The organism is Aeromonas sp. R5-3, assembly GCF_040908225.1.
In the GTDB taxonomy this organism is placed as follows: Bacteria; Pseudomonadota; Gammaproteobacteria; order Enterobacterales; family Aeromonadaceae; genus Aeromonas; species Aeromonas dhakensis.
In genome coordinates, this window is record NZ_JBFODH010000014.1 from 1 (window position 1) to 57,152 (window position 57,152).

The following is a 57,152-nucleotide window of genomic DNA, read 5'->3' on the forward strand; positions in this document are numbered from 1 at the left end:
GCGGGGTGGAGCAGCTCGGTAGCTCGTCGGGCTCATAACCCGAAGGTCGTCGGTTCAAATCCGGCCCCCGCAACCAACTATTTGTGTCCATGGCAAGGCAGCGCCCTGCGGTGGAGACGAAGACAGCAAGGGGCATCTGCTCTGCCTCTTGTGGTGGCAGTACAATTCGGACGCGGGGTGGAGCAGCTCGGTAGCTCGTCGGGCTCATAACCCGAAGGTCGTCGGTTCAAATCCGGCCCCCGCAACCAACTTCCCTTCTTTATTACCTTGTTCCTCTAGCTTGTTATCCAGCCGCCTTCGCGGTCTTTCTGCTTTGTCTCCTTTTCACGCTTGATATTGATTTTCAAGTGCAATCTGGCTGTGACCCCGCTTTGTTGGGTATCATCTCTGGTATCTCTTCATGGATGAGGGCCTTGCCCGATGATGCAACCATTTACCTATCTGCCGCCGCAGATCGACATTCACGACGCCAGCCTTGCTGCCGTCCTCACCAATGGCCTGGCCGCCAACTTGCTGATCTGCGCCGAAGAGCGGCGCGAGAGCCTGCTGGCCCTGCCCGAGCTTGCCGCCGTCAGCGCCCAGATCGCGCTGGGGCAGAAAGCCCCCTACAGCCTGGTGCTGCACAATACCCTGCAACTGCTGGTCTTCCTGCCGGCCCGTCCCGCGCGCGATCATGCCCTCTACAAGCAGGTGCGCAGCTGGGTTGCGCCGCTGGCCGGGCTCAAGATTGAGCGACTGGGGCTGCATCTGGAGGGGTTTGACGAGGCCGATACCACTCTCCTGGCCGAACTGGCGCTGGCCACCCTGCTGGCGGCCAACGTGCCGCTGCCAAGCCACAAGCATCGCAGCGAAGATCCCTGGCGCTACCAGCAGATCGCGGTCTCTCCCAATTGCGTGCTGGATCTGGCGCGGATCTATGCCGAGGCCGAGGGCAACGGTATCGCCCGCCATCTGGCGGTGTCGCCCGCTTCCGATCTGACCGCCCGCAGCTACCGCGAATGGGTACGTCAGCTGGCCCAGAGCGAGGGGTGGCAGTGGCATGAGTACGATCAGGCCCAGCTGGCCGAGCAGGGGGCCGGTGCCTTCATCGCGGTGGCACGCGGCTCGGAAGACAACCAGGCCGCCATGGTCAAGCTGAGCTACTGCCCACCCAATGCGGTGCGGCGAGTGGCCCTGGTGGGCAAGGGGATCTGTCACGACTCGGGCGGCTACAACCTCAAGGTCTCCGGCAGCATGTACGGCATGCATCTGGACATGGGGGGCAGTGCGGTGGCGCTGGGCACGCTTCACGCCATCAGCCGGGCCAGGCTGCCCTACGAGGTGCACTGCTGGCTCGCCATCGCCGAGAACCACATAGGCCCACTCGCCTACCGGCCGGGGGAGGTGGTGACCGCCCTCAATGGCACCACTATCGAGGTGGTGGATACCGATGCCGAGGGACGCATGGTGCTGGCCGACACCCTCAGCATGGCGGTGCAGGACAACCCGGATCTGCTGATCGACTACGCCACCCTGACCGGGGCCTGCAAGCGGGCGCTCGGCAGCCGCTACAGTGGCGCTTTTACCAACCGGCCCCAGTGGCTGAGCGAGCTGATCAGCCTGGGTCAGCGCAGCGGTGAGCGAGTCTGGCCCTTCCCGCTGGATGAGGATTACGACGACAACCTCGATAGCGAGTGGGCCGATCTGTTACAGTGTGCGCCCGGCGCCTCGCCGGATCACATCGATGCGGCCCGCTTCCTCAGCCGCTTCGTGCCTGCCCAGACCCCCTGGCTGCACCTCGACTTGAGTGGTTTTCGCAACAAGGGCGGCAATGGCGTAGTCAGCAGCGAGGTGACTGGTTTCGGGGTCAGATTGACGCTGGAACTGCTGGCCGGCCCGCTGGGGCGGCGCAATGAACTTGATCAACCAGAACAGTAAGGGATCCCGTGAAAGAACCAAGTTATGACTGGGTGTTGTTCGATCTGGATGAAACCCTGGTCGATTTCCCGGTCGCTCAGGCGCTGGAGCAGACACTGCACATTTACGGCGTGACGCCGACTCCGCCCAAGATGGCGGAGTACCACGCCCTCAACCACCGGCTCTGGCAGCAGTACAACTCCGGCGAGATCGATGCCATCCACCTGCAACAGACCCGTTTCTCCCTCTTTGCCGAGCAGGTGGACGTGGCGCCGATGGCGATGAATGACACCTTCCTGCAGCAGATCATCGCCTTGAGCGTGCCGCTGGAGGGGGTGGAGGAGACTCTGCAGGCGCTGAAGAGCAAGGTGAAGATGGGGATCATCACCAACGGTTTCAGCCTGCCCCAGCGCGGGCGCCTCGACAAGCTGGGCTGGCAGGCCTGGTTCGAACCGCTGGTGATCTCGGACGAGGTGCAGGTGACCAAGCCGGCGTCGGCCATCTTCCAGCACGCGCTGGCACTGATGGGACAGCCGAGTCCGGCGCGGGTGCTGATGGTGGGGGACAACCCCAAGACCGATATCGCCGGTGCCGCGGCCCAGGGGCTGGCGACCTGCTGGTACAACCCGGCCCGTCAGGATGGTCCGAGCGAGGCGACCCACGAGATCCACCACTTCGCCCACCTCTCGGCCATCGTGCTGGGCGAATAGGAACTCGATTCACCTCTGCTGCGCAGGGGAAGTGAAAAAAAACAAGGCAGCCCACGGGCTGCCTTGTTTGTATCCGGCTCTTGCTAGCGGGCGAGGCGGGCCAGCAACCAGGACTCCAGCAGGGCCACGCCGGGGGCCAGCACAGCTTCGTCGAAGTCGAACTCCGGGTGATGATGGGGCGCCGCCAGATTGGCCCCCAGGATCAGGTAGGCCGCTTGGCCACCGTTACGTTGCACCCGCTCGATAAGAAAGCCCGCATCCTCGCTGGCACCGAAGCGACGGGTGTGGATGGTCTCCAGCTTGAGCGCCTGGGCGAGCGGGATGATCTCCTCGAGCAGGGTCGGGCTGTTGTCGATGCCGATGGCCTCGCCCTGTTTGCGAATGAGGTAGGTGGCGCCCTGCATCATGGCCGCCCCTTCCACCATCTGTTGCACCTGGCTGAACATATAGTCGTTGAGGGCCGGTGTGGCGCCCCGGGTCTCTCCCTGCAGCAGGGCATGGCCCGGGATCACGTTGCGGCCACTGCCCGCATGGAGCTGGCCCACGTTGATGCGGGTCATGCCGTCGCGGTGGCGGGCGATGCCGAGCATGGCGGTAGTGGCCATGCAGGCCGCCGCCAGCGCATTGCTGCCGGCGTTGGGCTCGAGCCCCGCGTGGGCGGCGCGCCCCATGAACTCCACGTCGAACTTGGTGGAGCAGAGAAACTCGGTGGGATTGACCACCAGCTCGCCGCTGTTGGCATGAATGCCGATGTGCAGCGCCAGCAGGGCATCCACGTCATCGAGCTGGCCACCGGCGGCCAGCGCCTTGCCGCCGCGACACCCCTCTTCGGCGGGCTGGAAGAACAGTTTGATACGGCCGTTCAGTCGATCGGCGAGGGCGGCGATCCGCTCGGCCAGCACCAGCCCGATGGCGGTATGGCCGTCATGGGCGCAGGCGTGCATCCAGCCGGGGTTGCGTGAGTGCCACCCCTCCTGGCTGGGGGGATGCAGTTCATCCTGGCTCTCCTCGACCTCCACCGCATCGATGTCGAAGCGAAAGGCCAGGGTCGGGCCCGGTCGGCCGCTGTCCCACAGTCCCATCACCCCCGTTATCTCTTCGATCCGGCCCAGCCAGTCTGGATGGGCGCCCTGGCGCAGGGCTCGCTCCTTCTGGGCCTGCACGTCTATGTTGCGTCCCATGATGAGATTGCTGGCCAGCAGCTTGTCACCCAGCATGATGGAGAAACCGAGTTCATTGAGGTGGTGAGCGATGAGGGAGCTGGTACGAAATTCACACCAGGCCGCTTCGGGCAGACGATGAAGATCACGACGCCAATGGCTTAGCGCATCCTGTGTCATGGTAATTCCTGCATGGCGAATCCAGCGGATATTGTGACGGGCAGGGGGGCAAGAGTAAATCCCGCAGACACAAATGCAACAGGGGGAGCCACTGGCTCCCCCTGTTTACGCTGCCGTGGCACGACAGCTCTGTTTATATACACCGACTGGTGCTAACCACCTTGTCTGCACTCATTTTCGATGAAACGACCAAAAATGACTGAATGCGGTGAATTAACCAGCGCACTGGTGCCTGTCGTTGCCCATGCGGATCACGAAGTGGGCAACCAACCGGCTCAAAGCTGTGACAGCGACGGCAGAGAGACGGCAACCAGAGTGAAAAACACGGTGAAAACGGCAGTAACCACAAACTCTTTCATATTATTGTCTCCCTTGGCTGACTGATGATGGAACCAAGATACCACAATTGCGCAGTAAAACAATAGTAAAATGTATTTATATGGCCGTAGTTGTTGCGTGGCGCTCGAAAGCGTCATTTTTATAAATCTAAGGCTGTTTTATCAGCTTCAAGATGGGTGTTGGGCATCCACTAGGATTTAATGGTGTTTTTATTCAATTAAATCAATTCGTTACCTTTATTCTTGTTGTGTTTCACACAGGGTCTTATATGAGGCTTTTTTGGTTTTTTAAAATTTTGTCGGCAAAAGCAGACAGTTTTGCTGGCGATGGAGTGAGTCTGGCATGGTTTGGACTGCTGTCAGCCCCATTTTCCCTACCCCCAGCATTTCTTGTCGTGCTCCGGGGATTTTTCCCTGTCGTGACGCCACCTTCTGGCGGCGGCACGCTCGCAAATTTGCAGAAACCCTGTGATTGATGACAGTCGTGCAACCATTGAACCGATCCTGTTCGACTCTTTTCACGGCATGTTGGCGGCTGCTGATGGCAGGTACATGACCACTTGATGACAAGGAGGGTGAGCTGACTGCACAGGTCGCGATGGCTCTGTGCAGTGTTTCGCTGCGAGCCAATGGCAGGTTGGGAGGTTTGCTGGCTGCATCGCCCTGACCGTGCTGCCCGAAGAGGCAAGGGGAAGGCAGGGAGCCATGGGCGGGGATAACGGCAGACATGCCAGAGGGTGGAATGGGAGCGGGTTTGCCGGCAGGTAGCCCGCGCCAATAAAAAACCCTCCAGCGGAGGGTTTTTTGTCACAACAGCCTGAACAAGCGGGGCTTAGAACAGGGTGGTGGAGAGATCGTAGAGCTCCTGGTTGAACGGACGCTTCAGGTTCTCGATGCAGTCGATGATGTCGTGGTGCACCATCTCGTTGCCCTGAATACCGACGCAGCGACCACCCTGACCGGCCAGCAGCTGTTCGACGGCGAAGGCACCCATGCGGCTGGACATGATGCGATCGCGGGCGGTCGGGGAGCCACCGCGCTGGATGTGGCCCAGGATGGTGGCGCGGGTTTCGCGACCTGTCATGGCCTCGATGTCCTTGGCCAGGGCATTCACGTCGGTGACATGCTCACAGATGGTGATGATGGCGTGGCGCTTGCCTTTGGCTTCCCCTTCCTTGATCTGTTGCAGCAGCTTCTCTTTGTCGAAGGCCACTTCCGGCACGATCACGTACTCAGCACCGCCGGCGACGGCGGCAGACATGGCCAGGTCGCCGCAGTGGCGGCCCATGATCTCGACCACGGAGATGCGGTGGTGGGAGCTGCAGGTGTCGCGCAGACGGTCGATGGCATCCACCACCACGTTGAGGGCGGTGTCAAAGCCGATGGTGAAGTCGGTACCGGCGATGTCGTTGTCGATGGTGCCCGGCAGGCCGATGCAGGGGAAACCCTCTTCGGTCAGCTTCTTGGCACCCATGTAGGAGCCGTCACCGCCGATCACCACCAGGGCGTCGATGCCGTGCTTTTTCAGGTTCTCGATCGCTTCGGCGCGCACTTTCGGATCTTTGAAGGCCGGGAAACGGGCGGAGCCGAGGAAGGTACCGCCACGGTTGACCACGTCGGAGACACTGTGGCGCTCCAGCTTGACGATACGGTCCTGGTGCAGACCGAGGTAGCCATCATAGATGCCGTAGACTTCCAGGCCATGATGCAGGCCGGCGCGCACCACGGCGCGAATGGCTGCGTTCATACCCGGTGCGTCGCCACCACTGGTCAAAACACCAATACGTTTGATTTGTTTGGTCATGAGTGCCTCTGGATCTGAGTTGTCGAATACGAAAGGGTTAAATGAGACAAGCCACTTTTACTATATCGGCTTTCATATGGGATGCGCTGGCTGCCATAGGAAAAGCGATACGCAGGAGGGGGCAAGCGCCCCCTCCAAGGCAGCCGATTACTTGGCCGCGCCAGCGATGATCTGGGAGAAGTCGTCCACTTTCAGGGACGCACCGCCCACCAGGCCGCCGTCGATGTCCGGCTGACCGAACAGGTCGGCAGCGGTAGCACCGGTCACGGAGCCGCCGTACAGGATCTGTACCTTGGCAGCCACGGTTGCATCAAACCCGGCCAGGTACTGGCGGATGTGAGCGTGCACGGCCTGCGCGATTTCCGGGGTAGCGGTCTTGCCGGTGCCGATGGCCCATACCGGCTCGTAAGCCACGACGGCGTTCTCGAAGGAGGCGATACCGCAACGGTCGATCACGGCTTTGAGCTGGGTTTCGACCACGGAGTTGGTGGTGCCGGCTTCGAACTGGGCCAGAGTCTCACCGATGCACAGCACGGGGATCAGGCCGCCTTTCTGGATGGCTTCGTACTTGGCAGCAACCACCTCGTCGGTCTCTGCGTGCAGGGTACGACGCTCGCTGTGGCCGACCAGGGAGTAGGTACAACCGAAGGCTTTGAGCATGGACGGAGCGTTCTCGCCGGTGAAGGCGCCAGACTCGTGAACGTCGGCGTTCTGGGCACCGTAGGCAATCTTGCTGCCGGCGGTCAGCTGCTCAACCAGACCCAAAAAGATAACCGGCGGGCAGACGGCGACTTGTACAGAAGGATGAGCGGCAGCCGCCGGGGTCAGTCCTTTGATCAGTGCTTCGACGGAAGCCTTGGTGCCGTTCAGTTTCCAGTTACCCATTACCAGGTGCTGTCTCATCTTCTATATCTCCTAGGCATTTGATTGCGCGACATTATATGAATTGAACCGAGCCCAAGATAGCTGACCCGGCGGCAAATGACGTAATTTTTTTTCGCTTTCCTGATCCAAATCAGGAATGAAAGGCTTGATCGCTCAATCGGTGACCTGACCCCGCAGACGGGCCCACCATACCCCAATCCATTCGTGAATGGCAGCCTCGGAATACATCAGATAGCGCCCCTTGGGCAGGTAGCTGTAGAGGGGTTGCACCACCTGGCTCTGCTTGGCGGTGTAGTCGGTGGGGGCCGGCACGGCATTGAGTCCCTGACCCTGATAGAGCGCCATGGCCCGCGGCAGGTGGGTGGCCGAGCTCACCAGCGCCACCCGCTTGCCCTTGAGATGCTGGCTGATGCTGACCGCCTCGTCGTGGGTGTCTTTGTTGTTTTCAAACAACGTCATCCGTGAGCGGGGGATGCCGAGGCTTGCCGCCATGCGGGCGTTGACCTCGGCGTTCGAGAGGGGATCCCCCGACACATAGCCCGAGAAGATGAGCTCCGCTTGTGGATAGGCCTGGGCCAGCCGTACCCCCTCCAGGGTGCGGGCCAGGGCGATGTTGTTCTGCCAGCTGCGCTCAGGGACGGCCGGGTCGCTCACATGGCCGTTGCCGAGCACCACGATGGCCTGGATGTCCGGATGCTGACTCACCTCGAAGGGGGGGAAGGTCTGCTCCAGCGGGCGGGCCAGCTGGTAGCTCACCGGCCGCATCCCCATCAGGGCGACGATGAGCAGGGCCAGGGTCGCCAGCAGCTTGCCGGTTTTCTGAAAACGGGTGAACCAGAGCAGCAGCAGCGCCAGCAACAGCAGGGTGACGGAGAAGGGGAGCGGCATCAGCAGCTGACCCAGCCACTTTTTAAGCACAAACACGGCAGAGAGTTCCTTGAGTTTTCAGCAAATTCGGGATGTGACAGAATACCTCTCTTTTTTGGGATGGCCACAACCCTGTGGCGCAATAGTTGAGTTTCTCCTTGAAGCACGATCAGAGTTTCGACGGGCGGGCCGACAAGTTCGCCCGCAACATTTATGACTCCACCAAGGGGCGCATCCGCACCACAGTGGTGTGGAGCGACATCGAAGCCTGCCTGGCCCGCCTTGGCAACCGGCCCCTGCGCATCCTGGATGCGGGCGGCGGGTTTGGCTACTTTGCCCAGAAGCTGGCGGCCATGGGCCATCAGGTGGAGCTGTGCGATCTCTCCGCCGAGATGCTGGCGCTGGCCCGCAGCCAGATCGCCGAGAAGGGGCTGGAAGACAGAATTCGTCTCATCCATTGCCCCATTCAGGATCTTAAAGCACACGTGACCGGCACCTTCGATCTGGTGCTCTGTCACGCGGTGCTGGAGTGGCTCGCCGAGCCGCGCCAGACCTTGCTCGGTCTGTTCCCTTTCGTCAATGCCGGGGGCATACTGTCGCTGCTTTTCTACAACCGCCACGGCCTGCTGTTCCAGAGCCTGGTGGTGGGCAATTTCGATTATGTGCGCCTGGGTCTTCGCAAGAAACGGCAGACGGCGCTGACCCCCACCAATCCCCAGCTGCCGGAGCAGGTGTATGACTGGATTGGCCGGGGCGGGCTCAAGATAATCGGCAAGACCGGGGTGCGGGTGATCCACGATTACATGCGCCACAAGCAGGATCAGCTGGAGAAGTTCGACGATCTGCTGGCCATGGAGCAGCAATATTGTCGGCAGGAGCCGTTTATCTCCCTGGGGCGCTATATCCACGTGATGGCGCAGAAACCCGCCGGCTGAGGCCCCTTTTTCGATGCTACCGGATGTAGCCGCGCGCAAGGCTTTGCGCCCAATACAACAACGAGATGACAACGTCATGATGAGTACATCCCGTACCCTGCCAGAGATGGTGGGATGGGTCAGGCAGGAGGGGCTGGCGTTGAGCCTGCCCACCGACCGGCTGGCCTTTCTGATTGCAATCAAGACCCTGTCCGAAGATGAGTCGGACCTGTCGGAGGCGGCGCTGCACGATGCCTTTGGCTACGTCAGCAGTGCTTTTGGCCAGATGGACGAGACCCTCACCGGCCGCGCCAACAATGCCATCAACGATCTCATTCGCCAGCAGTTGCTGTCGCGCTTCAACACCGACATGGTGGCGGGAGAGAGCCTCTACCGCCTGTCGCGCCTTGGCATGAGCGTCGTCGATTTCTTCCTGGATCAGCGCCAGGTCGACTCCATCAAGCTTTCCATTTTGCTCGAACACCTGGCCGCTGAGCTCGATACCGCCCGCAAGGCGGCGCTCGAGACCAACACCCGCGAGCAGTGGGATGCGGAGGTGCTGCCGCGCCTCACCTTCTCCTTGGAAGAGACCCTGGGGCGCATCGATCTCACCCAGCGCGCCATGGATGAGCAGCAGAATCAGGTCAAAAACGAGATCGCTGCACTGTTGACCCAGAACTGGGTCGATGCCATTCATAGCTGCGAGAAGCTGCTGCACGAGACCGGCCAGACCCTGCGCGAGTTGCAGGATACCCTGGACGCCGCCGGCCACCGCCTGCAGGCGGGGCTGCTCAACATTCAGGAAGCTGCCCAGGGGCGCGAGGATCTGTTCCACGTCGAGGAGCTGACTCACGCCTTGCAAGGACGGCTCGATGTGATCACCAGCTGGGGCCAGCAGTGTATCGAGCTGTGGGCCCGCTATGACAGACACGTCCATAAGTTCATTCGCAACGCCATCGACATGGACAAGAACCGCGCCTTCAGCCAGCGGCTGCGGGAATCCATCCGCAATTTCGATCAGCACAACTGGCAGCTGCGGGTAGCCGAAGAGCCCCGTCTGCTGGAGCTGCGCGACGAGACCATCGCCATCCACGACGAGGAGGTGACCGGCGAGGTGCCCCTCGAGATGGAGTACATGGAGATGGTGGACATCAACCAGGAGCTGGCCGAGCGTATCGAGCGCTACCTGGCCCGCTATCCCGAGCAGGGTCAGCAGCTGGATTTGGCCGACGTGCTGCGGGAATACCTGCTGGACTACCCGGCCCACGCCCACTTCGACGTGGCGCGTCTTCTGATTGACCAGGCCGTGCGCCTGGGCCATGCCAGCGGCGAGCGCGAACTGCATCGCCAACCTGCATGGAAACCCATTAACCAAGCTGGATCCAAGGTTCAGGCCTATGTCATTGATCAATACTGAGTTTCCCTTGCCGCTGCGGCTCGCAGAGGCCATTGCCAACCCCTTGTTTCCGCGCATCGATACCGCCTTGCGCTCCGGTCGTCACATCAGTGCCGACGAGTTCGAACAGCACTCGGCACTGGTGGAGTATCACCAGGAGCTGGAGATCTTCTACGGCCGCTATCAGGTCGAACTCATCAAGGCGCCGGAAGGCTTTTTCTACCTACGTCCGCGCCCCAGTGCCGACATCGGCACCACAGTGCTCTCCGAGCTCGATATGCTGGTGGGCAAGGTGCTTTGCTACCTCTATTTGAGCCCTGATCGCCTCGCCTCGGAAGGGGTGTTTGCCATGGGCGAGCTGCAGGAGGAGGTGCTGAGCCTGGCCGACGAGAAGCAGCTGCTGCGCATGGTCAACAGCCGCTCCGGCGGCACCGATCTCGACAAGAAGAAGCTGCTCGAAAAAATTCGCACCTCCATGCGCCGGCTGCGTCGCCTTGGTATGATCACCGCCCTTGGCAACGGGGACAAATTCCGGGTCAACGAATCCGTGTTCCGCTTCGCCGCCGATGTGCGTTCCGATGAGGATCCCCGCGCCGTCCAACTGCGGATGATCCAGGAAGGGGAGGCCATCTTCCACGACGACGAAATGCCGAGCAGCGACTCGCTGTTTGACGATATCGAGGCGGACCTCGATGAAGAACAACTGGATCTGGAGGTATAAAAGGTGCGAGGCAAGTTCAAATCCCTGACCATGGTCAACTGGAACGGCTTCTTCGCCCGGACCTTCGATCTCGACCAGCTGGTCACTACCCTCTCCGGCGGCAACGGCGCGGGCAAGTCCACCACCATGGCGGCCTTTATCGCGGCCCTCATTCCCGATCAGTCTCTGCTCCATTTTCGCAACACCACGGAGGCTGGATCGAGCAGCGCCTCCCGTGACAAGGGGCTCTACGGCAAGCTGCAGCGCGGTCACTGCTACTCAGTGCTGGAAGTGATGAACAGCCGCGAGCAGCGGATCTGGGTCGGCGTGCATCTGGAGCAGGTGGCCAACCGTGACAACAAGGTCAACATCACCCCGTTTGCGCTGGTGGATGTGCCGGACAATCTGGTGCCCACCGATCTGCTGCTGGAAAAACTCGAGGATGGCAAGGGGCGGGTGCGCGCGTTTGCCGATCTGAAAGGGGCGGCGGCGGAGCTCGGCGCCATCAAGGTCGCCAAGTTCAATACGGTGACCGACTATCACAACTTCATGTTCGAGTTCGGCATCACCCCGAAGAAGCTGCGTGATCAGAAGGATCGCGGCAAGTTCTACCGTCTGATCGAGGCCTCCCTCTATGGCGGTATCTCTTCGTCCATCAGCCGATCCTTGCGTGAATACCTGCTGCCGGAGAACTCCGGCGTACGCAAGGCGTTCCAGGACATGGAGGCGGCCATCTACGAGAACCGCCGCACCCTTGAGGCTATTAAAGAGACTCAGGGTCAGCGGGATCTGTTCAAGAACCTCATTACCGAGACCACTCACTATGTGGCGGCGGATTATGTGCGCAATGCCGCCGAGAAGAACCGCCTCTCCGAGCTGGCTCTCAAGGCCCGCCAAGAGCTGGCAGGTAAACGCCGCCTGCTGGCCGAAGAGAAGCAGCGCGCCATCTATCTGGCCGACGAGGTGGAGCAGCTCACCAACCGCGAGAAACTGCTGACCGACGAGCTGGAGTCCGCTGCCGAGCACCTGGCCAAGGTGCTGGCCGCCGTGGCACTGCAAAAGAAGATCGAGATGTACCGCGCCGATCTGGCGGATCTCTCTGACAAACTCGAACAGCAACAAGCGGTGGTGGAAGAGATCCACAGCCAGTTGCTGGAGGTGGAAGAGCGCAAGGAGCTGGCCCAGGCAGAGGTAGACAGCCTCAAGACCCAGCTGGCCGACTATCAGCAGGCGCTGGATATCCAGCAGACTCGCGCCATCCAGTACCGTCAGGCGGTGCAGGCGCTGGAAAACGCCCGCGAGCAGTGCGAGCTGCCTGGGCTGACCGCCGAACAGGCGAGCGACACCCTGCACCAGTTCCGCAGCTCCGAGCAGAGCCTCACCAGCCGGGTGCTGGGGGCCGAGCAGCAGCTGGCGCTGGCCAAGGCGGCGGTGGCCGAGCACGAAGCCGCGCTGGCGCTGCTTTTGAACATCACCCCCGAGACCGCCCGCGAGGCCGCCTGGCCCACCGCACAGGCGCTGCTCAAGCGTCACATCGAAGACAAGGCCCGCATCGCCCAGGGGCAGGGGCTGCGCGCCGCGCTGGCTCGCCTCGAGAAAGAGAGCGAAAGCCAGCAGGCGCTGCTGCGCTTGCGTGACGAGCTGCAGCAGGCCTCCGGTCAGCTGATCGCCAGCCAGGACGAGCTGGAGTTGTTTCTTGAGGCCCAGCGTACCCGTCAGGAGGAGCTGGCCGAGCAGCAGGCCGAGGTCAATCAGCGCCGTGCCAGCCTCGAGCATCAGGGCGCCCAGCTTGGCCGCGATATCGCGGAGCTGACCAAGCTGGCCCCGCGCTGGCTGAAATCCTTCGAAAAGCTCGAGCAGCTGCGCGAGCAGAGTTGCTTAGCCTTGGCCACCGCCGAAGAACTTTCTTCCGGCATGCAGAGCGTGCTCGACAAGGAGCGCGAGTTCGAGCAGGAGAGCAACCGCATCGCGGGGCAGAAACAGGCGCTGGAGCTGCAAATTCGCAACCTGCAGCTGGGGGCTGGCGAGGCGGATCCGCGCTTGGCTCGCATTGCCGAGCAGGTGGGGGGCGTGCTGCTCTCCGATGTCTACGACGACATCTCCATCGACGATGCCCCTTACTACTCCGCCCTCTACGGCCCGGCTCGCAGCGCCCTGGTGGTGCTCGATCTCGAAGGCGCCATCGAGCGGCTGAAAAAGCTGGAAGATTGCCCGGAAGATATCTACCTCATCCAGGGCAACCCCGACTCCTTTGACGAGGACCTGGTGGAAGCCGACGAGCTGGGTGACGCCGTGCTGGTGCGCACCAGCAAGCGTCAGGTGCGCTTCTCCCGCTACCCCGAGCTGCCGCTGTTTGGCCGCGCCGCCCGGGAAAAGCGGATCGAGCAGCTCGACCTTGAGCGCGAAGAGCTGATCGAGGGTTACGCCAAGGCCGCCTTCGAGCAGCAGAAGTACCACCGTCTCTACGGTCACTTCCGCGACTTTATCGGCCAGCATCTGGATATTGCCTTCCGCCCCGACCCGGAAGCGGAAGTGCAGGCCAAACAGGCCGAGCAGCGCAAGCTGCAAGAGACCATCGCCGAGTGCAACAAGCAGCTGACCGAGGCCAAAGCGGCCGCCGCCCAGCTGACCCGCCATATCCAGCTGGTGCAGGGGATGCTGCCCTTTGCCCACCTGTTTGCCGAGACAGAGCTGGCTGCCCGCCTCGAGGCGGCTCACGCCGATGTGGAAGCGTTGAAACAGGCCGAAGCCTTTATCGCCAAGCACGGCAAGTCGCTCGAGCAGCTGGAAACCATGGTGCAGGTGCTGCGTCAGGATCCGCAGGATCTCTCTGCCCTACAGGCGGCGTTTGATGAAGCCAACGAATTGCTGGCTGAGCAGAAGCGCCGTTGCTACGCCCTCGATCAGCTGGTGGCCCGCCTGCCGCACTTTGCCTATCAGGATGCGCAAGACCTGCTGGGCAAGGCCTCCGAGATGAGCGAGCGGCTCAAAGAGAAGCTGAAAGCGGCCGAGCTTGCCGCCCGCACCGCCGGTGAGCAGCACAAGCAGATAGCCCAGCGCCACACCGAGGCGTTGCAACTGCGTACCGCGCTCAACTCCAGCGTCGAGGCCAAGCGCCAGACCCTGACCGAGTTCGAGCAGGAGCTGGCGGCCATGGGGCTGACCCTCTCTGACGACATGGAAGAGAAGGCGCGCGCCCACAAGAAAGAGATCGAAGAGCTGCTGATCCGCACCCGTTCCCGTCGCACCAGCGCCGAGGCCCAGCTGCAGGTGACCAAGCGCGAGATCGAATCTCTCGGCGGTCGTCTCAAGCTGGAAGGCAAGGATTACTATGGCGCCCGCAAATCTCTGGTGGGTCACAAGGCGAGCTGGTCGCGGGTGGTGCGGCTGGCACGGGAGACCGACGTCGAGAAGCGCCTCAACAAGCGCGAGCTGGCGTACCTTGACAGCGACGAGCTGCGCTCCATGTCGGACAAGGCCCTCGGCGCCCTGCGGGTGGCGGTGGCCCACGACGAGGCCCTGCGCGATGCGCTGCGACTGTCGGAGGGCAACCGCAGCACCGAGCAGAAGGTGGCCTTCTACGTGCAGGTCTACCGTTACCTCAAAGATCGCATCCGCAACGACATCATCCGCTCCGATGATCCGGTGGAGGCGATCGAGGAGATGGAGATCGAGCTGGCCCGTCTGGCCGACGAGCTCAAGCAGCGGGAAACCCATCTGTCGCTCTCCTCCCACGAGGTGGCGGCCAAGATCACCAACATCATCCGCCGCGAGCAGAACCGTATCCGGGTGCTCAACCAGGGCTTGCAGAACATTGCCTTCGGTCTGGTGCGCGGGGTGCGCCTCAACGTCAATATCCGCGAGGCCCACACTCGTCTGCTGACGGCGCTGGCCGATCAGACCGCCATGCACAACGATCTGTTCGCCGACAAGGAGCTCAGCTTCTCCGAGGCGATGGCCAAGCTGTTCCAGCGCCTCAACCCGCAAGTGGAGCAGGGGGATCGCAGCTATCAGGTGATGGGCGACGTGCTGCTCGACTATCGCAACTATCTGGAGCTCGAAATCGAGGTGCAGCGCGGCGCCGATGGCTGGCTGCGGGCCGAGAGCGGCGCGCTCTCCACCGGCGAGGCGATCGGTACCGGTCAGGCCATCCTCTTGATGGTGCTGATCAGCTGGGAGGAGGAGTCCCGCCGTCTGCGCGGCAAGGACATCGCCCCCTGCCGCCTGTTGTTCCTCGACGAAGCGGCGCGGCTTGATGGTAAATCCATCGCCACCCTGTTCGAACTGTGCGAGCGGCAGGACATGCAGCTGCTTATCGCGGCGCCCGAGAACATCAGCCCCGAGAAGGGCACCACCTACAAGCTCATCCGCAAGGTGCAGGGCAAGCACGAGCACGTGCATGTGGTGGGTCTGCGTGGCTTCGGCTTCGCCGACGACAAGCTCATCGCCTGACAGAGGCTGACGGACGAGGTATGAAAACGGGAGGCTTGGCCTCCCGTTTTGTTTGGAAACTGTGGCAAAGTAGCGGCGCGGCCCTGGCAGGCCGGCATCACGCCGGTTTGCTCACGCCCGCTACCGCTTCATTGGCATCGACAACCCCGCAGGGGAGCAAGGACAAGGCACATGGTTGAAAAGGGGCAATTTTTGCGAAAGGGGCTGCTGCTGTCGCTCACCGTGCTGCTGGCCGCCTGCAGCAGTCGCTATGACGAGAGCCATGGCGGTAGCTGGCGCGGCTATAGCGAGACGGGGCTTGCCTCCTACTACGCCGATCGCTACCACAACAAGCGCACCGCCAGCGGCGAGCCTTACCAGCGCCACGCCAACACTGCCGCCCACATGGAGCTGCCCTTCGGCGCCATGGTGCGGGTCACCAACCTCGCCAACGGCAAGAGCGTGGTGGTCAGGGTCAACGACAGGGGCAATTTCCCGCGCGGGCGCATCATCGATCTCTCCAAGGCGGCGTTCAGCGCCATCGGCAATCCCCGCGCCGGGCTTATCAAGGTCAGGATTGAGGTGCTCTAGTCGCTGATTCCTTCAGTGGCTTGAACAGAGTGTCCATCCTGCCCGGCTATATCCCGCCAGGCCGCCCCTCTTACACTGCTGCTTGACGCGAAGGGCGTGCCAGGTTCTGGGCCCCTTTGCTTACCCTTGAGAAGATGGAGCAGACCAAGATGAGTGAAGAGAAACGGGTGTCTATCGCCGTGCTGAAGGCCCGCACCGGCATGAGAGAGCAACTGCGCCGCGAGCTGCTCAAGCTTATTGCGCCGACGCGGCGCGAGCCGGGCAACCTGGATTACGTGCTGTTTGAACTTCAGGACGAGCCGGGCACCTTCTACATGCGCGAGGCGTTCGTCAATCAGGCCGCGCTGGACAGCCACTGCCAGACGGACTATTTCCAGGCCTTTGCCGCACAGGCCGAGGTGCTGCTGGCAGAGCCGCTGCGGCTGATTTTTATGGAGGAGGTGAGCCCCCCTTAAACCCATCGGGCCCAAGGTCGGCCCGATTTCTTCCCATGCCCGGTGCCGCACCAGACGCTATCCCCCGTCATCTTCCCCCTTGATTTGCTTTCCTCCATCCTCCGACGAGGGACGTCTCATCACACTTATGCCACCTGTTTGTACCTGCAACCTTTTCATCTCCAGATTGTTTAGTAAGATACCCAAATGAAAATCAATATTGGGGCCAAACCCCGCAGCATCGTCACCATCGCGGGGGCTGTGATGTGGGTATTGGCCGTCATGGCGCCGAACAGATCAGAGGGATGAAATGGAGATAACACTGGCAGGGATCCCGCCAAGTGAGTGTGAACAGCGCTTTGCGGCCGTCAAAGAGGGGATCTTTCCCTATGTCGAGGCAGTGTTTGGCTGGGATGACGAGATGCAGCGCGCTCGGTTGACCAGCGAATATCAGCCGCACTGGTTCTCGTGGATCCTGGCAGGGGGCGAGCGAGTCGGCCTGCTCTGCTGCAAGCCATACGAGGATGCGCTGCACGTCCATCTGCTGATCATCTTCCCTCGCCATCAGGGCCGGCAGCTTGGTTCGGCCGTCATGGCGCGGCTGCATCGCGAAGCGGCATCTGAGGGGAGACACCGGGTGACCCTGTCGAGTTTTACCGCCAATCAGGGGGCGATGCGGTTTTATCGGCGCCTCGGTTATCAGGTGGTGGCGGAGGAGCCGGCGTTCATCTCCTTGTCCCGACCGGTGACGAGGGAAGAGTCATGGGTTGCCTATGGTTGAGGGAGCGTATTGATGGCAAGGCTGGATATTTTAACGGTTCCCGACCCCAGGTTGAGAGTCAAGGTCGAGCGGGTTGAGGATATTGCGGCCGTGCAAGGCCTGATCGATGACATGCTGGAGACCCTCTATGCCACCGACAATGGTATTGGTCTGGCCGCCACGCAAGTGGGGCGCAAGGAGGCCATCGTCATCATCGACCTGTCGGAAAAACGGGATCAGCCGCTGGTATTGATCAATCCGCAAGTGATAAGCGGCACTGACCCGGCGCTTGGCCAAGAGGGGTGTCTGTCCGTTCCCGATTATTACGCCGACGTCGAACGTTACAGCACAGTGGTGGTGTCGGCGCTGGATCGTCATGGCGCCCCGATCACGGTAAAGAGCAGCGATTTCCTGGCCATCGTGATGCAGCATGAGGTCGATCACCTGCAGGGAAATCTGTTTATCGATTATCTCTCGCCGCTCAAGCGCACTATGGCGTTGAAGAAGGTGAAAAAACAGCGGCGGCTGTGATGAGGATTGGCATGGCCCATGTGATGTCGACAATCTATGTCACGGTGTCCTGTTTCACGTACGCAATCAAGGCTGAGGCTGGTGATGACACTGCAATACAAGCATTTTGACGATGTGCTGGCTCCGGATTTTCTACCGCTGCTCAACGACACGACACTCAGAAAACATCTGATTGACCATCCCCGCTTCGATCTGCAAGGGGTTAAACGCTGGATGGACGACAAAATGCGGATCAACCAGCAGCCTGGATGCCGTGTTCGAGCCGTGATAATCCAGGGGCTGTTGGCAGGGTGGTGCGGGATACAGCCGGATGAGGATGGCGTAGAGCTGGCTATCGTCATCGCTCAGGCCCACTGGGGGGCTGGCATCGCCATATTCAAGGAGATGATGTGCTGGGCGCGGGAAATGGGGCATACCGAGGTTCGTTTTCATCTGCTGGATAGTCGTCCCGCTTATGCGGCGCTGGCCAGCAAGGCAAGCCGGGTAGAGAAGACGCACCTCTCAGGGCGGGTGTTCACCACCTATTTTCTGTCGGTTGAGAGCTGGTTTGCAGCTTGCTGACACCAGTTCTACTTGGCCTGTTTGACAATGTGCTGAAAAACGTGTTTTGACATATCGACATGGCTTTAACTCCTGTCGTTTGGCCACAGCAAGGTGACCAGAATGGCGATGAATCTCGAATTCAAAAAAATAAACCTGGCCCATGACTATGAGTTTTGTGTGGCAGCGCGCCGGGACGCCTATGTGTGCAGCTTCCATCGCGACGACGGATTTGACGCGTTTCTGGCGGGCTATCGGGAGCGGATGACGACGAGGCTGACCAGCCGGGAGTGGCATTATCTGCATGTATGGCGCTGTGGCGAAATAGTAGGGCAGCTGGAATTTCGAACCTCTTCATCCGAGCCGGATAGCGGTTATGTTCACCTGATCTATTTGACGCCGCAGGCGCGCGGACAGGGCCTGGCCGCATTGCTGCTCCAGCACGTTGCCCACACAATGCAGCAGGCCGGTTGCCGGCGGGCAGTGCTGTCGGTCAGCCGCCTCAACCTGCGTGCGCTGCGTTTCTATCGACGCTGCGGGTGGCGATATCTTGGGCCAAACCCCAAGCATGCCGAGACAGATTTTTATGAATACCGGTTGCCGGACCCGGCTTGAAACTGGGCAAGCGACCTGAGCCGAAGACGGTGGGAGTGCATCCGCACTCTGAAGGACGATATGACAGGGCAGGCTGCAAGCCACTGAAGGAGATGAAATGAACAAGGTGCAGTGGGTTGTTGGTGGGAAAGGCAAAGCGCCGGGAAAGATGGCGCTTCGCTGGGGGAGCCTGGTGCTGGTGTCGCTGCTGGGCTGGCTGCTGGCTATGATGCCGGCCCACGCCGAGGAGCCGCTGCTCGCCGCCGAGTATCAGCCCTTGGTACAAAAGGTGATCGATGCCGCCAAGGCGCGTGATCAGCAGGCGCTGGCCCGCCAGATCAAGTACCCCTTCAAGCGGGAGTATCCCATCCCGGTCATCAATAATTCGTCCGAGATGATGGCCCGTTTCGACGAGGTGTTTGATGAGGCCATTTTAAAGCGCATCGCCAGCTCCCGGGCCGGGCAGGATTGGCAGGCCATGGGCTGGCGCGGCATCATGCTCGGCAGTGGCGAGGTGTGGCTGGATTTCGATGGCAAGGTGATCGGTATCAATCATCAGACGGCGCAGGCAGCAAAACGCAAAGCTGAGCTTGTCGCCAAACAGAAAAGTGATCTTTATCCCGGCTTGCGGGAGTACAAGCGCCCCGAGCTGATGTGGCAGACCGAGAAATTTACCATTCGCATCGACGAGTTGGGGGATGGCCGCTATCGCTACGCCTCCTGGGCCAAGGGCAAGGCGCTCAGCGACAAGCCGGACCTGGTGCTGAAAAATGGTACCGTCAGGATGGAGGGCTCTGGAGGCAACCACACCTATCTATTCACCAACGGCCCTTACCGCTACGAGTGCGCCGTGACCGTTTTGGGTGAGCAGGGCATGCCGCCGGGCGAGTTGGTGGTCTATCAGAACGAGATCGCCATCATGCACCAGCCGGTGATCAAGGTGCTCTGAGACTCCGAGCGTTCAACGCGCAGCCCGGCCCTGTGCGGTGGCCATCTGCAACGGGCTGGCATTAGCCCTGCGGCACTCGAACCCCCTTGTCGAGGTAGAGGCTGCTGTAGTGAGCACGATGGGTGACGAACATCACCTGATGGCGGCTGCCATCGGAGAGGATGATGAAGTCACCAGCCTGGGCGGGGCTGTGCAGGTTGATCTCATGTTCGGGGGCGGTCAGCTTGTCGACCTCCTCCTTGAAGGTGAGGGTGTAAGAATACATAGGGTGCTCCACTGCAGAACCTTATACAGACACGCCTCAAAGGTAGTTGCTGCCACCCGGCTCTGCGGCGCCCAAGCGACACCCGTGTACCATTTAATTTACCGGCCACGGCGGGCTCGCTATCTTATGGAAAGCAGCCTGCGGTATGTGCAAATACAGTCGGCAGGCCAGGGTTATCAGCCATCGTCAGGAGCAAGTCATGACAGAGCCAGCAGCACAGTGGAAACCCGAGTTGGTGCGTATTGCCGCCTTCTCTTCTGGGGAGACGGGAGGCAATCCGGCTGGGGTCTGGCTTGGTGCTCAGCTGCCCGCTACCGAGGAGATGCAGCGCATCGCCGCCGAGGTGGGTTTTTCAGAGACGGCCTTTGCTGCGCCTCTCGTCATCGCCGATGGGCCGGCCGGGACGGCGGCGCCGCAGTGGCGGGTGCGTTACTTCTCTCCACTGGCCGAGGTGCCTTTTTGCGGCCATGCCACCATTGCCCTTGGGGTGGCGCTGGGCCGCCGGGTTGGCCCCGGTGAGTATGGGTTGCAGCTCAATCAGGCCACCATTTCGGTATCGAGCTGGCTGGATGGGGAAGGGGAGTGGCAGGCGGCGCTGCAATCGCCCCCCACCAGCAGCAAGCCAGCCCCTGCCGAACTGGTGAGCGCCGCGCTGGCGCTGTTTGGTTATACCCAGGCAGATCTGGATCCCCGCATTCCGCCGGCCCTTATCCATGGCGGCGCCGATCATCTGGTGCTGGCCCTCAACAGCCGCACGGCCCTGGCGGCCATGCACTACGAGATGGCCGAGGGGCGCGCCCTGATGCAGCAAGAGGGGCTGGTCACCATCTTGCTGGTTCATGCCGCCCGCGAGCAGCTGTTTCATACCCGCAACCCCTTTGCTTATGGCGGTGTCTATGAAGATCCCGCCACCGGTGCGGCCACCGCGGCCTTTGCCGGTTACCTGCGGGACCTGCACTGGCCCCACGGTGGCATCATCGATCTCTTGCAAGGGGAGGAGATGGGGATGGCGTCGCACCTGCACGCCGAGATCCCCCCCGAGCCCGGCAGTTCAATCCGGGTATTTGGCCGCGCCCGTCTGATGTAACCCAGCCAATAAAAAACCGCCAGCTGGCGGTTTTTTATTGTGTCGGCCCTTATTTCAGGGCTTTTTTCAGCTTCTTGATCTTGCCTTCATGTTTGGCAATTTTCTCGAGGCGGGTGGCGATCTTCTTCTTGATCTCTTTCTTGCTGACTTTGGCCATCTGGCGTGCTCCTTTTGCAATGATGACACTCGCGGTGTCGGGGTAGGTCAGTCCATGAACCCCCAGAGTGCCACAGGGTAGCTGATGACACCAACCTTTCGCTCAAAATAACGGCAGACAGCATGCCGGCGTAGGGCCTTGTGCTGCGACGCTACGAAGCCAGAACAGGGTCGCTGCAGGGCAATTGGCAGCCATAAAAAAAGCGCCCTGCGGGGCGCTCTTGCTATCGGTGCGTGAGGGCGATCAGGCCTTTTTCAGGTAGGCGGCGACCAGCACGATCTGCACGCCGTTGACCTTGCCTTCGATGTGCAGCGGGTTGTTGGTGAGGCGGATGCCCTTCACCAGGGTGCCGCGCTTGGCGGTGAAGCCCGCCCCCTTGACGTCCAGATCCTTGATCAGGGTTACCGAGTCACCTTCGACCAGAACGGCGCCGTTGGAGTCGACGGTCGGTACGCTGTCGTCATCGTCGCTGGCCATGCCCGCTTCGGCCCAGGCCTTGGTCTCGTCTTCCATGTACATCATGTCCAGCATGTCCTGGGCCCACACCTCGCCCTGGGTGGAGAGGTTTTTCAGCTGGCGCCACGCCATGACCTGTACCGCAGGGACCTGGCTCCACATGCTGTCACCCAGGCAACGCCAGTGGTTGACCACTGTGGTTTCTGGCTGCTCCAGCTGGCCACGGCAGGTGTCGCACAGGGCAACGCTGTGATCATCATCGCTGGCCGGAGAGTGGGGGACCGCGAAGGCAGTCAGTGCCTGCTCGGCACCGCACAGTTCACACTTGGCGCCCGCGCGCGCTTGCAGGATGGCATTGATGGTCATGTTTTGGTTCCATTCACGTTGGTAAAATGGCCCGCGCTGGGCAGGCCAAGATAATGAAGGGGCGGAATATACCACAAAACCCCGCTCTTTGTCAGGCTAAGCCCCGCCGCAGGCCTATGGCGGGCCGGAGGAATTGACTGAAGGGACTCTCTTTGCCCGTGCTGAAGCCCGGTGATGGTGGCACACCCATGCCGGCGCAGCATGGATGAGAGTGCTTTTTGGCGCGGGATCGCTAGAATGAGCCTCCATTTTGACGGCAGAACAGGGGCGCGCGTGCTGGCTCAACGTTTTCAACAACTGGATCGACTGCTGAGCGAAGCCCGGCACTGGTGGCAATATCAACCCTACCACCACCTGGACCTCGCCTTTGCCAAGACGGCGCCGGCGCTGGCCGAGCGGCTCATTGCCCTGTCGCTGGCCGAGATTGAGCGGCTCGATGGCGACATGCCCGCCCTGTGCGAGCTGCTGGCCCCCTGGATCCCGCAGGGTTCAGCGCTGCATGCTCTGAGCGCGTTGCCGACCCTGACGGGCGAGCCCATCCCGTGCGAACGGACCATGGCGATGTACATGCCGGGGCGCAAGCAGGCCCAGATTGAAGCCTTCACCGCCTGCCTGCCAGCCCATCGCGGCCCCTATCTGGAGTGGTGTGCAGGCAAGGGCCACCTGGGGCGGCTGGTCTCCCTGCACCGTCAAGCCGAGGTGCTGAGCCTGGAGCTGCAGGCGCCACTGTGCGAGGAGGGGCGCCTGCTGGCTGCTCGCGATGGTGCCCGGATGGCATTTGTCTGTGCCGATGCCTTCGCCGATGAGACCGCCCAGCTGATCGCCCCGGCTCATCACGCCATGGCGCTGCACGCCTGCGGCGAGCTGCACACCCATCTGATTGAACAGGTGGCGGCGCGCGGTGCCGAGGGGGTGACCCTCTCCCCCTGCTGTTATCACCTGATCCGCACCAGCCACTACCGCCCGCTCTCCGGCCCGGCCAAGGCCAGTGCGCTGCAGCTTGCCAAGAGCGATCTGAAGTTGCCGCTGCAGGAGACGGTCACCGGCGGCGCCCGCATCGCCCGCTTGCGTGAGCAGGAGGTGGCCTGGCGGCTGGCCTTTGATTGCCTGCAGCGCCAGGTTCGCGGGGTGGATGAGTATCTGCCGGTGCCCAACATGCAAAAGAGCCTGCTGACTGGCACCTTTGAGGATTTCTGTGGCTGGGCGGCCGAGCGAAAGGGGCTGCTGTTGCCAGCCGGCCTCGACTACGCCGGGTTTCTGGCAAAAGGGGAGGCGCGTTATGGCGATGTCGCCCGCATGGAGCTGGTGCGTCACCTGTTTCGCCGTCCGCTGGAGCTCTGGCTGGTGTTGGATCGCGCCCTCTTCCTGCAGGAGCAGGGCTACCGGGTGGAGGTGGGGGAGTTTTGCGACAAGCCCATGACCCCCCGCAATATCCTGATCCGCGCGGTGCGCACGCCAGAAAGATAAGCGGCGGGCCCCGTCGTTGCGGGGTCTGTTGCAGCGGCTTGCTGTTTACCCTTCAAGGTCGCCGATTGGGGTATTTTTTTCGTTGAAAGAGCGGCTTTTTCGCTCTTTTTTCATTTTTCTTCGGCTTATTTACATATGTCCGGCCGCCGCGTCAAAACATCGGTTCACAATGCATTTTATGGCGGCCGACCGACAGAGTGAATTGGTTCACAGTTCCGATAACATTCTTAATTTTCATCGTGAATTTAGTGGCTGATAATATTACTCTCGAGGCGACTCTTATCCCGACGTTATTCTGACATAAGGACTGTCTGTTATGTTCAAGCCTACACATTGTGCCTGGCTGGTTGCGGCTGCCTGCGCATTGCCAAGTCATGCCATGAATATTCAACCCGACCCACAAAATGCCGGTGGATATGTGATCGCCGCACCGGATCTGGCCGCGGTTGAAAAAACCAAGACGGCCAATCCCATGTACGGGATTTGGGCAAAGGCGTTGGCGACACGTTCCAATACCATTGTCGATGCCATCAAACCGAGGGCAGCGAGCAACCCGGATAACGTCAAACGGGTCGAACGGGTATTCACCGAATCGGACTGGGATTATTTAACCCAGATGGCGGCGCCGGAATATACCTACGAGCGTTTCTTGCGGGCGGTCGGTAAATTCCCTGCCTTCTGCGGCGAATATACCGATGGTCGCGATGCCGATGCCATCTGCAAAAAATCCATCATCACCGCCTTTGCCCATTTTGCCCAGGAGACCGGTGGCCACATTGCCAAGGAAAATATCTCCGACAACCCGTTGGCACTGGAGGAGTGGCAGCAGGCGCTGGTGCACGTGCGCGAGATGGGCTGGTCGGAGGGACAGACCGGCTACACCACAGGCTGCGGCCAAAACGACTGGCAGAACAAGAAGTGGCCCTGCAGCACAGGGCAGGGTTATTTCGGTCGCGGCGCCAAGCAGCTCTCTTACCATTTCAACTACGGCGCCTTCTCCGAGGCGATGTTTGACGGCGATGCGTCCGTGCTGCTGAACAACCCCGGGCTGGTGGCGGACTCCTGGCTCAACCTTGCCTCCGCCATCTGGTTCTTCCTGACCCCGCAGGCGCCCAAGCCTGCCATGCTGCACGTGATTGACCGCACCTGGGTGCCCTCCCAGCGCGAGATCGCCGCCGGCATCGGCTACGGCTTTGGCACCACCATCAACGTCATCAACGGCGGCATCGAGTGCGGCGAGCAGAACAAGGACAAGGGGCAGCCGGTCAACCGCATCCGCTACTGGGAAGGGCTGGCCAAGCATTACGAGATCCCGGTCAAGGCCGACGAGAAGAACACCTGCTGGCAGCAGACCCCCTATGGCAGCCTCAACCTCAACGGCGCCACCGACGTGCTCTACACCAACTGGGACGGCAACTGGAAATATTACCCGGATCGGCCCGGCGGCTACTCGTTCGAGTGTGAGCTGGTGGGGTTCCAGACCGCCTACTCGGCGCTGGTGCCAGGAGATTACGAGAAGTGTGTGACCAACTTCTACGGCTCCCACGCCAACTGGCCCAAGGTGCGGGTGGTGGCCAAGCTGGATCCTGCGCCGGTTGACCCGACCGATCCCCCGGTGGGCGATGTACCTGCCTGGAGTGCCAGCAAGGTCTATACCGCGGGCAATCAGGTGAGCTACAAGGGGGCCATCTATCAGGCCAAGTGGTGGACCCAGGGCAATGAACCGGGCAAGGGGGATCCCTGGGTGCTGGTGCCAGCGAAATAAAGCAAAGCGGCCTGGATCAATTCGCGAGACGATTGATACATCTATTCAGCCAAGTAGGGGGACAGATTGTCCCCCTTGTTCCATATCCGACATGGAAAAATTGAGCTTGCATTTAATTTGGCAAGAGAGGGCGATACTCCGGCCCTTATCACTTATATGAGAGCTCGATGAGGGGGACAATAACCGATAGCCACCTATGCTGATGCCGGAAGTCAGTCATCTATATCGGACTGACTCAGTTTTTTATCTTGGGGAGCCGTCAGCTGAACTTTATTAAGTTGGGCATTGATGATGTGTTGTCTTATTGAAATGCCCCTTTTTATCCATCAGGCATGCCTCACTCAGCCGATATTTTATCGGGAGATCACATGCAAGGGTTAAAAGGGTTAAAAGGATTGGCCACCATCCCGCCATAAGGCATCACTGCGTATGCGTAAATGAGTAAACATCAGGGCGCAACCCCATGTTCACTATTGCCGTGCATGTTGAAATCCCGGTGACTGAGGTCGGGGAGGGCATCAAGGTGGCCAAATTTCAGGACCCGGAAGGCAACCGGATCGCATTGCAGGAGCGCTGGTTACCGGCCTCGTGAGCCATCTCTCCGCCGGTTTTGTGATGGGGACGGTGGCCGACGAGGGCGCAACATGGTACTCATCTGATCCGGCAGTGGCAGTGGCCACAATGACGGGGTCAGGTCAGCGACGACAAGCGACAGCAAGGCGCAAGGAGGAGTGATGAAGGGACATTGTCTGTGTGGCGGGATTGAGGTCTTGGCCGGCGATCACCAGGAGGTGGGGTTGTGTCACTGCAGCACCTGTCGGCGCTGGTCGGGCGGCCCGCTGTTTGCGGTGCACTGCGGCAAGGAGGTGCACTTTCGCGGGCTCACCCCGGTGGCCTATCGCTCCTCGGAGTGGGCGGAGCGGGGCTTTTGTCCCACCTGCGGCACCCACCTTTTCTATCACCTGTTGCCGACGGATGAGTACATAGTGCCGGCCGGTCTGTTTCAAAACGAATCCTTCCAATTGGCGAGCCAGATCTTCATCGACGAGAAGCCCGATTTTTACGAGCTGAAAAACGAGACACCAACCCTGACCGGTCAGCAGGTGTTCGAGCAGTTTGCGCCCAAGCCGTGAGCATGGGGCGAGGTAGCGTGAGCATCGGTCGCAATCAAAGGAACAGACCATGCAATTGGTAGTGATGCGCCACGGGCAAACCCCGGCCAATGCCGAGGAGCGCTATCAGGGGGCGCTGGATATCGGTCTGAGCGACACCGGCGTGGCCCAGATCAGCGCCCAGGCAAGGGCGCTAGCCTTGGCGCAGGCTCCGTTTCAGCGGCTGCTGAGCTCTCCCTTGCTGCGGGCACGGCAAAGCGCGGCCCTGGTGGCGGACGAGCTGGCGTTGCCGGTAATCCTTGCCCCCGCGTTTCGCGAGCGCCATGTCGGGGTGTTCGAGGGGCTGACCCAACAAGAGGCGCGGGCGCGCTACCCTGTGCTGTGGGCCCGCAACATCACCCGGCGCTGGGCCGAGGCGCCACCCGGCGGCGAATCGCTGGACGAAGTCATTGCCCGGGTCGGGCAGGGATTGGCGGAACTGGCGCAGAGTTGCCATCAGGAGCGGGTGTTGCTGGTGGCGCACGGCGTGGTGGCCAAGGTGATCCGGGCGCTGACCGTGGCGGGATTTGACGACTTCTTCGAGTGGCAGCTGGCCAACGGGGCCCTGCTGGAGGTGTCGCTGGCATGTGACGACGCTGGCGGGCCGCTGCGTTTCTTTGCCCGGCCGGGCAGTGAACATGATCTCGCTACCTTGAATTGAGGAAGGCGCCAGGCCTGATGATTGTCTATCAGGCTTGGCGTCGCCTATCAGGGGGAATCTGGCTGCGCCTTCCTTGAGCAGTTGCGCCCCTGTTTCTTGGCCAGATAGAGGGCGGTATCGGCCCGGCGCACCATGCGCTCCACCGTATCCTGCGGGCCCAGACTGGCACTGATGCCGACGCTGATGGTGAGCGGCACCTCGGTGCCTGCGCCCAGTTGATGCAGCTGCGATTCGACGGCGAGGCGGATCCGCTCCGCACTGGCCCAGGCCAGCTCCAGCGAGGTTTCCGGCAGCAATACGATGAACTCCTCGCCGCCCCAGCGGCCCAGCATGTCCACCTCCCGCAGCTGTTTGGCAACCCGCCTGACCAGGCTGAGGATGGCCTGATCGCCCTGTTGATGGCCATAGGTGTCGTTGATCTGCTTGAAGTGATCGATGTCGATCAGCAGCAGGCTCATGGTGTGATTGAAACGCTGGCAGCGCTGCATCTCCAGCTTGACCAGCTCGTCGAAGCGGCGCCGGTTGGCGATCCCGGTGAGGGGATCCGTGGTGGCCGCCACCTTGAGCTCCTCCACCAGCTTGGCCCGCTCCGAGATGTCCCGCAGGATGGCGGTCATCTCGGTGGTCTGACCCAGGTTGATCTTGGCGATGGTCACCTCCAGCGGAAATTCGCTGCCGTCGCGGCGCAGCCCCATCACGGAGGCGCGGGCGTGCATGGGGCGCGAGTTGATGGGGGAGTTGCTGAACGCCTTGAAATAGCCGTCGTGGTTGGCCCGAAAGCGCTGGGGCAGCAGGGTCTCCAGCCGCTTGCCGAGGTAGCTTTCGTCCACCCCGAACATCTCGCAGGCGGCGGTGTTGATAAGTTCGATGCGCGACTCGCTGCTGACGCTGATGATGCCGTCATAGGCGGAGTTGACCACCGCCTCGAAGCGCTTGCGGCTCATTTTGAGCGCCTCCTCCAGCTGTTTTTTGGCGGTGATGTCGATGGCGGTGACCATGATGCGGGTGATGCGGGACTGCTCGGGAATGATGGGGGAGATGACAAAGCGCCACCAGCTGGTGCGCGACAGGGTATCGATGGGCAGCTCGCTCTCAAGCCCCGTCTGCTGGCTCACACACTCGTGCATCGGCTGCTCTATGCTGCCGGTGATGTAGCGGGGAAACATCTCGCCCAGGCGCTTGCCGATGCAGCCCAGCACATCCAGCTCGAAAGCCTGGGCAAAGGTGTCGTTGGCGGAGATGAGGGTAAAGCGATCGTCCTTGTCGAGGGAAAACACCGCGACGGCGGCACCGATGGCATCGAGAGAGGACTTGATATCGGCGTGGGAACCCTGTGTGAACATGCAACCTCCATGGCGAATAACATATTGATATTCAGTATAGTGCGGCCGCTTTGATGCCCGATTGGCGGGAGCCGGGCAGGGGCCGGCCACAGAGCGCTTGCTCTGGCAAACTGGCCGGTCGGCCCGGATTGGGCTTTACTTGCGGGCATCTACAAACGGCACCGGATCCGGCGCAGCGGTCTGGTCAGCGCAACGAAGCAGGGAGGGGGAGATGAAGATCAGCATCGAGGCACATATCGAGCAGGAGATAGAGGCGGTCTGGTGGGCCTGGAACGATCCAGACTGCATCGCCAGGTGGAATGCGGCCTCCAGCGACTGGCACACCACCAGCAGCCGGGTCGATCTGGTGGTGGGTGGGCGCTTTTGCCATCACATGGCCGCCAAGGATGGCAGCGCAGGTTTTGATTTCACCGGCACCTTTACCCGGGTGGAGGCGCCGACTCGCCTCTCGTTCTTGATGGATGACGGGCGCGAGGTGGATGTGCAGTTTGCGAGCGAGGCGGGCGGCACCTGGGTGCAGGAGACCTTTGATGCCGAGTCGAGCCACACCCTGGCCCAGCAGCAGGCGGGCTGGCAGGGGATCCTCGACAACTTCAAGCGCTACGTGGAGGCGGCAGGCTAGGGGAGAGGTGCCAGTACCAATAAAAAACCACCGCCAGACGTCGGTGGTTTTTTATTGCGTCTTGATTGCGGGGCTCATACCGCTGGCGTTGCCGGCGGGTGGCGCGAAGGCGTTACTCTTCGATATCCAGCAGCACCAGGATGGCGCTGTCACCGCCCCATTCGCGGGGGGCCTGATGGAACGCCTGCACATTGGGATGCTGGGCCAGCCAGCTTGGAATGCGCTGCTTGAGGATATGTTTGCCGATGCCGTGCATCACCGAGGCGACGTGAATGTTCTCTTTTTGGCAGAGAGTCAGCAGGGCCGCCAGCTCCTGTTTGGCCTGCTGCTGGTTCATGCCGTGCAGGTCCAGGTAGATCTCCGGCGGATAGCTGCCGCGTTTGAGCTTTTTGAGCTCGAATTTTGACACGTCGTCGCGCACGTAACGGGTCGGTCCATCCTCTTCCAGATGGGGCTGGTATTCATCGCTGAAATAGTGGTCAACCCCAAGGGATTCGCGGCTCTCACGCATTTCGCGTTTCTGCTTGACCGGGCGTAACTCGGCCCTTATGGTATCTTGCTTGATTTTCCGGGTACCTTTTATCGCATCGCGGAACAGCAGGGTTTCCTCGTCTGTCGGTGAGGGCGTTTTTTTCATCAGGTACTCGTCTTGCTCGCTGTATAGAATTCTCGGGCCGGATATTACTCGACTTGGAGGTGGATTTGGACAAGATATTTATCGATGAGGTGGTTGCCGAGATGCACACCATCCAGGACATGTTGCGCTGGGCCATGAGTCGTTTCAACGACGCCGGGATCTTCTACGGACATGGTACCGACAACGCCTGGGATGAGGCCGTGCAGCTGGTACTGCCCGCGCTACATCTGCCGCCGGACGTGGATCCGGCCATGCGCCACTCCCGCCTGACCACCAGCGAACGGCACCGCATCGCCGAGCTCATCATCCGCCGTGTGCAGGAGCGCATTCCCGCCCCCTACCTGACCAACAAGGCCTGGTATGCCGGTTGGGAGTTCTACGTGGACGAGCGGGTGCTCATTCCCCGCTCCCCCATCGCCGAGATGGTGGCCAACCGCTTCGCCCCCTTCCTGAAAGATGAACCGACCCGGATCATGGACTTGTGCACCGGCTCCGGCTGCATCGCCATCATCATGGCCCACGAGTTCCCGGAAGCCGAAGTGGATGCCATCGACATCAGCGTCGACGCCCTCAACGTGGCCGAGCGCAACATCAACGATCACGGACTGGAGCAGCAGGTCATTCCGATCCGCTCCGATCTGTTCCGCGATCTGCCGGTCGGCGACAAGTACGATCTCATCGTCTCCAACCCGCCCTACGTGGATTCCGAAGACATGTCGGATCTGCCGGACGAGTTTCGCCACGAACCCGAGCTGGCGCTGGCCTCCGGCTCCGACGGCCTCAAGCTCACCAAGCGTCTGCTGGCCAATGCCGCCGATTTCCTGAAAGACGATGGCGTGCTGGTGGTCGAGGTGGGCAACAGCATGATCCATCTGGAAGCCCAGTTCCCTGACGTGCCCTTCACCTGGGTGGAGTTCGAGAACGGCGGTCACGGCGTGTTCGTGATGACCCGTACCGAGCTGGTGCAGTACCAGGACCATTTCGCGATTTACAAGAGCTAAGCAGGAGCAAGCATGGCAGGGAACAGTTTCGGCCAACTCTTTCGGGTTACCACCTTCGGCGAGAGCCACGGCCTGGCGCTGGGCGCCGTGGTCGACGGCTGCCCGCCGGGGCTTGAGATAAGCGAGGCGGATCTGCAGGGGGATCTGGACCGGCGCAAGCCCGGCACCTCCCGCTACACCACGCCGCGCCGCGAGCCGGACGAGGTGAAGATCCTCTCCGGGGTGTTCGAGGGCAAGACCACAGGCACCTCCATCGGGCTCTTGATCGAGAACACCGATCAGCGCTCCAAGGACTACTCCGACATCAAGGACTTGTTCCGTCCGGGCCACGCCGATTACACCTATCACCAGAAGTACGGCCAGCGCGACTATCGTGGCGGCGGTCGCTCCTCCGCCCGTGAAACCGCCATGCGGGTGGCGGCGGGGGCCATTGCCAAGAAGTACCTGAAACAGGTGCACGGCATCGAGATCACCGGTTTTCTCTCCCAGCTCGGCCCCATCAAGGCCGAAGCCTTCGACGCCGCGCAGATCGAGCAGAATCCCTTCTTCTTCCCCGATGCGGGCAAGCTGGAAGCGCTCGACCAATACATGCGCGACTTGAAGAAAGAGGGCAACAGCATCGGTGCCAAGGTGCAGGTCATCGCCAGCAATGTGCCGGTGGGCCTGGGTGAGCCGGTGTTTGACCGCCTCGACGCCGATATTGCCCACGCCATGATGGGCATCAATGCGGTGAAAGGGGTGGAGATCGGTGACGGGTTTGCGGTGGTGGAGCAAAAAGGCTCCGAGCATCGCGACGAGATGACCCCGGCCGGCTTTGCCAGCAACCATGCGGGCGGCATTCTGGGCGGCATCTCGTCGGGTCAGGATATCGTGGTGAGCATGGCGCTCAAGCCGACCTCCAGCATCACGGTGCCGGGCAAAACGATCAATACCGAAGGCGAGGCCATCGAGATGATCACCAAGGGTCGCCACGATCCTTGCGTCGGCATTCGCGCCGTGCCCATCGCCGAGGCGATGCTGGCCCTGGTGTTGATGGATCACCTGCTGCGCCACCGTGCCCAGAACCAGGGCGTGCTGACGCACACTCCGCAGCTGCGCTGATCGGCTGTTCACCACTCGGCTGATCGGGTGGCGCAGTCACACACAGGCACAATGAAAAGGCGACCTCAGGGTCGCCTTTTTGATGGCCATTCACCCCCTCTTGGCGAGTGGGCCGGGGGGCGTGTCGGCCGCCGGGTTGTCGAGCCGGCAGGTGGGCGGGGTGGGGTTGCCGCTTGCCGGCGGCAGGTTGGCGATCGCCGCATCGACCCGGGCCAGGGTGTCGTCATCGATGGCGCTGTTGGCAAACATCAGGCTGACCGGCTGGTGGTGGAGCAGCAGCTGGCAGTGGATAAAACCGTCGGCCCCCAGCTGTTGCAGCCGGTAACGAGCGTATTGCCACTCGACGATGATGCCGTCGAGGCGGCGGGCCAGCAGCAGATCGATCAGCCGGTCGTCGCTGTTGTATTCACTCGCCTGTTTCAGGGCCGGGCAGGATGCCATCAGCTGGGTCGGCCGGGTGCCGCGCAGCTTGCCAAGGCGCAGCTGGCTTTGCTGGCAGAGCCCCTGCAGGCTCTGCACATCCTGCCAGGGTTCACGCTGGCCGGGGATGGGATCGCTGCTCAGCAGCACGAAGGTGCTGCGCCGATAGGGGGCCGAGAAACGGGCAAAGGCGCGCCGCTCCGGCGTATCGAGCGCCCCCATGGCGAGATCGAGTTGCTGCTGCTCTATAAGATGAAGGGCCCGGGCCCAGGGCAGGTTGCGAAAGCGGGGCGCAAGCCCCGCCTGGGCCAGGATCTGGCGGGTCAGGCTCACGTCCAGCCCATCCAGCGTCCCCTGGGCATTGATGTAGCTGAACGGTGGCCAGTGGCCCCAGGCGACGGACAACCTGGTGTTGGCCTGCAGCGGCAGAGTGAGGGCAAGCATCAGCAGAAACAGCCAGTAGTGGCCGGCAGGCAGAAAATGAACACGCATGAACCTGAACCTCCTTGTTGCAGGATCGCCGCGGCGGCGTTGCCATGGTCTGGCATCAAGCATAGCCTGATTCGAATGAGTTCTTGAACGGCTTTTCTCGGCGGGACGGTGACCGGCTTTTGGCAAACATGCTGGGAGGAACATCACATTTTTCTCGTTTCTCCTCAATAACTCCGTTAGACTGCGCCCCTATTCTTTCCCCTTTGCTCTGCTCCCCGGGGAAATCGTTGTGTTCTCAACAGGCCCGGATCTGGCGAGATGGCATCGGCTCAGCAGAGGAGCCCCATCACGGATCCCCGGCGCCCCTATCCCTAGCAGGTAACTATGAGTTTTACTTCCCTCGGTCTGGCCGAACCCTTGTTGCGTGCCGTTGCCGAGCAAGGCTACGACACCCCGTCTCCCATTCAGCAACAAGCGATCCCGGCGGTACTGGCTGGCCGTGATCTGATGGCCGCCGCCCAGACCGGGACCGGCAAGACCGCAGGTTTTACCCTGCCGATGCTGCAACGCTTGACCGAGAGCAAGCGCAAGGTCTCCCCGAACCGCATCCGTGCCCTGGTGCTGACCCCGACCCGCGAACTGGCCGCCCAGGTGGGCGAGAGCGTGCGCAACTACGGCAAGCACCTGCCGATCCGCAGCCACGTGGTATTTGGCGGCGTGAGCATCAACCCGCAGATGATGGCGACCCGCCGTGGTCTGGACGTGCTGGTGGCCTGCCCGGGCCGCCTGATGGATCTCTACAACCAGAACGCCGTCAAGTTTGACGAAGTGGAAATTCTGGTGCTGGACGAAGCGGACCGCATGCTCGACATGGGCTTTATCCGCGACATCCGCCGCATCCTGGCTTTGTTGCCGAAAAAGCGTCAGAACCTGCTCTTCTCCGCCACTTTCGCCGACGAAATTCGCGAGCTGGCCACTGGCCTCCTGGACAACCCGGCGGTGATCGAAGTGACCCCGCGCAACAGCACCGCCGAGCGCATCGAGCAGCTGGTGCACCCGTGCGACAAGGCCAACAAGATTGCCCTGCTGAGCCACCTCATCTCCAGCAACAACTGGCAGCAGGTGCTGGTGTTTACCCGCACCAAGCACATCGCCAACCGGGTTGCCGAGAAGCTTGAGAAAGACGGCATCAGCGCCGCCGCCATCCATGGCAACAAGAGCCAGGGGGCCCGTACTCGCGCCCTGTCCGGCTTCAAGGACGGCAGCGTGCGCGTCATGGTGGCGACCGACATCGCTGCCCGCGGCCTCGACATCGACAAGCTGCCCCAGGTAGTGAACTTCGAGCTGCCGAACGTGGCGGAAGATTACGTGCACCGTATCGGCCGTACCGGCCGTGCCGGCGCCGCCGGTCACGCCATCTCCCTGGTGGCGGCAGACGAGGGCAAGCTCATCAAGGCCATCGAGCGGCTGACCAAGCAGAGCATCCCCTGCGAGCAGGTGGCGGGCTTCGAAGCCTCCCGCGAGACGCTCGATAACATCGCCCGTGGTATCGGTGCGCCGCTGCGCAAAGAGCCGCGCGATCCGAGCGAGCAGCGCCGTGCGCCACGTCCGCAAGGTCAAGGCCAGCGTCAGGGTGCCGGTCGCTCCGGCAATGGCGTCGGTGGTAACGGTGGTGGCAATCGCACTGGCAACGGCGGCAAGCCCAAGCCCCAGGGCGGCCAGCGTCCGGCCGATGGTGCCGGCAAACCGGCCCAGGCTCGTCGTCCGCGCCGTTCTACCCATAACCAGTAAGCGGTTCGGGAGCTTCTCTCCCACGCTCAACGGTTGAATAGAAAACCCCGCCAAGTTGGCGGGGTTTTTTGTGCCTGTGGTTTGCAGCAGGATGAAAAGAGGTGGCTCAGGCTGCAAGCAAATGGCGACGCTTGCCGACCTGCGTCTGGATCTGTTGACATAGCGTTTGAATATTCGGTTCATCCATTTTCTCACGGGAAATATAGATGCCAACCGTGCCTCTGTTATATTCCTCCGCCATCTCGAGTGGGACGATACCGAATTTTGAGAAGTATTCTCCCATGCTGCCTGGATACGGCATGACCGCATTGCTGGTATTCACCATATCGATGGCAGCCATCAACGAATTGGAGCTGTAAATGATTTTGTCATTGAGCTGCATCTCTTCATGCTCTTGCTTTTTGATTGCCATATCCTCGACCAGATGAAGATATTTAGGTTCATCCGTGGTAATCAACAGGCTGGGGTAATAAACCAGATCCTGCTTGCTGCAAATTTTCCCTGATAGGGGATGTCCAGCTCTGGCAAACACGGCATCGCTGGCGGTAAAGAGCGGGATGAATATCAGGCTGTAATGTTTATCCAGACCATGGATTTCATGCCCCAAGAACAGGTCGATATGATTGCCCAGGAGCAAGTCCAGCAGTCGCAGATGATTACCGACTTCGATATTGATGGCGCAAGACGGGTTGGCTGCGCGGTAATGCAGGGTGACAGGTTGCAGCACATGCTGCCACCAGGCGTGACCGGTTCCCACTCTCAGGGGCTGGGCTGCTCGCTCGCGCAGGATGGCGAGTCGTCTGAGGGTGTCATCGTAGATCCGTTGCATCATGCGGGCCTGGGTCAGCAACAACTCGCCGGCTGCCGTCAGCGCCACACCGCCAGCCTGTCTGATGAGCAGGGGCGTACCCAGACTCTCTTCCAGTTTCTTCATGTTGTGGGTCAGCGTTGGCTGGCTCAGCCCCATGTGCCTGGCGGCGAGACTCACGCTTTTGTGGGTCGCGACTTCAATGAATTGTCTGAGGTGTTTGTCCACGGGAAATAACGTACGTTCAGGATCAGGCGGAGCGCCACGCTAGTGCAAGCATGGGTGACTGTCAATCGCCTCCGTGTCGCCGCAACAGTTTTTGTGTGTGTCTCCTCACGTTGTTTTCTATTCGAGTTGACCGGTAACCGAGTTTATTTTGTGAATGGGATCACGCAATACAGCCTGGTTATAGATGATGGCTATCCCGCCATTATGGTCGTCTATGTGTTTTTTCAAGGCCTGCTGGTGTAGGCTAGAAAATACAGCTTATGGCTGTCATTAGAATAACGAAATAATAAATAAAGTAACGAAGGGAATATATGAAAATCCATCCATTGGCTTTATCCGTGTCATTGTTGTGCGGCGGAATGCTCTTGTCCGGTTGCAACGATAATAGTTCATCTGCAAGTGATAATACTATTGAGGCGAAAGCCCCCTGGGATTTTGATCTCTATCTGGTCGGGGAGTTCAGCGGTTGGGATCGTGAAGAGAAGTTCAAACTGGTCTTCAAAGATGGAATATATCGATTGGACAACCTGAAGATGAATTCAGGCATGTCACCGTTCAAGGTCGCGGGCCCCGAATGGACGAAATATCCTGACTTTTCTGCCGATAGCCGCAACGAGACCAGCATCTTCCCCGAACAGCGCTATCCCATGTACTACCAGAATAACGGACAGAACAATCGCCTGGTGGTGACCGAAAAGGGGCTGCTCGATATTCAGGTCAAGGTGACCAATGCCGATCTGGCGGCCCCCGTCGTCGAATTTACCATGGTGCGTGATGACCCCAATTACGCTGAAAACCTCTATCTGAAGGGTATAGACGGCAATCTCGAACCGCTCTTGCAGATGATCTACCAGGGCGACAAACGCTATGTGGTGGTGGCCAGGATGGCTCCCGGGGAGCACAAGATTAAGATGGCCTCTGCCCAGGACGGGATCGGCTTTGGTGCCAGCGCCCCCCTGTCATTGAATGATCCCGCCAGGATGCAGCGCTGTGACAGCAGTTGCCAGCTGGCATCCCTGTCGGTGTCACAGGCGGGATATTACAAGTTTGTCCTCGATGCCAGTGAGGATGAAAAGGCCCCTGTGTTGCTGATCAGTGCCGCGACGGACGAGGATCTGCGCTTGATCAATCCTCATGAGGGGCATGAGCTTATCGAGAAGCGGGAATACCAGACCCATATACCCGGGGTCAAGGAGGTTGCCACCTTCTCGGTCAAGCAGGCCGGGGCCGACTATCGCAGCTATGCCCAGTCGACGACCCAGGAGCTGCGGGATCCGGGGGATAGCTTCACCACCTATCAGGAGCAGGCCGATCTGCCCCGGCTGCGCTCGGGTAACATGGTGTTTGACGCCTTGTTTACGCTGGCGACACACGAGATGCGGCAAAACAGCGTGTCCCAGGTCAAGGATGGCAGTTACGGCGGCGGTCAGGCGATCCCCTGCGACTGCTTCGAAACGGGGGCCAAGTGGCATTATGTCTGGACGCGGGATCTCTCTTACGCCACCGATCTGGGGCTGGGGGTGCTGGATCCGCAGCGGGCGCGTAACTCCCTGCAGTTCAAGCTCTCCGATTTCAGAGCCGAGCTGAAGCAGGGTCTCGACGGCCTGATCCCGCAGGGGCGCCAGATCATTCAGGATACGGGCACGGGGGGCAGCTGGCCCATCAGCACCGATCGCATGGGGTGGGCGCTGGCGGCCGAGCAGGTGTTGGCGGCATTGCCCGCCGAGGAACGCAGCGCCTTCCTGCCCGAGGCGTTTGAGGGGCTGCGCAATACCATTGAGAGCGATCGCCTGGCGGCCTTCGATAATGGCGATGGCCTCTATGGCGGGGAACAATCCTTCCTCGACTGGCGTGACCAGACCTATGCCAAGTGGATCAAGACCGATATTGCCCACATCGGCATGAGCAAATCCCTCTCCACCAATGTCCTCCACTACCAGGGTCTGATGCTGGCAGCACACCTGGCCGCCGAGCTGGGCCAGGATGAACTGGTGACTCGCTACAGCCAATGGGCCGCCGCGCTCAAGCAGGCCATCAATCGGGCCTTCTGGCTGGCGGATGAGAAGATGTATGCCAGCCTGATCAATACCGCCACGGATCCGAGCCCGGCCTACAAGTTCGATCTGCTGGGGGAGTCACTTGCCATTCTGGCGGGCATTGCCGATGAGGCGCAGGCCAGGGAGATCGTCAGCCGCTATCCCATTGGGCCTTATGGTGCCCCTGTCTATTTCCCGCAGCAGCCCGATATGCCGGTCTACCATAACCGTGCCATCTGGCCCTTTGTCTCCGCTTACGGGCTGAAGGCGGCGGCCAGGGTGCAGAACGTGGCCGTGGCCGATCGCCATGTCGACTCCATGATGCGCGGGGCCGCGCTCAACCTCTCCAACATGGAGAATCTGGAGTGGCTCTCGGGCCAACCCTCTCTGATGGATCTGGCTCAACCCGACTTGACGGGGCCTGTCATCAACTCCCAGCGCCAGCTCTGGTCCGTTGGCGGTTATCTCGGCATGGTGACCAACACCCTGTTTGGCTACAACGTGGAAGAGCAGGGGATCCGTGTCTCGCCCTTTGTCACCAGTCACCTGCACAGGCTGATGGGCGCCAGACCCGAGGCCGTGCTCAAGGGGCTGAATTACCGTGGCAAGCAGATCGAGATCAAGCTGCTGCTCCCGGATGTCGGGGAGGAGGGCAGTTACTACCCGGTGCGCGGCATCATGCTCAACGGTGCCCCCGTGGGGGAGTTGATCAGCGAGGATATGCTGGCTGCCAGCAACCAGATCGAGGTCCAGTTGGGGGCCGGCATCGCCGATGAACAGGGGATCCGCCTGATCGAGGACGTGGCACCGCTGGACGTGGAAAACCGCAAGGTATTCGCACCGACCGAGCCCACCCTGCTGGGAGTGACCGAGCAAGCTGGCAAGCTGGTCGTCACATGGCAGGACAGCGTCAATAAAGGGGCGCTCAGCTACAACCTGTATCGCGATGGCAAGCTGGTCGCCAAGGGACTCGAGACGGCGGGAGAGTGGGTCGACGACCTGCGGCTGCAACCTGGCATGGCCTATTGCTACAGCGCGGAGGCCATCTATCCCGAGTCCGGTAACCGCTCCCATCATGCCAAGCCGGTGTGCTACCAGCCAGAGACCCGGCGCATCGCGGTCGATGCTGTCACGGTGTCGCATACCGGCACCCTCACGGCGGCCGATGCGGCCATCTCCATGCCCTATCTGAAAGATTGGGGCCGCCCGGAGGATACCGTCCTGGTGCGCAATGTCACACTGGATGGTCAGCGTGCCATTCGCCTGCAGTACAGCAATGCCCAGCACGCCATCAATCTGGGGGTGACCAACGGGGTGAAGCGGATATCCGTGCTCAGCAAGGGCCAGGTGGTCGCAGGCGGCACTGTGCAGATGCCCCATGTGATGAAGGAGGGAGAGATCAAACCGCTGCGAGACTCGACCCCTGTCATCGTTAACGTGCCGGCAGGGCAGTACGACATCCTGGTGAGCGACTTCTATAACATGAGCTATCTGAAGGCGAACGATACCTACAACGATGCCGGCGGGCGGGGCGGGCCGGTCAACCTGATCGATCTGGCCAGCATCACTGTCTCGGCTCGTTAAGCCAACTCAGCGGACAAGCCGGGCTGTGGCCCGGACTTGTCCCGCTGAAGAGTGCAAAAAGCCCTGCCACTCTGGCAGGGCTTTTCTGTATTGGTGGTGGCTCAGCCCAAGCCTGAAAGTGCCCTGACTGTTGCGGGGAGAAGGCGCCATTGCGATGGCCGCAGCGGAAATGACAAGGCCCCGTCAACATCCGTTGGCGGGGCCTTGTCATTGGGGGATTTAATACCGGCTCTGGCTTAGAGCGCCGGCAACAGTCCCATGCTGACGCTCACCTGCACCCCGACGATCAGCACCCCCATGGCGCCGGCCAGGCCCAGGGCCAGCACGCCACCCGGGGCGCGGTAGTGGTGCGTCTCGGCCTGCTTGCGGCTCTGCCACACCAGGGCCACCGGCAGCAGTACCGCCAGTATCGCCAGCGCAATGGCAGCGTAGCCGAGCGCCATGATGAAGCCCTGCGGGAAGTAGAGGGCAAACAGCAGGGGTGGCACGAAGGTGATGAGGCCGGTCTGGGTGCGACCCTGCCAGTTGTCCTTGCGACGGGTCACCTTGGCCATGAAGTCAAACAGACCCAGGGTCACCCCGAGGAAGGAGGTGGCCAGCGCCAGATCGGCAAACAGGTGCATGGCCTGGTTGAAGGCGGGCCAGCTCACCAGCTTGCCGACGTTGGCCAGCAGGCTGTCCAGCGCGCCACCGCTCTGGAGCAGGGCCTGTTGACCCAGCAGACCCAGGATGGCGACCTGCCACAGCACGTAGAGGATGAGCGGCAGGGCAGAGCCCCACACGAAGACCCGGCGCAGCTGCTTGGGGCAGTCCCCCAGGTAGAGCATCACGCTCGGGATGGAGCCGTGAAAGCCGAACGAGGTGAAGATGACCGGCAGACCTGCCAGCAGCAGCCCCTGGCCCAGCGGCAGGGAGAGCAGGTGCTGCCCTTCGGTGCGCGGCAACAGCAGCGCCAGCACCGCCACCATGATCACCAGCTTGACGGTGAACATCAGCCGGTTGAGGTAATCCACCTGCTTGGTGCCGACACAGACCATGCCGCCAAACAGCAGGGTAAAGGCCCAGGCCGCCTGCTCCTGACTGAGGGGGAGGCCGGCATCGGCCAGCGCCTGGGCCAGCAGGCTGCTGCCGCCGCTGATGTAGGCGGAGGCCAGCGAGTAGAACAGCATCAGGATGCAGAAGGAGGCGATGCGCTTGCCCCAGGGGCCGAGCAGGTGATCCGCCAGCTGGTGCAGGTACCACTTGCCGGTGTTGAGGCTGGCTTCCACCTGCAGCATGGCGGTAAAGGCCATCAGGGCCCAGAGGCCGATCATCAGCAGCAGGGTGGCGGGGCCGCCGAGCGACGAAGAGGCCAGCGGCAGGGCCAGCATGCCGGCGCCTATGGTGGTGCCGGCAATCAACAGGGTACATCCCAGGGTTTTGGTGTTCATGGTGTCCATCCGAATCGAGAAACTGCGCGGTGCACAGCAGGCATATGAGGTGTTGGCAAGGCGCCTCCGGGGTCGAGACCGGAGGCTAGCAATATCGGAGTGAACCCATCGTTACGAAAAACCTGTGGTTGTAAAAGTTGGTTGCCAAGTTAACGGATCAAAATGGTGGAAACAAGCCTGAAAAAGCGGATTTTGTACTGGGTTGGCAGAATATGTGGAAATAAATGATGACAGATATGGTTTTGGGGTGGTGAAAAAACGCGCCGCTGTGAGGGAGGCCGCAGCGGCGCGCCATGGAGAGGGGATCAGCGGCGGCGTTTGAGGGTACGGCTCACATAGTGGAGGCCGCACTGGTATTCGCCGCCAATCGCCTTGAGGGCCAGCTCCAGCGCCTGGCTGGCGAGGGCATCGTGCTGCTGGGGCAGGGAGTTGATGCCGAAGGGGAGGAAATCGAGCAGGCGATCATCGCCGAAGGTGGCCATGGCCAGCCGGCTCATGTCGGTCTCCTGCTCAAGGAGATAGTCGAGCACCCCCTCCATCAGGATGTAGGAGGTGGCGACCAGTGCCTGGGGCAGCTGGCCGAGCTGTTGATGCAGCGTCTTGATCAGGCGATAGCCTTCGGCGCGGGAGAAGTGGGCCCCTTCACACAGATGGCAAGCCGTGCTGTGGCTGGCGACGGCCTGTTCGAAGCCCGCTCTGCGTTCACGACTGATCGTGAGCGCCGGCAGTGCGGTGATCAAGGCGATGTGCTTGATTGCCGGCGAGAGCAGGGAGGCGGTGAGATCAAAGCTCGCCTTCTGGTTTTCACTGGCGACGGTGACGAACTTGTCGGCCGCCATGGCCCGGTCGATGGCGAGCACCTGGATGCCGCGCGTCTGCAGGCCGAGGTAGAAGGGATCTTCGGGTGGCAGGCAACTGGCCACCAGCAGCGCATCCACGTGGCGGCTGGCCAGCATTTCGGCCAGCTCCTTCTCGGTGGCGGGGTCATCCTCCGAGCAGACGATCAGCAACTGATAACCCTGTACCCGCGCCCCTTGCTCCAGCCGTTTGGCGAGCTTGGCGTAACTGGCGTTCTCAAGGTCGGGCAGGATGAAGCCCAGGGTCCTGGTCTGGCCACCGCGCAGGGAAGCGGCGCGGCTGTCCGGCTGGTAGTTGTGGGCGGTGACCACCGCCATCACCTTGTCGCGGGTGGCTTGGCTGATGCGGTATTGGTCGGCCTTGCCGTTGATCACATAGCTGGCCGTGGTGCGCGAGACACCGGCGAGGGCGGCGATTTCATCCAGTTTCATCATATTGGCTCTGTTTGAGTTGCTAGGCCCACGGGCACTGCCTGGTGAGGGCACCGAAAAGTGTGCGCGGGATCATATCATTGAAAAGCACTCTTTGTGGGTACTTGATCAATTCGCTGAAACGATTCAGTCTGAGTGTAAGTGAAACGATTCAGCTTGTCAGCAGACAATCGATGGCCGGGCATAAAAACCCGGCATGGCTCCCGAAGGGATGCAATCCGGTCTATTGTCAGCAGGCGAGTGGCACGAATGGTTATGTTTGATGCGCCGGTACGGTCAGGCCGCCCGGCACCTGATGGAGAATCTCTATGTTGAAGTTGGCGCGACAGCAGATCCTGCTGGGGCAGTCGGTGGCGACCAAGGCCGAAGCCATTGCCCTGTTGGCAGGCAAACTGACCGAAGCCGGTCTGGTGGAGGCAGGGTACGTGGAGGGCATGCTGGCGCGTGAAGCGCAGCACGCCACCTATCTTGGCAGCGGCATCGCCATTCCCCACGGCACCACCGACACCCGGCATCTGGTGAAGAGCACAGGCGTCATGGTGGCCCAGTTCCCTAATGGCATCGAATGGGATGAGGGGCAGATCGCCTACGTCGCCATCGGCATCGCCGCCAAATCAGACGAACATCTGGGCATTTTGCGCCAGCTCACCCACGTGCTGGGTGACGAGCAGGCGGCGGCGCAATTGAAAGAGGCCACCGATGCCGACACCATCATCAACATCCTGACCGGTGCCACGGCGCCCAAAGAGGTGCAGTTCCTGGCTTTGGCCGACTTCCCGGCAGACGATCGCGACCAGCTGCTGCTGGGCGCCGCCGCCCGCGCCAAATCCGCCGGTTGGGGCGATGCCGCCATGGTGAGCGCCCTGCTGGCAAGTGAACCCGCCTACCTGGGAGCGGGCATCTGGCTGGCGCGGGCACAAGCCGCCCAGACCGGCTGGGTGCTGGCAACGCCGAGCACTTCACTGAACGCAGGGGAACAACCGGTCAGCGCCCTGCTGCTGCTGTGCGCCGCAGATAGCGGCCATCTGGCGCAGCTCGATAATCTGGCCAAACTGGCGGCTGCCGGTCAACTGGCTACGCTGGCAGGGGGCGAGGGGTTGGCCATGTTGCAAGCGGGGCCAGCCAGCGGTCTTAGTGAAACCTTCACCATCATCAACCCCCACGGGTTGCACGCCCGTCCGGGCGCCATGCTGGTCAAGGTGGCCAAGGAGTATGAATCGGACATTCGGGTCGCGAATCTGGATGGCAGCGGCGAGGCTGTCTCCGCCAAGAGCCTGATGAAGGTCATCGGCCTTGGCGTCAAGTGCGGGCACCGTCTGGCGTTTCGCGTCGAAGGCCCGGATGCCGAAGCGGCGCTCAAGGGCATAGGCGCCGCCATTGCGGCCGGGCTGGGCGAGGGGGCGCACTGATGGACATAGTGACCATCACCCTCAACCCGGCGCTCGATCTCACCGCCCGTCTGGAGGCGATGAGCCTTGGCGAGGTCAATCTGGTGAACGAGGCCAACCTGCGTGCGGCGGGCAAGGGGATCAACGTTGCCATGGTGCTCGGCGATCTGGGCCGCGAGGTGGGTGTCACTGGCTGGCTTGGCGCCGATAACCAGCAGAGCTTCGTCTCCCTGTTTACCGAGCGTGCCCTGGCCGATCACTTCGTGCGCGTGGCGGGCAGCACCCGCATCAACGTCAAGATCTCCGAGCAATCCGGCCGGGTCACCGATCTCAATCTGCCGGGGCTCACCATCCATGAGGGTGAAGTGGGCGCGTTGGAGCAGGCCATCGACGAATTGGCCCCTCACGCCGACTGGTTTGTGCTGGCAGGCAGCCTGCCCAAAGGGGTGGCCCCCGATTACTGTGCCCATCTTATCCACCTGCTCAAGGCCAAAGGCAAGCAGGTGATCTTCGATTGCAGCGGCGCGGCCTTAAGCGAAGGGATCAAGGCGGCGCCGACCCTGGTTAAACCCAATCTGGAGGAGCTCGGCCAGTGGGCCGGCCGCCCCATCAAGACCCTGAGCGAGCAGGCCGAGTTTGCCCGCGCGCTGCAGGCCAGCGGGATCCCCAATGTGGTGATCTCCAACGGCGCCGACGGCCTCATCTGGTTTGCACCCGATGCCGTCTGGCAGGCCATTCCGCCGCGCATGCAGGTGGTCAGCACGGTCGGTGCCGGTGACTCCCTGGTCGCCGGTCTCGCCCATGGTCTCAGCCTTGGCTGGACGCCGGAGCAGACCCTGCGCCTCGCCACCGCCGTCTCGGCGCTGGCGGTCAGCCAGGTGGCGGTCGGCTTTGACGATATCCAGGTCCTCGACCCCTTGCTCGAACAGGTGAGCGTACAGCGTCTGGATGCGCTGGCACCGGTTCAATGCCATACCCCCTCAATGGAAAACTCAGGAGATGCCCAATGAAAGCAATCTTGGTTACGGCTTGCCCGGCGGGCATTGCCACCAGCTTTCTCGCTGCAAAACGGATAGAACAGCAGGCCAAACTGGCAGGCTGGGAACTCACCCTCGACGTCGGCTCCAGCGTGCAGCCCCGTCAGATGCCGAGCAAGGAGCAGATTGCCGCGGCCGACCTGGTGCTGGTTGTCGCCAGCGCTCCGGTGGACCTCGCCGCCTATGACGGCAAGCGGGTCTATCAGGGCAGCATGGATCTCGCCCTGCAGGATCCGGCCGCCTTGCTGGAGGCCGCCGCCAGTGGCGCCAGCGTCTATCGCCATCAAGCCGCGCCCGCAGCTACCAAACCGGCCGCCGCTGGCAAGCGTATCGTCGCGGTGACTGCCTGTCCGACCGGGGTGGCTCACACCTTCATGTCGGCAGAAGCGCTGGAGACCATGGCCAAACAGCTGGGTCATCAGATCCGCGTCGAGACTCAAGGCTCGGTCGGTGCCCAGAACGCCCTGACTGCCGAGGAGATTGCCGCCGCCGATCTGGTGTTCCTCGCCACTGACATCGAGGTGGACATGGCCCGTTTCGACGGCAAGCCGGTCTATCGCACCAGCACGGGGGCGGCGCTCAAGAAAACCCGTGCCGAGCTCGACAAGGCGTGGAACGAGGCGAAAACCTATCGCCACAGCGGCGCCAGCCAACCCAAGAAAGAAGAGAAGGCAGGCCCCTACAAGCACCTGCTGACCGGTGTTTCTTTCATGCTGCCCATGGTGGTGGCGGGCGGCCTCATCATCGCGCTCTCGTTCGTGTTCGGGATCGAGGCGTTCAAGGTGGAAGGCACCTTGGCGGCGGCCCTGATGAAGATCGGTGGCGGCTCCGCCTTTGCCCTGATGATCCCGGTACTGGCCGGTTACATTGCCTACTCCATCGCTGACCGTCCGGGCCTTGCCCCGGGCATGATCGGGGGCATGCTGGCAAGCTCGCTGGGTGCCGGTTTCCTTGGCGGCATAGTTGCCGGTTTCCTGGCCGGTTACAGCGCCAAGTACCTGAGCGACAAGGTGCGCCTGCCGGTGACCCTGGAAGCGCTCAAGCCCATCCTGATCATTCCGCTGTTTGCCAGCCTGTTTACCGGTCTGGTGATGATCTACGTGGTGGGCGGCCCGGTGGCCGGCATCATGAATGCCATGACCGAGTTCCTCAACAACATGGGCTCTGCCAACGCCGTGCTGCTGGGGGTCATCATCGGCGCCATGATGTGCTTTGACATGGGCGGCCCGGTCAACAAGGCGGCCTACGCCTTCGGGGTCGGCCTGCTGGCCTCCAAGACCTATGCCCCCATGGCAGCCGTGATGGCCGCCGGCATGGTGCCGGCACTGGGGATGGGGATTGCCACCTTCCTGGCCCGCACCAAGTTCATCAAGGCGGAGCAGGAAGCGGGCAAGGCCTCCTTCGTGCTGGGTCTGTGCTTCATCTCCGAGGGGGCCATTCCGTTTGCCGCCAAGGATCCGATGCGGGTCATCCCGGCCTGCATGGCGGGCGGCGCCCTGACCGGTGCGCTCTCCATGTTGTTCGGCTGCGAGCTGATGGCACCTCACGGTGGTCTGTTCGTGCTGTTTATTCCGAACGCCATCAGCAACGTCATCATGTATATCGTGGCGATTGCGGCAGGGTCGTTGCTGACCGGGGTGGCTTACGCCATGCTCAAACGCGGTGAAGAGCAGGCCAAGCTGGCCACGGCATAAGCCTTGCCATCCGGCAACATCTCATAGTGTCAAAAAGAAAAGCGGCCTGCGGGCCGCTTTTTTATGTTGCTCATCAAAGGAAGGGGGAAACTAGAAGTCCCAGCCCGGTTGCTCTTGTGGCTCGTTCTGGGCTGCCTCCAGCGCTTTGCGGCGGGCGGCTTCCACCCGCGCCTTGCGACCCCGGCACAGGCGCATTACCTCCTGCTGCTGGGCCGGGGTCATGGTGAGCCAGTTGAAACGCTCTTCGCGGCTGCGCAGGCACCCCTTGCAGTAGCCCTTGTTGTTCACTTCACAGACCCCGATGCAGGGGCTCTGCAGCGGGAAGATCTCGAGCTGTTCCATCCATGGCCCCTCACACCTTGTTACCTTGTTATAACCCAGAAGATCCCCTTTGGAGAAATCCGCCGTCGCAGGCTTGAAGGCGTTTGCTTTCCCCCTGCAAATTTGGCATCTTCCCCGCCGAACATGACGCTTGGTGTTATATGAGGACATATGAATAAACACGCGTACTGGCTGACCGCCGCTGTGCTGGGGTTGGCCGGTTGTGCGGGCAACTCTGAGCAAGCCCAGGTGCCCAAAAACAAACCCGATGCCAGATGTTTTCTCAACTGCGAGGTGCCAGAAAATCTGGGCAAGCAGTATCTGGACGGCATGCTGCCCGACGATCTGGTGCGGGTTGAGCGCGTCAACAGTCGCGTGCGCGCCGACTACAGCAAGTTCGGCCCTCAGAGCCGGCTGGTGCTGGAGCGCTCAGGCAAGATGACCCGCCGCTATGGCGAACTCTATCATCAGCTCTCTCGCTGGGTGGCGAACGGCGGCAATCCCGCCGACATTACCCGCTACGGCATCAGCCTGGCCCAGCTGGGGGGCTCGGATCGGATGGGGAACGTGCTGTTCACCGGTTACTACTCGCCGGTGCTGGAGGTGCGCCACCGCCCGGATGCGAAATACAAGTACCCCATCTACGCCATGCCCAACTGCGGCAGTCGTTGTCCGACCCGGGCCCAGATCCATCAGGGGGCGCTGGCCAACCGCGGGCTGGAGCTGGGCTACAGCAAGTCTCTTATCGACAACTTCCTGATGGACGTGCAGGGCTCGGGCTTCGTCCACTATGGTGACGACGACAGGCTGCAATATCTGGGCTACAGCGGCAAGAACGGTCACGGCTATGTGAGCATAGGCCGGGTGCTGATCGACCGCGGCGAGGTACCCAGGGAGCAGATGTCCATGAAGGCCATCAAGGAGTGGGCGAACCGTCAGCCGGAGGAGAGCGTCAAGGAGCTGGTGGAGCAGAACCCCTCCTATGTCTTCTTCGAGCGTCGCCCTACCAACGACGTGATCGGGGCTGCTGGCATTCCGCTGTTGCCGATGGCGGCGGTGGCCGCCGACAAGACCCTGCTGCCGATGGGCACCCCGATCTTGGCGGAAGTGCCCTTGCTCGACAAAGATGGCAACTGGACCGGCAAGCATCAGCTGCGGCTGTTGATCGCGCTGGATGTGGGCGGGGCGGTGAAGAAGGGTCACCTCGACCTCTACCACGGCATGGGCGAGAAGGCCGGTGTTGCAGCCGGTCACTACAAGCACTTCGGCCGGGTCTGGAAACTGGGCCTGCACCATGGGCCGACCGCCGCGCCCTGGCTGTAAGGTCTTGTGGGGGCGGTTGTGCATCAGCCGCCCGCCCACGAGGCATAGAGATGGATGTAAAAAAGCCGCCGGAGCAATCCGGCGGCTTTTTGTTTAGCGAGGCGAGCTTGGACATATCAAGAGAGGGCGGTCTCAGCCCTTCTTGATGTCGAGCCGGATGGCCCCCACCGGCTTGCAACAGCAGGGCAGGCACTCTCCCTGCGAGACAAAGGCGAGCGGCACGGCGGCATAGTGCACCTTGCCTGCCAGCAGCGGGGTACGGCAGGCGCCGCAATAACCGCTGCGGCACTGGAACTCCACGTGATGACCGTGACGCTCCAGGGTCTCCAGCACGCTCTCGCCGGGGTGGGCGTGCAGCACGCCATCCCGGGTGTGTACCTGCGGTGCGCCCGTCTCGCTCTTGGCGGGGGCTGCGTGCGGGGCAGGGGTCAGCGTGCCGGTGGCGTCACTCACAGCTCGAAATCACCCAGGTCTTCGGCATTCACTTCGCTGTCGATCTGACCCACCAGGTAGGAGCTTACTTCCACTTCCTGCGGGGCGACCTGCACGTTGTCGGATGACAGCCAGGTGTTGATCCAGGGGATCGGGTTTTGCTTGGCGCCGGCAAAGGCCGGTTGCAGGCCAACGGCGGCCATCCGCAGGTTGGTGATGTACTCTACGTACTGGCAGAGGATGTCCTTGTTCAGGCCGATCATGGAGCCGTCCTGGAACAGGTACTCGGCCCACTCCTTCTCCTGGATGGCGGCTTCCTTGAACAGATCGAAGCAGGCCTGCTCGCACTCGCGGGCGATCTCGGCCATCTCGGGGTCGTCCTGGCCGCTGCGCATCAGGTTCAGCATGTGCTGGGTGCCGGTCAGGTGCAGTGCTTCGTCGCGGGCGATCATCTTGATGATCTTGGCGTTGCCCTCCATCAGCTCGCGCTCGGCGAAGGCGAAGGAGCAGGCGAAGCTGACGTAGAAGCGGATCGCTTCCAGTGCGTTGACGCTCATCAGGCACAGGTAGAGCTTCTTCTTGAGCTCGCGCAAGGTAATGGATACCTCGCGGCCGGCCACCTGATGGGTGCCTTCACCGTGCAGGTGGTAGAGCGCGGTCGCTTCAATCAGATCGTCGTAGAAGTGGCTGATGGAGCCGGCGCGCTTCAGGATCTGCTCGTTGGTCACGATGTCGTCGAACACCTGGCCCGGGTTGTTGACGATGTTGCGGATGATATGGGTGTAGGAGCGCGAGTGGATGGTCTCCGAGAAGGCCCAGGTCTCGATCCAGGTTTCCAGCTCCGGGATGGAGACCAGCGGCAGCAGCGCCACGTTGGGGCTGCGACCCTGGATGGAGTCCAGCAGGGTCTGGTACTTCAGGTTGGAGATGAAGATGTGCTGCTCGTGGGGCGGCAAGGCCTGGAAGTCGATGCGGTCGTGGGAGACGTCCACCTCTTCCGGGCGCCAGAAGAAGGAGAGCTGCTTCTCGATCAGGCGCTCGAACACTTCGTGTTTTTGCTGGTCATAACGGGCCACGTTGACCGACTGGCCGAAGAACATCGGCTCCTTGAGCTGGTCGTTTTGGGTCTGGCAGAAAGTTGAATAGGCCATGGTTGTCGAATATCGCGAAGTAGGGGAAACAGGAGGGCGGGAGCTTGTCGCTCCCGCCCGGTTCATCAGATCTTGCAGGCGCCGCCGGCACAACCGTCATCTTGCAGATCGGTCTGGGCATCGTCCGCACCATCACGGGTGTTGTGATAGTACAGGGTCTTGAGGCCGTATTTGTAGGCGGTCAGCAAGTCTTTGAGCAGCTGCTTCATCGGTACCTTGTTGCCTTCGAAACGGGCGGGATCATAGTTGGTGTTGGCGGAGATCGCCTGATCCACGAACTTCTGCATGATACCGACCAGCTGCAGGTAACCATCGACGCTCGGTTGCTTCCAGAGCAGTTCGTATTGATCCTTCAGGCGGTCATACTCGGGCACCACCTGCTTGAGGATGCCATCCTTGGAGGCCTTGACAGAGACCAGACCGCGCGGCGGCTCGATGCCGTTGGTGGCGTTGGAGATCTGGCTGGAGGTCTCGCTCGGCATCAGGGCGGTCAGGGTGGAGTTGCGCAGACCCACGTTGCGGATCTCCTCGCGCAGCGCTTCCCAGTCCAGATGCAGCGGCTCGTTGCACAGGTTGTCCAGATCCTTTTTATAGGTATCGATGGGCAGGATCCCCTGGGCATAGGTGGTTTCGTTGAAGGCCGGGCAGGGGCCGAACTCGCGGGCCAGCTGCACGGAGGCCTTCAGCAGGTAGTACTGGATCGCCTCGAAGGTGCGGTGAGTCAGCGCCAGACCAGAACCGTCGGAGTAGCGGGCACCGTTCTTCGCCAGGTAGTAGGCGTAGTTGATGACGCCGATCCCCAGGGTACGACGGTTCATGCTGCCCTTCTTGGCGGCCTTGAGCGGGTAGTCCTGATAGTCGAGCAGGGCATCCAGGGCGCGCACGGCCAGCTCGGCCATCTCTTCCAGATCTTCCAGCTTCTCGATGGCGCCCAGGTTGAAGGCCGACAGGGTGCACAGGGCGATCTCGCCATCCTCGTCATCCACGTTGTTGAGCGGCTTGGTGGGCAGCGCAATCTCGAGGCAGAGGTTGGACTGGCGTACCGGCGCCACGCTCGGATCGAACGGACTGTGGGTGTTGCAGTGGTCCACGTTCTGGATGTAGATGCGACCGGTGCCGGCGCGCTCCTGCATCATCAGGGAGAAGAGATCGACCGCCTTGAGGGTCTTCTTGCGAATGCTCGGATCCTGCTCGTATTTGACGTAGAGCTCTTCGAACTTGTCCTGATCTGCGAAGAAGGCATCGTACAGACCCGGCGCATCGGACGGGGAGAACAAGGTGATGTCGCCACCCTTGATCAGGCGCTGGTACATCAGCTTGTTGATCTGCACGCCGTAGTCCATGTGACGGACCCGGTTCTCTTCCACGCCGCGGTTGTTCTTCAGTACCAGCAGGCTCTCCACCTCGGTGTGCCACAGCGGGTAGAACAGGGTGGCCGCCCCGCCGCGCACGCCGCCCTGGGAGCAGCACTTCACCGCAGTCTGGAAGTACTTGTAGAAGGGGATGCAACCGGTGTGGAAGGCTTCGCCGCCACGGATGGGGCTGCCAAGACCACGAATGCGACCGGCGTTGATGCCGATGCCGGCGCGCTGGGAAACGTAACGCACGATGGCGCTGGCGGTGGCATTGATGGAATCCAGGCTGTCGTCGCACTCGATCAGCACGCAGGAGCTGAACTGACGGGTCGGGGTGCGTACGCCGCTCATGATCGGAGTCGGCAGCGAGATCTTGAAGGTCGAGACCGCATCATAGAAGCGCTTGATGTAGTCCAGACGGGTATCTTTCGGATACTTGGAGAAGAGGCAGGCCGCTACCAGGATGTAGAGGAACTGCGGGCTCTCGTAAATTTCGCCGGTGACGCGGTTCTGGACCAGGTACTTGCCTTCCAGCTGCTTGACCGCTGCGTAGGAGAAGTCCATGTCGCGCCAGTGGTCGAGGTGGGCGTTCAGCTCCTCGAACTCGGCCTGGCTGTAGTCTTCCAGCAGGTGCTTGTCGTACTTGCCCATGTCCACCAGCTTGGCGACGTGCTGGTAGAGGTGGGGCGGCTCGAACTGGCCGTAGGCCTTCTTGCGCAGGTGGAAGATGGCCAGACGGGCGGCCATGTACTGGTAGTCCGGGCTTTGCTCGGAGATCAGATCAGCAGCGGCCTTGATGACGGTTTCGTGGATATCGGCGGTACGGATGCCGTCATAGAACTGGATGTGGGACTTGAGTTCCACCTGGGAGACCGACACGTTGTCGAGACCCTCGGCAGCCCAGTCGAGCACGCGGTGAATTTTATCCAGATCGATGGGTTCTTTGTGGCCGTTACGCTTCGTCACAAACAAGTTCATTGGCTGATGACCTTTAGTTGATTCCCGAAAAACCATCGCACGGCGTTGGCCTCCGGCCCGGGAAGGGCGATGGAGGTGGGTACCTATTGTGCGATGAATCACAAGATATAGTGTTATTTTGAATTCGAGCTACAAGATAGTGAGGTCTGCCCGGCTTTGCAATCTGTGGATAAGGCAATTGCTGTGGATAAATTGTGGGTGTTGTCGATGGAGTTAGTGGACGCTCACAGCGAACGGGTTTTCATCCGTCCGATCCGGTAAATGCAAGTCTGATGATCGAACATGGAAAATTTAAATAACTTTTTTTGCTTGCGAAAACGGGGTGTTTTTACTAGCAAATTCAGCCTGATTATCCCTTGTGCAGCAAGGGTCAAAAGGTGTCCGATCCCGCTGCCGCACTGCTTGTCAAACCGGCAAAACGGGGGATCAATTGCCGATCCTCCGTTTTGCTGCGCGAGTGACCAGATGGGCGTCATTTTCACCGCTCAGCTCAAGGGATGGTCGCAAAGCTGCGTCTGTTATCCATCTCTTGGGTTATCCACCTGCTGCGTTATCCAAGAGAACCCAGGCGTGGAGCTCCCCCTGATCATCCACTTCTATATGTATCCACGGCAGCCTTGCCTGACTGCTCAGGCGGGCAAGGCTTAATCCAGCTCGTAGCGCAGCCAGTGATGCAGGGCCTGCACGGTATCAAAGTGAAGGTCGGCGCCCCACTGGGCCGGATCCTCGTCGTCATTGAGGTAACCCCAGCCGGCGACGGCGGTACGCATACCGGCGTTGCGGCCGGCCTCGATGTCGCGCACATGATCCCCCACATAGAGACAGTGGCTGGCCGCGACGCCAAGCTTATCGCAGGCAAAGAACATGGGGGCGGGGTCGGGCTTGCGCACCGGCAGAGTGTCGGCGCTGACAGTGACGCCGCAACTGGCAAGCGCCGGCAGCGCAGCCAGCAGCGGCTCGGTGAGAAAGCCCGGCTTGTTGGTGACGATGCCCCAGGGCAGCTTTTTCTCGTCGAGCCACTCGATGAGATCCACCATGCCCTCATAGGGGCGGGTGCCGACACAGAGGTTGGCCGCGTAGTAGTCGAGCAGGGCGGTGCGAAGGCGGGTGGCGCCCAGCTCTTCCAGCAGCTCGTCACCAAGACCGGCCCTGAGCAGCCCGAGCGCCCCGTGGGAGGTGGTCTGACGGATGATGTCGTCAGAAAGCGGCGCAAAGCCTTCGCTGACCAGCACATGGTTGACGGCGGCGCCGAGATCCGGCGCGGTGTCGAGCAGGGTGCCGTCCAGATCGAACAGTACGCAGCCAAGGGGCGCAGCAGGGTGAGTCGTCATCAGCCTTGCTCCGGGCGTTCGAACGCCACCATGTAGTTGACGTCGACGTTGCGACCAAGCTTGAAGCTGTTGGAGAGCGGCGCGTAGTGGACGCCGCTCATGTCCCGTACCAGCAGGCCTGCCGCCTCACCCATGCGACACAGTTCGGCCGGGGTGATGAACTTCTTGTGATCGTGGGTGCCCTTGGGGACCATCTTCATCAGGTACTCGGCACCGAGGATCATCATCAGATAGGCTTTCGGGTTGCGGTTGATGGTGGAGACGAACACCTTGCCGCCCGGGCGTACCAGGGTGGCGATGGCGCGCAGCACGGAGGCAGGATCCGGCACGTGCTCCAGCATCTCCATGCAGGTGACCACGTCGTACTGACCCGGGGCTTCGTCGGCGTGGGCCTCGGCGGTGATCTGGCGATACTCGAGCTCCACCCCCGCTTCCAGGGCATGCAGGCGGGCGACGCCCAGGGGCTCCTTGCCCATGTCGATGCCGGTGACCTGGGCGCCGCGACGAGCCATGCTCTCGGCGAGGATGCCGCCGCCGCAACCGATGTCGAGGATGCGCTTGCCAAACAGGCCGCCGCTCTTGTCGGTGATCCAGTCAAGGCGCACCGGGTTGATTTGATGCAGCGGCTTGAACTCTCCCTCCATGTCCCACCAGCGGGAGGCGATGGCTTCGAATTTGGCGATTTCTGTCAGATCGACATTGGCATCACTGTGCATTTTTTGATGATCCTGTGGCAAGGGCGCGCAGGCAGGGGAGTGCGCGCGCAATCTATTGTCCTGGCGGGCATTATAACGGACGGACTTTGTCACACCAGCCCGACTTGTTACCGGATTTGTGGCTTAAGATATTTGGCTCAGTGTGTTACCATGTCGCGCTGTTTAAGCCAAAGAACAACTAATTAGGGATTAAGGCTTTCTATGAGCGATCTGGCCAGAGAGATCACGCCGGTCAACATCGAAGAAGAGCTCAAGAGTTCCTATCTTGATTACGCCATGAGCGTGATCGTAGGACGAGCTCTGCCGGATGTGCGTGATGGCTTGAAACCGGTTCACCGCCGCGTTCTGTATGCAATGAACGAGCTGGGGAACGACTGGAACAAGCCCTATAAAAAATCGGCCCGCGTGGTCGGTGACGTAATCGGTAAATATCACCCGCACGGCGACAGTGCCGTGTATGACACCATCGTCCGCATGGCGCAGGATTTCTCCATGCGTTACATGCTGGTCGACGGTCAGGGCAACTTCGGTTCGGTCGATGGCGACAGCGCCGCGGCCATGCGTTATACCGAAGTGCGGATGGCCCGCATCTCCCACGAGCTGCTGGCCGATCTGGACAAAGAGACCGTGGACTGGGTGCCGAACTATGACGGCACCGAGATGATCCCGGCTGTCATGCCCACCAAGGTTCCCAACCTGCTGGTCAACGGCTCCTCCGGTATTGCGGTGGGCATGGCGACCAACATTCCGCCTCACAACCTCACCGAGATAGTCAACGGCTGTCTGGCGTTGATCGAGAACGGCGACCTCACCATCGACGAGCTGATGACCTACATCACCGGCCCGGATTTCCCCACCGGTGGCATCATCAACGGTCGTTCCGGCATCGTGCAGGCGTACCGTACCGGTCGTGGCTCCATCTACGTGCGCGCCAAGGCCGAGGTGGAAGTAGACGAGAAGACCAGTCGCGAGACCATTATCGTCCACGAGATCCCCTATCAGGTGAACAAAGCTCGCCTGATCGAGAAGATCGCCGAGCTGGTCAAAGAGAAGAAGATCGAGGGCATCAGTGCCCTGCGCGATGAGTCCGACAAGGACGGCATGCGCATCGTCATCGAGATCAAGCGCGGCGAGTCCGGCGAGATTGTGCTGAACAATCTCTACAAGCACACCCAGATGCAGACTACCTTCGGCATCAACATGGTGGCGCTGGACAACAACCAGCCCAAGGTGATGAACCTCAAAGAGATCCTGGATGCGTTCCTGCTGCACCGCCGCGAAGTGGTGACCCGCCGGACCGTGTTCGAACTGCGCAAGGCGCGGGATCGGGCCCACATCCTGGAAGGTCTGGCGGTAGCCCTGGCCAACATCGATCCGGTGATCGAGCTCATTCGCCACAGTGCGACCCCGGCCGATGCGAAAGCGGGCCTGGTTGCCAAAGGCTGGGAGCTCGGCAACGTGGCTGCCATGCTGGAGAAAGCCGGTGACGACGCGGCCCGCCCAGAGTGGCTGGAGCCGGAGTTCGGCATTCGCGACGGCCAGTACTTCCTGACCGAGATCCAGGCCCAGGCCATCCTTGACCTGCGTCTGCACAAGCTGACTGGCCTCGAGCACGAGAAGATCCTGGAAGAGTATCAATCTCTGCTGGATCTCATCGCCGAGCTGCTGCACATCCTGGCGAGCCCGGAACGCCTGATGGAAGTGATCCGCGACGAACTGCTGGCCGTGCGCGAGCAGTACGGCGACGAGCGTCGCACCGAGATCAGCATGTCCAGTGCCGAGATCAACATCGAAGATCTGATCACCCCGGAAGACGTGGTCGTGACCCTGTCTCACCAGGGCTATGTGAAGTATCAGCCGCTCTCCGACTACGAGGCCCAGCGCCGCGGTGGTCGTGGCAAGTCGGCCACCCGGATCAAGGAAGAGGACTTTGTGGAGCGTCTGCTGGTGGCCAACACCCACGACACCATTCTGTGCTTCTCCACCCGTGGCAAGGTCTACTGGCTCAAGGTGTATCAGCTGCCGGAAGCGTCCCGTGGCGCCCGCGGTCGTCCGATCATCAACCTGTTGCCGCTGGAAGAGGGTGAGCGCATCACCGCCATCCTGCCGGTGAAAGAGTATGACGCCGAGAAGTACGTCTTCTTCGCCACCGCCAACGGTACCGTGAAGAAGACCAGCCTGTCCGACTTCAGCCGTCCGCTCTCCTCCGGTATCCGTGCCATCAACCTCAAAGAGGGTGATGAGCTGATCGGGGTGGACATCACCGATGGCAGCAACGAGATCATGCTCTTCTCCGATGCGGGCAAGGTCGTTCGCTTCGCGGAAGGCAGCGGTCGTTCGGAAACAGATCGCGCCGATGCTGATGCCAGCGATGAAGTCGAGACCGACGACGACGCCGGCAACGACGATGATGGCAGTGACAACGGCGAAGGCACCGAAAGTAAGGGCACCTTCAAGGGCGTACGTCCCATGGGTCGTACCGCTGCCGGTGTACGCGGCATCAAGCTGGGTGCCGGTGACAAGGTGGTCTCCCTCATCGTGCCGCGCGGCGAAGGGGCTATCCTCACCGCCACCGAGAACGGTTACGGCAAGCGCACCGCGCTGGACGAATACCCGACCAAGAGCCGGGGTACCCAGGGCGTTATCTCCATCAAGGTGGATGAGCGTAACGGCAAGGTGATCGATGCGATCCAGGTCGAAGATACCGACCAGATCATGCTGATCACCAACGGCGGCACCCTGGTGCGTACCCGTGTTGCCGAGGTGAGCGTCATCGGTCGTAACACCGGCGGTGTGCGTCTGATCCGTACCGGTGAAGACGAAACCGTGGTCGGCCTGCAGCGCGTTGCCGAGAGCGACGAAGAGGAAACCGAGGCCCTGGCCGTCGAGGGGGAGGTGTCTGAAGGCACCGACACCGCCGCAGACACCGGTGCTGTCGATGCAGGGGAGGCGGGTGACGAGTAATCGTTCCCCCTTTACCCGATAAAAAGAGCGACCTTCAGGTCGCTCTTTTTTTATGCCCGCCGTTGGCCGCCCCAGCCAGGCTGCCGCCAGAGCGGCAACCGAGATGTCATCGGGGCGTCATGCCTCTGTCATGGGGGCAGGGCATCTTGCCTGCGTCGGCGATCACAACGGCGGCCTCTGCCGCACAGGAGTATCTTATGACCAGCTGGGTAATGTGGGAGATCTGGTGGAGCCGGGTATGGGGCGAAGCCGGGAGGGACGAGGCGCAGCACGAACAGGAGCTGGAAGTGGCCCATGAACCGGCGAGGCTGCCGGTCGAGCTGATTGCCCGCGAGCGCGCTGCAGGAGTGCGCCACAGAAGCTGACTTGGTCATGCCCACTGGTGGCGTCATGACGGGAATTAAAACAGCCGCAGCTGCTCGCCCGGGCGGATGAAGGCATCCTGGCGCAGCTGAAAGTGGCGCTTGCCGAGCCCGAGCCGCTTGGCGATCAACCGAAAGCGCTGGGCCAGCAGATCGGCAAACTGGCCTTCACCTCGCATCCGGCTGCCGAAGGCGGGACTGTTGAGGGCGCCGTCCCGGCTGGCTCGCAGCTGGTTGAGGATCGCCTCCTTCTGGCCTGGGTAGTATTGCTCCAGCCAGTCACTGAACAACGGTGCCAGCTCGTGGGGCAGTCGCAGCAGGAT

At 61.4% G+C, this 57,152-nt stretch carries 49 protein-coding genes and 1 tRNA gene (1 of these 50 running past the window's edge); 31 read left to right on the forward strand and 19 right to left on the reverse strand.

Annotation, left to right across the window (positions count from 1 at the left end):
* The first annotated feature begins 171 nt into the window (after positions 1–171).
* The 3 genes from AB5Y95_RS06210 (at position 172) to yjjG (ending at position 2,606) form a co-directional block, all read left to right on the forward strand.
* Positions 172–248: transfer RNA gene (locus AB5Y95_RS06210), tRNA-Met, on the forward strand.
* Positions 249–420: 172 nt separating this feature from the next.
* A complete protein-coding gene (locus tag AB5Y95_RS06215) occupies positions 421–1,917 on the forward strand; it encodes a leucyl aminopeptidase family protein (RefSeq protein ID WP_095592830.1) in 1,497 nt (498 codons plus the stop codon).
* Positions 1,918–1,925: 8 nt separating this feature from the next.
* Positions 1,926–2,606 (forward strand): pyrimidine 5'-nucleotidase, encoded by a 681-nt coding sequence (gene yjjG / locus AB5Y95_RS06220; protein WP_368160074.1) that lies wholly within the window; start codon positions 1,926–1,928, stop codon positions 2,604–2,606.
* Between the two features lie 83 nt (positions 2,607–2,689).
* Here the strand turns inward: yjjG and AB5Y95_RS06225 are convergent, their stop codons facing one another.
* From AB5Y95_RS06225 to elyC, 4 genes are all read right to left on the reverse strand, one after another.
* Entirely contained in the window at positions 2,690–3,946 is a 1,257-nt protein-coding gene (locus AB5Y95_RS06225; protein ID WP_208199205.1) for a M20 family metallo-hydrolase, read from the reverse strand.
* Positions 3,947–5,116: 1,170 nt separating this feature from the next.
* Positions 5,117–6,088 (reverse strand): 6-phosphofructokinase, encoded by a 972-nt coding sequence (gene pfkA / locus AB5Y95_RS06230; RefSeq protein ID WP_005300508.1) that lies wholly within the window; start codon positions 6,086–6,088, stop codon positions 5,117–5,119.
* A 147-nt stretch (positions 6,089–6,235) separates the two neighbouring features.
* Complete coding sequence (gene tpiA, locus AB5Y95_RS06235) at positions 6,236–6,991, reverse strand: triose-phosphate isomerase (protein WP_065017677.1); 756 nt, start codon at positions 6,989–6,991, stop codon at positions 6,236–6,238.
* A 135-nt stretch (positions 6,992–7,126) separates the two neighbouring features.
* Positions 7,127–7,897 (reverse strand): envelope biogenesis factor ElyC, encoded by a 771-nt coding sequence (elyC, locus tag AB5Y95_RS06240; protein ID WP_123246080.1) that lies wholly within the window; start codon positions 7,895–7,897, stop codon positions 7,127–7,129.
* Between the two features lie 101 nt (positions 7,898–7,998).
* Between elyC and cmoM the strand changes: the two genes are divergently transcribed.
* From cmoM to AB5Y95_RS06295, 11 genes are all read left to right on the forward strand, one after another.
* Positions 7,999–8,775 carry a tRNA uridine 5-oxyacetic acid(34) methyltransferase CmoM gene (cmoM, locus tag AB5Y95_RS06245; RefSeq protein WP_010634083.1) on the forward strand — a complete coding sequence of 259 codons (777 nt, stop codon included), beginning with the start codon at positions 7,999–8,001 and terminating at the stop codon, positions 8,773–8,775.
* A gap of 76 nt (positions 8,776–8,851) precedes the next feature.
* Positions 8,852–10,171 (forward strand): chromosome partition protein MukF, encoded by a 1,320-nt coding sequence (mukF, locus tag AB5Y95_RS06250; RefSeq protein WP_368160078.1) that lies wholly within the window; start codon positions 8,852–8,854, stop codon positions 10,169–10,171.
* Complete coding sequence (gene mukE / locus AB5Y95_RS06255; RefSeq protein ID WP_026457138.1) at positions 10,152–10,871, forward strand: chromosome partition protein MukE; 720 nt, start codon at positions 10,152–10,154, stop codon at positions 10,869–10,871. The genes mukF and mukE overlap by 20 nt, the downstream gene beginning before the upstream one ends.
* A gap of 3 nt (positions 10,872–10,874) precedes the next feature.
* Positions 10,875–15,302, forward strand: a complete 4,428-nt coding sequence (gene mukB / locus AB5Y95_RS06260; RefSeq protein WP_368160081.1) for a chromosome partition protein MukB — start codon at positions 10,875–10,877, stop codon at positions 15,300–15,302.
* A 171-nt stretch (positions 15,303–15,473) separates the two neighbouring features.
* Positions 15,474–15,872, forward strand: a complete 399-nt coding sequence (locus tag AB5Y95_RS06265; protein WP_017782929.1) for a septal ring lytic transglycosylase RlpA family protein — start codon at positions 15,474–15,476, stop codon at positions 15,870–15,872.
* Between the two features lie 134 nt (positions 15,873–16,006).
* Positions 16,007–16,327, forward strand: a complete 321-nt coding sequence (locus AB5Y95_RS06270) for a putative quinol monooxygenase (protein WP_029305914.1) — start codon at positions 16,007–16,009, stop codon at positions 16,325–16,327.
* A gap of 289 nt (positions 16,328–16,616) precedes the next feature.
* Positions 16,617–17,087, forward strand: coding sequence for a GNAT family N-acetyltransferase (locus tag AB5Y95_RS06275; protein WP_368160085.1), 471 nt, complete (start codon positions 16,617–16,619; stop codon positions 17,085–17,087).
* Positions 17,088–17,099: 12 nt separating this feature from the next.
* Positions 17,100–17,597, forward strand: coding sequence for a peptide deformylase (gene def, locus AB5Y95_RS06280; RefSeq protein ID WP_368160087.1), 498 nt, complete (start codon positions 17,100–17,102; stop codon positions 17,595–17,597).
* 84 nt (positions 17,598–17,681) lie between these two features.
* Positions 17,682–18,158 carry a GNAT family N-acetyltransferase gene (locus AB5Y95_RS06285; protein ID WP_368160143.1) on the forward strand — a complete coding sequence of 159 codons (477 nt, stop codon included), beginning with the start codon at positions 17,682–17,684 and terminating at the stop codon, positions 18,156–18,158.
* A gap of 108 nt (positions 18,159–18,266) precedes the next feature.
* Entirely contained in the window at positions 18,267–18,752 is a 486-nt protein-coding gene (locus AB5Y95_RS06290; protein WP_368160145.1) for an N-acetyltransferase family protein, read from the forward strand.
* A 97-nt stretch (positions 18,753–18,849) separates the two neighbouring features.
* Positions 18,850–19,680, forward strand: coding sequence for a hypothetical protein (locus AB5Y95_RS06295; protein ID WP_368160089.1), 831 nt, complete (start codon positions 18,850–18,852; stop codon positions 19,678–19,680).
* A 61-nt stretch (positions 19,681–19,741) separates the two neighbouring features.
* On the opposite strand, the gene AB5Y95_RS06300 is transcribed toward AB5Y95_RS06295, so the two are convergent.
* Entirely contained in the window at positions 19,742–19,945 is a 204-nt protein-coding gene (locus AB5Y95_RS06300) for a hypothetical protein (RefSeq protein ID WP_368160092.1), read from the reverse strand.
* Between the two features lie 199 nt (positions 19,946–20,144).
* Between AB5Y95_RS06300 and AB5Y95_RS06305 the strand changes: the two genes are divergently transcribed.
* Positions 20,145–21,032, forward strand: coding sequence for a PhzF family phenazine biosynthesis protein (locus AB5Y95_RS06305; protein WP_254196937.1), 888 nt, complete (start codon positions 20,145–20,147; stop codon positions 21,030–21,032).
* A gap of 400 nt (positions 21,033–21,432) precedes the next feature.
* On the opposite strand, the gene AB5Y95_RS06310 is transcribed toward AB5Y95_RS06305, so the two are convergent.
* On the reverse strand, positions 21,433–22,011 hold the full coding sequence (locus AB5Y95_RS06310) for an alkylphosphonate utilization protein (RefSeq protein WP_216989340.1): 579 nt from the start codon (positions 22,009–22,011) through the stop codon (positions 21,433–21,435).
* A gap of 237 nt (positions 22,012–22,248) precedes the next feature.
* Between AB5Y95_RS06310 and AB5Y95_RS06315 the strand changes: the two genes are divergently transcribed.
* The 5 genes from AB5Y95_RS06315 to AB5Y95_RS06335 all read left to right on the forward strand — a co-directional run bounded on the left by AB5Y95_RS06315 (position 22,249) and on the right by AB5Y95_RS06335 (position 27,055).
* Positions 22,249–23,478, forward strand: coding sequence for a methyltransferase (locus tag AB5Y95_RS06315; RefSeq protein WP_368160096.1), 1,230 nt, complete (start codon positions 22,249–22,251; stop codon positions 23,476–23,478).
* Positions 23,479–23,794: 316 nt separating this feature from the next.
* Positions 23,795–25,243, forward strand: a complete 1,449-nt coding sequence (locus AB5Y95_RS06320; protein ID WP_368160099.1) for a chitinase — start codon at positions 23,795–23,797, stop codon at positions 25,241–25,243.
* 463 nt (positions 25,244–25,706) lie between these two features.
* A complete protein-coding gene (locus AB5Y95_RS06325; protein WP_010634063.1) occupies positions 25,707–25,835 on the forward strand; it encodes a VOC family protein in 129 nt (42 codons plus the stop codon).
* A 142-nt stretch (positions 25,836–25,977) separates the two neighbouring features.
* A complete protein-coding gene (locus AB5Y95_RS06330) occupies positions 25,978–26,376 on the forward strand; it encodes a GFA family protein (protein ID WP_201891567.1) in 399 nt (132 codons plus the stop codon).
* A 49-nt stretch (positions 26,377–26,425) separates the two neighbouring features.
* Positions 26,426–27,055, forward strand: coding sequence for a histidine phosphatase family protein (locus AB5Y95_RS06335; RefSeq protein ID WP_065017659.1), 630 nt, complete (start codon positions 26,426–26,428; stop codon positions 27,053–27,055).
* A gap of 47 nt (positions 27,056–27,102) precedes the next feature.
* Here the strand turns inward: AB5Y95_RS06335 and AB5Y95_RS06340 are convergent, their stop codons facing one another.
* Entirely contained in the window at positions 27,103–28,398 is a 1,296-nt protein-coding gene (locus AB5Y95_RS06340) for a diguanylate cyclase (protein ID WP_065017658.1), read from the reverse strand.
* A gap of 211 nt (positions 28,399–28,609) precedes the next feature.
* Between AB5Y95_RS06340 and AB5Y95_RS06345 the strand changes: the two genes are divergently transcribed.
* Entirely contained in the window at positions 28,610–29,020 is a 411-nt protein-coding gene (locus tag AB5Y95_RS06345; RefSeq protein ID WP_368160104.1) for an SRPBCC family protein, read from the forward strand.
* Positions 29,021–29,132: 112 nt separating this feature from the next.
* On the opposite strand, the gene smrB is transcribed toward AB5Y95_RS06345, so the two are convergent.
* Positions 29,133–29,657, reverse strand: coding sequence for an endonuclease SmrB (gene smrB / locus AB5Y95_RS06350; RefSeq protein WP_017780144.1), 525 nt, complete (start codon positions 29,655–29,657; stop codon positions 29,133–29,135).
* Positions 29,658–29,722: 65 nt separating this feature from the next.
* On the opposite strand from smrB, the gene prmB reads away from it, so the two are divergent.
* Both prmB and aroC read left to right on the forward strand, forming a co-directional pair.
* Positions 29,723–30,658: a 50S ribosomal protein L3 N(5)-glutamine methyltransferase gene (gene prmB / locus AB5Y95_RS06355; RefSeq protein WP_336291853.1), complete on the forward strand. Its 936-nt coding sequence runs from the start codon at positions 29,723–29,725 to the stop codon at positions 30,656–30,658.
* A 12-nt stretch (positions 30,659–30,670) separates the two neighbouring features.
* Positions 30,671–31,759 (forward strand): chorismate synthase, encoded by a 1,089-nt coding sequence (gene aroC, locus AB5Y95_RS06360; protein WP_010634057.1) that lies wholly within the window; start codon positions 30,671–30,673, stop codon positions 31,757–31,759.
* Between the two features lie 90 nt (positions 31,760–31,849).
* Here the strand turns inward: aroC and AB5Y95_RS06365 are convergent, their stop codons facing one another.
* On the reverse strand, positions 31,850–32,671 hold the full coding sequence (locus AB5Y95_RS06365) for a substrate-binding periplasmic protein (protein WP_368160108.1): 822 nt from the start codon (positions 32,669–32,671) through the stop codon (positions 31,850–31,852).
* 324 nt (positions 32,672–32,995) lie between these two features.
* Here AB5Y95_RS06365 and AB5Y95_RS06370 point away from each other — a divergent pair, with 324 nt between their 5' ends.
* On the forward strand, positions 32,996–34,402 hold the full coding sequence (locus AB5Y95_RS06370; RefSeq protein ID WP_368160111.1) for a DEAD/DEAH box helicase: 1,407 nt from the start codon (positions 32,996–32,998) through the stop codon (positions 34,400–34,402).
* 106 nt (positions 34,403–34,508) lie between these two features.
* Here the strand turns inward: AB5Y95_RS06370 and AB5Y95_RS06375 are convergent, their stop codons facing one another.
* Positions 34,509–35,438: a LysR family transcriptional regulator gene (locus AB5Y95_RS06375; protein ID WP_368160114.1), complete on the reverse strand. Its 930-nt coding sequence runs from the start codon at positions 35,436–35,438 to the stop codon at positions 34,509–34,511.
* Positions 35,439–35,956: 518 nt separating this feature from the next.
* Here AB5Y95_RS06375 and AB5Y95_RS06380 point away from each other — a divergent pair.
* Positions 35,957–39,058: an amylo-alpha-1,6-glucosidase gene (locus AB5Y95_RS06380; RefSeq protein WP_368160116.1), complete on the forward strand. Its 3,102-nt coding sequence runs from the start codon at positions 35,957–35,959 to the stop codon at positions 39,056–39,058.
* Between the two features lie 236 nt (positions 39,059–39,294).
* On the opposite strand, the gene AB5Y95_RS06385 is transcribed toward AB5Y95_RS06380, so the two are convergent.
* On the reverse strand, positions 39,295–40,488 hold the full coding sequence (locus AB5Y95_RS06385) for an aromatic amino acid transport family protein (protein WP_017785303.1): 1,194 nt from the start codon (positions 40,486–40,488) through the stop codon (positions 39,295–39,297).
* 305 nt (positions 40,489–40,793) lie between these two features.
* Positions 40,794–41,780, reverse strand: coding sequence for a catabolite repressor/activator (gene cra / locus AB5Y95_RS06390; protein ID WP_211029559.1), 987 nt, complete (start codon positions 41,778–41,780; stop codon positions 40,794–40,796).
* A gap of 305 nt (positions 41,781–42,085) precedes the next feature.
* Here cra and fruB point away from each other — a divergent pair, with 305 nt between their 5' ends.
* The 3 genes from fruB to fruA are packed head-to-tail and all read left to right on the forward strand — an operon-like array spanning position 42,086 to position 45,896.
* Positions 42,086–43,186 carry a fused PTS fructose transporter subunit IIA/HPr protein gene (gene fruB, locus AB5Y95_RS06395; protein WP_117405860.1) on the forward strand — a complete coding sequence of 367 codons (1,101 nt, stop codon included), beginning with the start codon at positions 42,086–42,088 and terminating at the stop codon, positions 43,184–43,186.
* The gene (gene pfkB / locus AB5Y95_RS06400; protein WP_368160121.1) at positions 43,186–44,175 is read left to right on the forward strand and encodes a 1-phosphofructokinase; all 990 of its coding nucleotides are present in this window, start codon (positions 43,186–43,188) and stop codon (positions 44,173–44,175) included. The genes fruB and pfkB overlap by 1 nt, the downstream gene beginning before the upstream one ends.
* The gene (gene fruA, locus AB5Y95_RS06405) at positions 44,172–45,896 is read left to right on the forward strand and encodes a PTS fructose transporter subunit IIBC (RefSeq protein WP_368160124.1); all 1,725 of its coding nucleotides are present in this window, start codon (positions 44,172–44,174) and stop codon (positions 45,894–45,896) included. Before pfkB ends, fruA begins: the two co-directional genes overlap by 4 nt.
* Positions 45,897–45,986: 90 nt before the next feature.
* Here the strand turns inward: fruA and AB5Y95_RS06410 are convergent, their stop codons facing one another.
* Entirely contained in the window at positions 45,987–46,238 is a 252-nt protein-coding gene (locus AB5Y95_RS06410) for a DUF1289 domain-containing protein (protein WP_017780135.1), read from the reverse strand.
* Positions 46,239–46,388: 150 nt separating this feature from the next.
* On the opposite strand from AB5Y95_RS06410, the gene mltA reads away from it, so the two are divergent.
* The gene (mltA, locus tag AB5Y95_RS06415) at positions 46,389–47,540 is read left to right on the forward strand and encodes a murein transglycosylase A (protein WP_368160126.1); all 1,152 of its coding nucleotides are present in this window, start codon (positions 46,389–46,391) and stop codon (positions 47,538–47,540) included.
* A gap of 132 nt (positions 47,541–47,672) precedes the next feature.
* Here mltA and yfaE read toward each other — a convergent pair whose 3' ends face one another.
* From yfaE to ubiG, 5 genes are all read right to left on the reverse strand, one after another.
* Positions 47,673–47,993 carry a class I ribonucleotide reductase maintenance protein YfaE gene (yfaE, locus tag AB5Y95_RS06420; protein ID WP_368160129.1) on the reverse strand — a complete coding sequence of 107 codons (321 nt, stop codon included), beginning with the start codon at positions 47,991–47,993 and terminating at the stop codon, positions 47,673–47,675.
* Positions 47,990–49,123 carry a class Ia ribonucleoside-diphosphate reductase subunit beta gene (gene nrdB / locus AB5Y95_RS06425; RefSeq protein WP_368160131.1) on the reverse strand — a complete coding sequence of 378 codons (1,134 nt, stop codon included), beginning with the start codon at positions 49,121–49,123 and terminating at the stop codon, positions 47,990–47,992. Before nrdB ends, yfaE begins: the two co-directional genes overlap by 4 nt.
* Before the next feature lie 65 nt (positions 49,124–49,188).
* Positions 49,189–51,456: a class 1a ribonucleoside-diphosphate reductase subunit alpha gene (gene nrdA, locus AB5Y95_RS06430; RefSeq protein ID WP_368160134.1), complete on the reverse strand. Its 2,268-nt coding sequence runs from the start codon at positions 51,454–51,456 to the stop codon at positions 49,189–49,191.
* Between the two features lie 644 nt (positions 51,457–52,100).
* Positions 52,101–52,787, reverse strand: coding sequence for an HAD family hydrolase (locus tag AB5Y95_RS06435; RefSeq protein ID WP_017780132.1), 687 nt, complete (start codon positions 52,785–52,787; stop codon positions 52,101–52,103).
* Complete coding sequence (gene ubiG / locus AB5Y95_RS06440) at positions 52,787–53,503, reverse strand: bifunctional 2-polyprenyl-6-hydroxyphenol methylase/3-demethylubiquinol 3-O-methyltransferase UbiG (RefSeq protein WP_005300640.1); 717 nt, start codon at positions 53,501–53,503, stop codon at positions 52,787–52,789. The genes AB5Y95_RS06435 and ubiG overlap by 1 nt, the downstream gene beginning before the upstream one ends.
* Positions 53,504–53,704: 201 nt before the next feature.
* On the opposite strand from ubiG, the gene gyrA reads away from it, so the two are divergent.
* Positions 53,705–56,467 carry a DNA topoisomerase (ATP-hydrolyzing) subunit A gene (gyrA, locus tag AB5Y95_RS06445; RefSeq protein WP_368160137.1) on the forward strand — a complete coding sequence of 921 codons (2,763 nt, stop codon included), beginning with the start codon at positions 53,705–53,707 and terminating at the stop codon, positions 56,465–56,467.
* Positions 56,468–56,664: 197 nt separating this feature from the next.
* Positions 56,665–56,832, forward strand: coding sequence for a hypothetical protein (locus AB5Y95_RS06450; protein ID WP_162852089.1), 168 nt, complete (start codon positions 56,665–56,667; stop codon positions 56,830–56,832).
* Positions 56,833–56,867: 35 nt separating this feature from the next.
* Here AB5Y95_RS06450 and AB5Y95_RS06455 read toward each other — a convergent pair whose 3' ends face one another.
* On the reverse strand, positions 56,868–57,152 hold the end of the coding sequence (locus AB5Y95_RS06455; protein ID WP_368160140.1) for a PA0069 family radical SAM protein. Its footprint extends 771 nt past the window's final position; only the last 285 of its 1,056 coding nucleotides appear in the window; the start codon falls outside the window, past its right edge; it ends in the stop codon at positions 56,868–56,870.

What these genes read in the sequence shown, in the direction of transcription:
- AB5Y95_RS06285 (WP_368160143.1), top strand. Translation starts at nt 17,682, where the DNA reads ATGACACTGCAATACAAGCATTTTGACGATGTGCTGGCTCCGGATTTT.
- AB5Y95_RS06410 (WP_017780135.1), bottom strand. Translation starts at nt 46,238, where the DNA reads ATGGAACAGCTCGAGATCTTCCCGCTGCAGAGCCCCTGCATCGGGGTC.
- AB5Y95_RS06270 (WP_029305914.1), top strand. Translation starts at nt 16,007, where the DNA reads ATGGAGCAGACCAAGATGAGTGAAGAGAAACGGGTGTCTATCGCCGTG.
- AB5Y95_RS06450 (WP_162852089.1), top strand. Translation starts at nt 56,665, where the DNA reads ATGACCAGCTGGGTAATGTGGGAGATCTGGTGGAGCCGGGTATGGGGC.
- smrB (WP_017780144.1), bottom strand. Translation starts at nt 29,657, where the DNA reads ATGAAAAAAACGCCCTCACCGACAGACGAGGAAACCCTGCTGTTCCGC.
- AB5Y95_RS06295 (WP_368160089.1), top strand. Translation starts at nt 18,850, where the DNA reads ATGAACAAGGTGCAGTGGGTTGTTGGTGGGAAAGGCAAAGCGCCGGGA.
- AB5Y95_RS06305 (WP_254196937.1), top strand. Translation starts at nt 20,145, where the DNA reads ATGACAGAGCCAGCAGCACAGTGGAAACCCGAGTTGGTGCGTATTGCC.
- mukE (WP_026457138.1), top strand. Translation starts at nt 10,152, where the DNA reads ATGTCATTGATCAATACTGAGTTTCCCTTGCCGCTGCGGCTCGCAGAG.
- AB5Y95_RS06335 (WP_065017659.1), top strand. Translation starts at nt 26,426, where the DNA reads ATGCAATTGGTAGTGATGCGCCACGGGCAAACCCCGGCCAATGCCGAG.
- mltA (WP_368160126.1), top strand. Translation starts at nt 46,389, where the DNA reads ATGAATAAACACGCGTACTGGCTGACCGCCGCTGTGCTGGGGTTGGCC.
- gyrA (WP_368160137.1), top strand. Translation starts at nt 53,705, where the DNA reads ATGAGCGATCTGGCCAGAGAGATCACGCCGGTCAACATCGAAGAAGAG.
- nrdB (WP_368160131.1), bottom strand. Translation starts at nt 49,123, where the DNA reads ATGGCCTATTCAACTTTCTGCCAGACCCAAAACGACCAGCTCAAGGAG.
- AB5Y95_RS06315 (WP_368160096.1), top strand. Translation starts at nt 22,249, where the DNA reads ATGAGCCTCCATTTTGACGGCAGAACAGGGGCGCGCGTGCTGGCTCAA.
- tpiA (WP_065017677.1), bottom strand. Translation starts at nt 6,991, where the DNA reads ATGAGACAGCACCTGGTAATGGGTAACTGGAAACTGAACGGCACCAAG.
- pfkB (WP_368160121.1), top strand. Translation starts at nt 43,186, where the DNA reads ATGGACATAGTGACCATCACCCTCAACCCGGCGCTCGATCTCACCGCC.
- AB5Y95_RS06435 (WP_017780132.1), bottom strand. Translation starts at nt 52,787, where the DNA reads ATGACGACTCACCCTGCTGCGCCCCTTGGCTGCGTACTGTTCGATCTG.
- pfkA (WP_005300508.1), bottom strand. Translation starts at nt 6,088, where the DNA reads ATGACCAAACAAATCAAACGTATTGGTGTTTTGACCAGTGGTGGCGAC.
- AB5Y95_RS06310 (WP_216989340.1), bottom strand. Translation starts at nt 22,011, where the DNA reads ATGACCATCAATGCCATCCTGCAAGCGCGCGCGGGCGCCAAGTGTGAA.
- AB5Y95_RS06345 (WP_368160104.1), top strand. Translation starts at nt 28,610, where the DNA reads ATGAAGATCAGCATCGAGGCACATATCGAGCAGGAGATAGAGGCGGTC.
- def (WP_368160087.1), top strand. Translation starts at nt 17,100, where the DNA reads ATGGCAAGGCTGGATATTTTAACGGTTCCCGACCCCAGGTTGAGAGTC.
- AB5Y95_RS06290 (WP_368160145.1), top strand. Translation starts at nt 18,267, where the DNA reads ATGAATCTCGAATTCAAAAAAATAAACCTGGCCCATGACTATGAGTTT.
- cra (WP_211029559.1), bottom strand. Translation starts at nt 41,780, where the DNA reads ATGATGAAACTGGATGAAATCGCCGCCCTCGCCGGTGTCTCGCGCACC.
- fruB (WP_117405860.1), top strand. Translation starts at nt 42,086, where the DNA reads ATGTTGAAGTTGGCGCGACAGCAGATCCTGCTGGGGCAGTCGGTGGCG.
- nrdA (WP_368160134.1), bottom strand. Translation starts at nt 51,456, where the DNA reads ATGAACTTGTTTGTGACGAAGCGTAACGGCCACAAAGAACCCATCGAT.
- aroC (WP_010634057.1), top strand. Translation starts at nt 30,671, where the DNA reads ATGGCAGGGAACAGTTTCGGCCAACTCTTTCGGGTTACCACCTTCGGC.
- AB5Y95_RS06340 (WP_065017658.1), bottom strand. Translation starts at nt 28,398, where the DNA reads ATGTTCACACAGGGTTCCCACGCCGATATCAAGTCCTCTCTCGATGCC.
- AB5Y95_RS06325 (WP_010634063.1), top strand. Translation starts at nt 25,707, where the DNA reads ATGTTCACTATTGCCGTGCATGTTGAAATCCCGGTGACTGAGGTCGGG.
- AB5Y95_RS06265 (WP_017782929.1), top strand. Translation starts at nt 15,474, where the DNA reads ATGGTTGAAAAGGGGCAATTTTTGCGAAAGGGGCTGCTGCTGTCGCTC.
- AB5Y95_RS06370 (WP_368160111.1), top strand. Translation starts at nt 32,996, where the DNA reads ATGAGTTTTACTTCCCTCGGTCTGGCCGAACCCTTGTTGCGTGCCGTT.
- AB5Y95_RS06385 (WP_017785303.1), bottom strand. Translation starts at nt 40,488, where the DNA reads ATGAACACCAAAACCCTGGGATGTACCCTGTTGATTGCCGGCACCACC.
- fruA (WP_368160124.1), top strand. Translation starts at nt 44,172, where the DNA reads ATGAAAGCAATCTTGGTTACGGCTTGCCCGGCGGGCATTGCCACCAGC.
- AB5Y95_RS06330 (WP_201891567.1), top strand. Translation starts at nt 25,978, where the DNA reads ATGAAGGGACATTGTCTGTGTGGCGGGATTGAGGTCTTGGCCGGCGAT.
- AB5Y95_RS06320 (WP_368160099.1), top strand. Translation starts at nt 23,795, where the DNA reads ATGTTCAAGCCTACACATTGTGCCTGGCTGGTTGCGGCTGCCTGCGCA.
- AB5Y95_RS06300 (WP_368160092.1), bottom strand. Translation starts at nt 19,945, where the DNA reads ATGTATTCTTACACCCTCACCTTCAAGGAGGAGGTCGACAAGCTGACC.
- AB5Y95_RS06365 (WP_368160108.1), bottom strand. Translation starts at nt 32,671, where the DNA reads ATGCGTGTTCATTTTCTGCCTGCCGGCCACTACTGGCTGTTTCTGCTG.
- ubiG (WP_005300640.1), bottom strand. Translation starts at nt 53,503, where the DNA reads ATGCACAGTGATGCCAATGTCGATCTGACAGAAATCGCCAAATTCGAA.
- AB5Y95_RS06215 (WP_095592830.1), top strand. Translation starts at nt 421, where the DNA reads ATGATGCAACCATTTACCTATCTGCCGCCGCAGATCGACATTCACGAC.
- mukF (WP_368160078.1), top strand. Translation starts at nt 8,852, where the DNA reads ATGATGAGTACATCCCGTACCCTGCCAGAGATGGTGGGATGGGTCAGG.
- AB5Y95_RS06275 (WP_368160085.1), top strand. Translation starts at nt 16,617, where the DNA reads ATGGAGATAACACTGGCAGGGATCCCGCCAAGTGAGTGTGAACAGCGC.
- AB5Y95_RS06225 (WP_208199205.1), bottom strand. Translation starts at nt 3,946, where the DNA reads ATGACACAGGATGCGCTAAGCCATTGGCGTCGTGATCTTCATCGTCTG.